The 55,007-nt window shown below is 59.4% G+C and carries 59 protein-coding genes (1 of these 59 cut by a window edge); 35 read left to right on the top strand and 24 right to left on the bottom strand.

What is annotated here, in order from left to right:
• Positions 1-263: 263 nt before the first annotated feature.
• A complete protein-coding gene (locus BK660_RS11000) occupies positions 264-1,484 on the bottom strand; it encodes a CaiB/BaiF CoA transferase family protein (RefSeq protein WP_123433330.1) in 1,221 nt (406 codons plus the stop codon).
• 13 nt (positions 1,485-1,497) lie between these two features.
• Positions 1,498-2,679 carry an acyl-CoA dehydrogenase gene (locus tag BK660_RS10995; protein WP_027926097.1) on the bottom strand — a complete coding sequence of 394 codons (1,182 nt, stop codon included), beginning with the start codon at positions 2,677-2,679 and terminating at the stop codon, positions 1,498-1,500.
• Positions 2,680-2,836: 157 nt separating this feature from the next.
• On the opposite strand from BK660_RS10995, the gene BK660_RS10990 reads away from it, so the two are divergent.
• The 11 genes from BK660_RS10990 to BK660_RS10940 all read left to right on the top strand — a co-directional run bounded on the left by BK660_RS10990 (position 2,837) and on the right by BK660_RS10940 (position 12,965).
• The gene (locus BK660_RS10990) at positions 2,837-3,736 is read left to right on the top strand and encodes a LysR family transcriptional regulator (RefSeq protein WP_123433329.1); all 900 of its coding nucleotides are present in this window, start codon (positions 2,837-2,839) and stop codon (positions 3,734-3,736) included.
• A 435-nt stretch (positions 3,737-4,171) separates the two neighbouring features.
• Positions 4,172-5,293, top strand: a complete 1,122-nt coding sequence (locus tag BK660_RS10985) for a Re/Si-specific NAD(P)(+) transhydrogenase subunit alpha (protein ID WP_123433328.1) — start codon at positions 4,172-4,174, stop codon at positions 5,291-5,293.
• Positions 5,294-5,308: 15 nt separating this feature from the next.
• Positions 5,309-5,632 (top strand): NAD(P) transhydrogenase subunit alpha part 2, encoded by a 324-nt coding sequence (locus BK660_RS10980; protein ID WP_007947884.1) that lies wholly within the window; start codon positions 5,309-5,311, stop codon positions 5,630-5,632.
• The gene (locus BK660_RS10975) at positions 5,632-7,065 is read left to right on the top strand and encodes an NAD(P)(+) transhydrogenase (Re/Si-specific) subunit beta (RefSeq protein WP_123433327.1); all 1,434 of its coding nucleotides are present in this window, start codon (positions 5,632-5,634) and stop codon (positions 7,063-7,065) included. The genes BK660_RS10980 and BK660_RS10975 overlap by 1 nt, the downstream gene beginning before the upstream one ends.
• A gap of 214 nt (positions 7,066-7,279) precedes the next feature.
• Positions 7,280-8,773 (top strand): acetyl-CoA hydrolase/transferase family protein, encoded by a 1,494-nt coding sequence (locus BK660_RS10970; RefSeq protein WP_123433326.1) that lies wholly within the window; start codon positions 7,280-7,282, stop codon positions 8,771-8,773.
• A 319-nt stretch (positions 8,774-9,092) separates the two neighbouring features.
• Positions 9,093-9,308 carry a DUF1127 domain-containing protein gene (locus BK660_RS10965; protein ID WP_007947887.1) on the top strand — a complete coding sequence of 72 codons (216 nt, stop codon included), beginning with the start codon at positions 9,093-9,095 and terminating at the stop codon, positions 9,306-9,308.
• A 257-nt stretch (positions 9,309-9,565) separates the two neighbouring features.
• A complete protein-coding gene (locus BK660_RS10960; RefSeq protein WP_123433325.1) occupies positions 9,566-9,775 on the top strand; it encodes a DUF1127 domain-containing protein in 210 nt (69 codons plus the stop codon).
• Between the two features lie 142 nt (positions 9,776-9,917).
• Positions 9,918-10,238, top strand: coding sequence for a DUF2388 domain-containing protein (locus BK660_RS10955; RefSeq protein ID WP_123433324.1), 321 nt, complete (start codon positions 9,918-9,920; stop codon positions 10,236-10,238).
• A 106-nt stretch (positions 10,239-10,344) separates the two neighbouring features.
• A complete protein-coding gene (locus tag BK660_RS10950) occupies positions 10,345-10,662 on the top strand; it encodes a DUF2388 domain-containing protein (protein WP_123433323.1) in 318 nt (105 codons plus the stop codon).
• Positions 10,663-10,689: 27 nt separating this feature from the next.
• Positions 10,690-11,010, top strand: coding sequence for a DUF2388 domain-containing protein (locus BK660_RS10945; protein WP_027926105.1), 321 nt, complete (start codon positions 10,690-10,692; stop codon positions 11,008-11,010).
• A gap of 17 nt (positions 11,011-11,027) precedes the next feature.
• Positions 11,028-12,965 (top strand): DUF7844 domain-containing protein, encoded by a 1,938-nt coding sequence (locus BK660_RS10940; RefSeq protein WP_473087011.1) that lies wholly within the window; start codon positions 11,028-11,030, stop codon positions 12,963-12,965.
• Between the two features lie 56 nt (positions 12,966-13,021).
• On the opposite strand, the gene BK660_RS10935 is transcribed toward BK660_RS10940, so the two are convergent.
• The 3 genes from BK660_RS10935 to trpB all read right to left on the bottom strand — a co-directional run bounded on the left by BK660_RS10935 (position 13,022) and on the right by trpB (position 15,631).
• On the bottom strand, positions 13,022-13,477 hold the full coding sequence (locus BK660_RS10935; protein WP_123433321.1) for an anti-virulence regulator CigR family protein: 456 nt from the start codon (positions 13,475-13,477) through the stop codon (positions 13,022-13,024).
• Between the two features lie 121 nt (positions 13,478-13,598).
• Positions 13,599-14,411, bottom strand: coding sequence for a tryptophan synthase subunit alpha (gene trpA, locus BK660_RS10930; RefSeq protein WP_123433320.1), 813 nt, complete (start codon positions 14,409-14,411; stop codon positions 13,599-13,601).
• The gene (gene trpB, locus BK660_RS10925; protein ID WP_123433319.1) at positions 14,411-15,631 is read right to left on the bottom strand and encodes a tryptophan synthase subunit beta; all 1,221 of its coding nucleotides are present in this window, start codon (positions 15,629-15,631) and stop codon (positions 14,411-14,413) included. The genes trpA and trpB overlap by 1 nt, the downstream gene beginning before the upstream one ends.
• A 111-nt stretch (positions 15,632-15,742) precedes the next feature.
• On the opposite strand from trpB, the gene BK660_RS10920 reads away from it, so the two are divergent.
• Entirely contained in the window at positions 15,743-16,636 is an 894-nt protein-coding gene (locus BK660_RS10920; RefSeq protein ID WP_123433318.1) for a LysR family transcriptional regulator, read from the top strand.
• Here the strand turns inward: BK660_RS10920 and BK660_RS10915 are convergent.
• The gene (locus BK660_RS10915; RefSeq protein ID WP_123433317.1) at positions 16,633-16,959 is read right to left on the bottom strand and encodes an ElaB/YgaM/YqjD family protein; all 327 of its coding nucleotides are present in this window, start codon (positions 16,957-16,959) and stop codon (positions 16,633-16,635) included. The two genes, BK660_RS10920 and BK660_RS10915, sit on opposite strands and share 4 nt — an antisense overlap.
• 155 nt (positions 16,960-17,114) lie before the next feature.
• On the opposite strand from BK660_RS10915, the gene BK660_RS10910 reads away from it, so the two are divergent.
• Together BK660_RS10910 and BK660_RS10905 are read left to right on the top strand one after the other, a co-directional pair.
• A complete protein-coding gene (locus BK660_RS10910) occupies positions 17,115-17,330 on the top strand; it encodes a dodecin (RefSeq protein ID WP_123433316.1) in 216 nt (71 codons plus the stop codon).
• A 123-nt stretch (positions 17,331-17,453) separates the two neighbouring features.
• Positions 17,454-17,672, top strand: coding sequence for a DUF1161 domain-containing protein (locus tag BK660_RS10905; protein ID WP_123433315.1), 219 nt, complete (start codon positions 17,454-17,456; stop codon positions 17,670-17,672).
• A gap of 65 nt (positions 17,673-17,737) precedes the next feature.
• Here BK660_RS10905 and BK660_RS10900 read toward each other — a convergent pair whose 3' ends face one another.
• Positions 17,738-18,739, bottom strand: a complete 1,002-nt coding sequence (locus BK660_RS10900) for an LLM class flavin-dependent oxidoreductase (protein WP_123433314.1) — start codon at positions 18,737-18,739, stop codon at positions 17,738-17,740.
• Between the two features lie 244 nt (positions 18,740-18,983).
• Here BK660_RS10900 and BK660_RS10895 point away from each other — a divergent pair, with 244 nt between their 5' ends.
• Positions 18,984-19,415, top strand: coding sequence for an OsmC family protein (locus BK660_RS10895; protein ID WP_123433313.1), 432 nt, complete (start codon positions 18,984-18,986; stop codon positions 19,413-19,415).
• A gap of 158 nt (positions 19,416-19,573) precedes the next feature.
• Positions 19,574-19,807, top strand: a complete 234-nt coding sequence (locus BK660_RS10890; RefSeq protein WP_123433312.1) for a DUF1161 domain-containing protein — start codon at positions 19,574-19,576, stop codon at positions 19,805-19,807.
• Positions 19,808-19,813: 6 nt separating this feature from the next.
• Here BK660_RS10890 and BK660_RS10885 read toward each other — a convergent pair whose 3' ends face one another.
• Both BK660_RS10885 and BK660_RS10880 read right to left on the bottom strand, forming a co-directional pair.
• Positions 19,814-20,236, bottom strand: a complete 423-nt coding sequence (locus BK660_RS10885; protein WP_123433341.1) for a PA0061/PA0062 family lipoprotein — start codon at positions 20,234-20,236, stop codon at positions 19,814-19,816.
• Between the two features lie 41 nt (positions 20,237-20,277).
• Positions 20,278-20,700 carry a PA0061/PA0062 family lipoprotein gene (locus BK660_RS10880; RefSeq protein WP_123433311.1) on the bottom strand — a complete coding sequence of 141 codons (423 nt, stop codon included), beginning with the start codon at positions 20,698-20,700 and terminating at the stop codon, positions 20,278-20,280.
• Positions 20,701-20,760: 60 nt separating this feature from the next.
• On the opposite strand from BK660_RS10880, the gene BK660_RS10875 reads away from it, so the two are divergent.
• On the top strand, positions 20,761-21,852 hold the full coding sequence (locus BK660_RS10875; RefSeq protein ID WP_123433310.1) for an aminopeptidase: 1,092 nt from the start codon (positions 20,761-20,763) through the stop codon (positions 21,850-21,852).
• Between the two features lie 90 nt (positions 21,853-21,942).
• On the opposite strand, the gene BK660_RS10870 is transcribed toward BK660_RS10875, so the two are convergent.
• Both BK660_RS10870 and BK660_RS10865 read right to left on the bottom strand, forming a co-directional pair.
• Complete coding sequence (locus BK660_RS10870; RefSeq protein ID WP_123433309.1) at positions 21,943-22,593, bottom strand: HAD family hydrolase; 651 nt, start codon at positions 22,591-22,593, stop codon at positions 21,943-21,945.
• A gap of 29 nt (positions 22,594-22,622) precedes the next feature.
• Positions 22,623-23,168 (bottom strand): gamma carbonic anhydrase family protein, encoded by a 546-nt coding sequence (locus tag BK660_RS10865; protein WP_123433308.1) that lies wholly within the window; start codon positions 23,166-23,168, stop codon positions 22,623-22,625.
• 62 nt (positions 23,169-23,230) lie between these two features.
• Between BK660_RS10865 and prlC the strand changes: the two genes are divergently transcribed.
• The 3 genes from prlC (at position 23,231) to BK660_RS10850 (ending at position 27,748) form a co-directional block, all read left to right on the top strand.
• Positions 23,231-25,309, top strand: coding sequence for an oligopeptidase A (gene prlC, locus BK660_RS10860; RefSeq protein WP_185045055.1), 2,079 nt, complete (start codon positions 23,231-23,233; stop codon positions 25,307-25,309).
• Positions 25,306-25,593 (top strand): YheV family putative zinc ribbon protein, encoded by a 288-nt coding sequence (locus tag BK660_RS10855; RefSeq protein WP_008152496.1) that lies wholly within the window; start codon positions 25,306-25,308, stop codon positions 25,591-25,593. The genes prlC and BK660_RS10855 overlap by 4 nt, the downstream gene beginning before the upstream one ends.
• A gap of 112 nt (positions 25,594-25,705) precedes the next feature.
• Entirely contained in the window at positions 25,706-27,748 is a 2,043-nt protein-coding gene (locus BK660_RS10850) for a M3 family metallopeptidase (RefSeq protein ID WP_123433307.1), read from the top strand.
• An 8-nt stretch (positions 27,749-27,756) separates the two neighbouring features.
• On the opposite strand, the gene BK660_RS10845 is transcribed toward BK660_RS10850, so the two are convergent.
• Together BK660_RS10845 and BK660_RS10840 are read right to left on the bottom strand one after the other, a co-directional pair.
• Positions 27,757-28,404, bottom strand: a complete 648-nt coding sequence (locus BK660_RS10845) for a phosphatase domain-containing protein (RefSeq protein ID WP_123433306.1) — start codon at positions 28,402-28,404, stop codon at positions 27,757-27,759.
• Positions 28,405-28,634: 230 nt separating this feature from the next.
• Entirely contained in the window at positions 28,635-28,937 is a 303-nt protein-coding gene (locus BK660_RS10840; RefSeq protein WP_123433305.1) for a hypothetical protein, read from the bottom strand.
• A gap of 194 nt (positions 28,938-29,131) precedes the next feature.
• Between BK660_RS10840 and BK660_RS10835 the strand changes: the two genes are divergently transcribed.
• The 3 genes from BK660_RS10835 to BK660_RS10825 all read left to right on the top strand — a co-directional run bounded on the left by BK660_RS10835 (position 29,132) and on the right by BK660_RS10825 (position 32,780).
• Positions 29,132-30,190 (top strand): PA0069 family radical SAM protein, encoded by a 1,059-nt coding sequence (locus tag BK660_RS10835; protein WP_123433304.1) that lies wholly within the window; start codon positions 29,132-29,134, stop codon positions 30,188-30,190.
• 243 nt (positions 30,191-30,433) lie between these two features.
• Positions 30,434-31,165 (top strand): carbonic anhydrase, encoded by a 732-nt coding sequence (locus BK660_RS10830; RefSeq protein WP_123433303.1) that lies wholly within the window; start codon positions 30,434-30,436, stop codon positions 31,163-31,165.
• Between the two features lie 88 nt (positions 31,166-31,253).
• Positions 31,254-32,780, top strand: a complete 1,527-nt coding sequence (locus tag BK660_RS10825; RefSeq protein ID WP_123433302.1) for a SulP family inorganic anion transporter — start codon at positions 31,254-31,256, stop codon at positions 32,778-32,780.
• A 60-nt stretch (positions 32,781-32,840) separates the two neighbouring features.
• Here BK660_RS10825 and BK660_RS10820 read toward each other — a convergent pair whose 3' ends face one another.
• Positions 32,841-33,491 carry a hypothetical protein gene (locus BK660_RS10820; protein ID WP_123433301.1) on the bottom strand — a complete coding sequence of 217 codons (651 nt, stop codon included), beginning with the start codon at positions 33,489-33,491 and terminating at the stop codon, positions 32,841-32,843.
• A gap of 372 nt (positions 33,492-33,863) precedes the next feature.
• Between BK660_RS10820 and coxB the strand changes: the two genes are divergently transcribed.
• The 4 genes from coxB (at position 33,864) to BK660_RS10800 (ending at position 38,235) form a co-directional block, all read left to right on the top strand.
• Positions 33,864-34,991 (top strand): cytochrome c oxidase subunit II, encoded by a 1,128-nt coding sequence (gene coxB, locus BK660_RS10815; protein WP_123433300.1) that lies wholly within the window; start codon positions 33,864-33,866, stop codon positions 34,989-34,991.
• A gap of 82 nt (positions 34,992-35,073) precedes the next feature.
• Positions 35,074-36,660: a cytochrome c oxidase subunit I gene (gene ctaD, locus BK660_RS10810; protein ID WP_123433299.1), complete on the top strand. Its 1,587-nt coding sequence runs from the start codon at positions 35,074-35,076 to the stop codon at positions 36,658-36,660.
• A 96-nt stretch (positions 36,661-36,756) separates the two neighbouring features.
• Positions 36,757-37,314 (top strand): cytochrome c oxidase assembly protein, encoded by a 558-nt coding sequence (locus BK660_RS10805; RefSeq protein WP_123433298.1) that lies wholly within the window; start codon positions 36,757-36,759, stop codon positions 37,312-37,314.
• 33 nt (positions 37,315-37,347) lie between these two features.
• Entirely contained in the window at positions 37,348-38,235 is an 888-nt protein-coding gene (locus BK660_RS10800; RefSeq protein WP_123433297.1) for a cytochrome c oxidase subunit 3, read from the top strand.
• A 4-nt stretch (positions 38,236-38,239) separates the two neighbouring features.
• Here BK660_RS10800 and BK660_RS10795 read toward each other — a convergent pair whose 3' ends face one another.
• Positions 38,240-38,443 carry a twin transmembrane helix small protein gene (locus tag BK660_RS10795; RefSeq protein WP_027926133.1) on the bottom strand — a complete coding sequence of 68 codons (204 nt, stop codon included), beginning with the start codon at positions 38,441-38,443 and terminating at the stop codon, positions 38,240-38,242.
• 70 nt (positions 38,444-38,513) lie between these two features.
• On the opposite strand from BK660_RS10795, the gene BK660_RS10790 reads away from it, so the two are divergent.
• The 5 genes from BK660_RS10790 to BK660_RS10770 are packed head-to-tail and all read left to right on the top strand — an operon-like array spanning position 38,514 to position 42,437.
• A complete protein-coding gene (locus BK660_RS10790; protein WP_123433296.1) occupies positions 38,514-39,254 on the top strand; it encodes an SURF1 family protein in 741 nt (246 codons plus the stop codon).
• Positions 39,220-39,828, top strand: a complete 609-nt coding sequence (locus tag BK660_RS10785) for a hypothetical protein (RefSeq protein WP_123433295.1) — start codon at positions 39,220-39,222, stop codon at positions 39,826-39,828. The genes BK660_RS10790 and BK660_RS10785 overlap by 35 nt, the downstream gene beginning before the upstream one ends.
• A gap of 10 nt (positions 39,829-39,838) precedes the next feature.
• Entirely contained in the window at positions 39,839-40,918 is a 1,080-nt protein-coding gene (locus BK660_RS10780; RefSeq protein ID WP_123433294.1) for a COX15/CtaA family protein, read from the top strand.
• Entirely contained in the window at positions 40,906-41,805 is a 900-nt protein-coding gene (gene cyoE, locus BK660_RS10775) for a heme o synthase (RefSeq protein WP_059181881.1), read from the top strand. Before BK660_RS10780 ends, cyoE begins: the two co-directional genes overlap by 13 nt.
• Positions 41,802-42,437, top strand: coding sequence for an SCO family protein (locus BK660_RS10770; RefSeq protein WP_123433293.1), 636 nt, complete (start codon positions 41,802-41,804; stop codon positions 42,435-42,437). The genes cyoE and BK660_RS10770 overlap by 4 nt, the downstream gene beginning before the upstream one ends.
• 215 nt (positions 42,438-42,652) lie before the next feature.
• On the opposite strand, the gene BK660_RS10760 is transcribed toward BK660_RS10770, so the two are convergent.
• From BK660_RS10760 to BK660_RS10750, 3 genes are all read right to left on the bottom strand, one after another.
• Complete coding sequence (locus tag BK660_RS10760) at positions 42,653-43,423, bottom strand: MetQ/NlpA family ABC transporter substrate-binding protein (RefSeq protein WP_123433292.1); 771 nt, start codon at positions 43,421-43,423, stop codon at positions 42,653-42,655.
• A 77-nt stretch (positions 43,424-43,500) separates the two neighbouring features.
• Complete coding sequence (locus BK660_RS10755; RefSeq protein WP_123433291.1) at positions 43,501-44,175, bottom strand: methionine ABC transporter permease; 675 nt, start codon at positions 44,173-44,175, stop codon at positions 43,501-43,503.
• On the bottom strand, positions 44,175-45,182 hold the full coding sequence (locus BK660_RS10750) for a methionine ABC transporter ATP-binding protein (RefSeq protein ID WP_123433290.1): 1,008 nt from the start codon (positions 45,180-45,182) through the stop codon (positions 44,175-44,177). Before BK660_RS10750 ends, BK660_RS10755 begins: the two co-directional genes overlap by 1 nt.
• Before the next feature lie 263 nt (positions 45,183-45,445).
• Between BK660_RS10750 and katE the strand changes: the two genes are divergently transcribed.
• Positions 45,446-47,584, top strand: coding sequence for a catalase HPII (katE, locus tag BK660_RS10745; RefSeq protein ID WP_123433289.1), 2,139 nt, complete (start codon positions 45,446-45,448; stop codon positions 47,582-47,584).
• Positions 47,585-47,687: 103 nt separating this feature from the next.
• Here katE and BK660_RS10740 read toward each other — a convergent pair whose 3' ends face one another.
• From BK660_RS10740 to zur, 4 genes are read right to left on the bottom strand one after another with little or no spacing between them, the layout of a single operon-like run.
• Positions 47,688-48,404 carry a PA5502 family lipoprotein gene (locus BK660_RS10740; RefSeq protein WP_123433288.1) on the bottom strand — a complete coding sequence of 239 codons (717 nt, stop codon included), beginning with the start codon at positions 48,402-48,404 and terminating at the stop codon, positions 47,688-47,690.
• Between the two features lie 37 nt (positions 48,405-48,441).
• Positions 48,442-49,230: a zinc ABC transporter permease subunit ZnuB gene (gene znuB, locus BK660_RS10735; RefSeq protein ID WP_027926144.1), complete on the bottom strand. Its 789-nt coding sequence runs from the start codon at positions 49,228-49,230 to the stop codon at positions 48,442-48,444.
• Positions 49,223-49,999 carry a zinc ABC transporter ATP-binding protein ZnuC gene (gene znuC / locus BK660_RS10730; RefSeq protein ID WP_123433287.1) on the bottom strand — a complete coding sequence of 259 codons (777 nt, stop codon included), beginning with the start codon at positions 49,997-49,999 and terminating at the stop codon, positions 49,223-49,225. The genes znuB and znuC overlap by 8 nt, the downstream gene beginning before the upstream one ends.
• On the bottom strand, positions 49,999-50,481 hold the full coding sequence (gene zur / locus BK660_RS10725) for a zinc uptake transcriptional repressor Zur (RefSeq protein ID WP_123433286.1): 483 nt from the start codon (positions 50,479-50,481) through the stop codon (positions 49,999-50,001). Before zur ends, znuC begins: the two co-directional genes overlap by 1 nt.
• Before the next feature lie 66 nt (positions 50,482-50,547).
• Between zur and BK660_RS10720 the strand changes: the two genes are divergently transcribed.
• Positions 50,548-51,468 carry a zinc ABC transporter substrate-binding protein gene (locus BK660_RS10720; RefSeq protein WP_123433285.1) on the top strand — a complete coding sequence of 307 codons (921 nt, stop codon included), beginning with the start codon at positions 50,548-50,550 and terminating at the stop codon, positions 51,466-51,468.
• Positions 51,469-51,588: 120 nt separating this feature from the next.
• Here the strand turns inward: BK660_RS10720 and BK660_RS10715 are convergent, their stop codons facing one another.
• Together BK660_RS10715 and BK660_RS10710 are read right to left on the bottom strand one after the other, a co-directional pair.
• The gene (locus BK660_RS10715) at positions 51,589-52,539 is read right to left on the bottom strand and encodes a homoserine kinase (RefSeq protein WP_027926148.1); all 951 of its coding nucleotides are present in this window, start codon (positions 52,537-52,539) and stop codon (positions 51,589-51,591) included.
• 57 nt (positions 52,540-52,596) lie between these two features.
• Positions 52,597-52,887, bottom strand: coding sequence for a DUF2782 domain-containing protein (locus BK660_RS10710; RefSeq protein ID WP_123433284.1), 291 nt, complete (start codon positions 52,885-52,887; stop codon positions 52,597-52,599).
• A 74-nt stretch (positions 52,888-52,961) separates the two neighbouring features.
• Between BK660_RS10710 and polA the strand changes: the two genes are divergently transcribed.
• Positions 52,962-55,007 carry the 5' portion of a DNA polymerase I gene (gene polA / locus BK660_RS10705; RefSeq protein WP_123433283.1) on the top strand. It continues 726 nt past the right edge of the window, so the window shows 2,046 of its 2,772 coding nt (coding positions 1-2,046); its start codon is at positions 52,962-52,964; its stop codon lies off the right edge, out of view.

The raw sequence follows: 55,007 nt of genomic DNA, 5'->3' as shown, positions 1-55,007 counted from the left end.
GCTGCTGTCAACACCTCTTTTTCAACTCCCTTTCGGGCTTCGATGACCTGAAGCCGCTCACTGTCGAAAACTGCATAACTCTTTGTTTACCAAGGAGTTTTCCGTTTCGACTGCGCCGGAAGTGGGGCGAATTATAGACATCCAGAATCTGCCGTCAAGCAATGATTTGGCTTATCCATCAATAACTTGCCGAACGGTGCAAAACCACCCGAACCCCCTCTATATAGAAGAGGAAAAAACTCCCTTCTATATAGAAGAAGCCCTCAGAGCACCCCAGCCTCTTTGAAAGCCGCCACGGCATCCGCCCCGAGCCCCAACACTCGCTGAAGCACTTCCTGTGTATGCTCACCCAATAAAGGAGGAGCATTGCGATACTCCACCGGAGTCTCTGACAAACGAATAGGGCTCGCCACCTGCGGCACCATCCCAGCCAACGCATGGGGCATTTCAATCGCTAACCCACGCGCCTTGACCTGAGGATCAGCAAACATCTGCGCCAGGTCATTGATCGGTCCACACGGCACGCCAGCCTGCTCCAGCTGCAAGACCCATTCCGCAGTGGTCTTGAACACCGTCGCCTGACGGATCAGCGGAATCAACACCGCCCGGTTCGCCACTCGCAGCTTGTTGGTTGCAAAGCGCGGGTCATCCGCCCACTGCGGTTGCCCGGCCACTTCAGCAAACTTGCGGAATTGACCATCGTTCCCCACGGTAAGGATGAAGTCGCCGTCCGCCGTAGGAAAATCCTGATAAGGCACGATGTTCGGGTGGGCGTTACCCAGCCGCTTGGGCGCATTGCCCGTCGTCAGGTAGTTCATCGCCTGGTTAGCCAGACAGGCGACCTGAACATCCAGCAACGCCATGTCAATGTGCTGGCCGCCACCGTCGTGATCCCGGTGCGCCAGCGCCGCCAGAATTGCCACTGTCGAATAGAGCCCGGTCAAAATGTCCGTCAGCGCGACACCGACCTTCACCGGCCCGGCACCCTCATCTCCTTCCGGTCGCCCCGTCAGACTCATCAGCCCACCCAGGCCCTGGATCATGAAGTCATAACCCGCACGCTTGGCGTAGGGACCGGTCTGACCGAACCCGGTAATCGAGCAATAGATCAGATTCGGATTAATGGCCTTGAGCGACGCATAGTCCAGCCCATAAGCCGCCAACCCACCAACCTTGAAGTTCTCGATCAGGATGTCCGACTTGGCCGCCAAATCACGCACCAGCTTCTGACCTTCCGGACGGGTGAAGTCGATGGTGACCGATTGCTTGTTGCGATTGGCCGACAAGTAATAGGCGGCCTCGCTGGTGTTCTCGCCATAGGCGTCTTTCAGAAAAGGAGGCCCCCAGGCCCGCGTGTCATCGCCATTTCCGGGGCGCTCGACCTTGATCACCTCAGCGCCAAGGTCCGCCAGGATCTGCCCGGACCAAGGCCCGGCCAGTACCCGCGATAAATCCAGTACCCGCAGATGCGAAAGCGCGCCCATGGACGTTCTCCTATTAATAGAACGCCTGGATGCCGGTTTGCGCGCGACCGAGAATCAGCGCGTGGACGTCATGTGTACCTTCATAGGTATTCACCACTTCCAGGTTGACCAGATGGCGCGCGACACCGAACTCATCGGAGATGCCGTTGCCGCCCAGCATGTCACGCGCCATACGAGCAATATCCAGAGACTTGCCGCAGGAGTTGCGCTTCATCATGGACGTGATTTCGACTGCCGCAGTGCCTTCGTCTTTCATACGACCCAGACGCAGGCAGCCTTGCAGCGCCATGGTGATTTCGGTCTGCATGTCAGCGAGTTTCTTCTGGATCAACTGAGTGGCAGCCAGTGGGCGACCGAATTGCTGACGATCCAGGGTGTACTGGCGAGCGGTGTGCCAGCAGAACTCGGCAGCCCCCAGTGCGCCCCAGGAAATGCCATAACGCGCGGAGTTAAGGCAGGTAAAAGGGCCTTTCAAACCGCGGACGTCCGGGAAGATGTTCTCTTCGGGAACAAACACGTTGTCCATGACGATTTCGCCAGTGATGGACGCGCGCAAGCCAACCTTGCCGTGAATCGCCGGAGTGCTCAGGCCTTTCCAGCCCTTCTCCAGAACGAAACCACGGATATCGCCGGCGTCATCCTTGGCCCAGACCACAAACACATCAGCGATCGGGCTGTTGGTGATCCACATCTTGCTGCCGGTCAGGCTGTAGCCGCCTTCCACTTTGCGTGCACGAGTAATCATCGCACCTGGGTCGGAACCGTGGTTAGGCTCGGTCAGACCGAAGCAACCAATCCACTCACCGGTCGCCAGTTTCGGCAGGTATTTCTGCTTCTGGGCTTCAGTGCCGAATTCGTTGATCGGTACCATCACCAGCGACGACTGCACGCTCATCATCGAGCGGTAGCCGGAGTCGACACGCTCGACTTCACGAGCGATCAGACCGTAGCTGACGTAGTTGAGGCCGCTGCCACCGTACTGCTCGGGGATGGTCGCGCCCAACAGGCCGACTTCGCCCATTTCACGGAAGATCGCTGGATCAGTCTTTTCATGACGGAAAGCTTCGAGAACGCGCGGTGCAAGCTTCTGCTGAGCGAATTGCTCGGCAGTGTCGCGAATCATGCGTTCTTCTTCAGTGAGCTGTTGATCCAGCAGCAGAGGATCGATCCAGTTGAAGCTAGCTTTACCGCCCATGAGTGTGTCCTCTCGAATCGGGTCAAATTGCGTGGACTGATCCTAGGCCGGGTTCGGCATTACGGCAAACGAGGATTTTGCATACTGTTGTGCTAATTTCTCACTCCGTAACATCGCAAAAGAGCCTTTATGCGATGAATTAGTGAGGTTGACGTACATGCGCAGGAAAATCCCCAGCACAACGGCGCTGATCAGCTTTGAAGCGGCCGCACGCCACGAAAGCTTCACCAAAGCTGCCCAGGAGCTTTCGCTGACCCAAGGTGCCATTTGCCGACAGATCGCCAGCCTGGAGGAGTTCCTTGGCGTCGAACTGTTCCGACGCTCGCGGCGTGGTGTGAAGCTGACGGAAGCCGGACTTTCCTACAGCCGTCGGGTCGCCACACAACTCGACGCGGTGGAGCGGGACACGTTGTCGGTGATGGGGCAACAGGGCGCCAACGTGATCGAACTGGCAGTGGTTCCGACGTTTGGCACCCAGTGGTTGCTGCCGCGACTCAAGGACTTCCAGCAGAAGCATCCGGACGTGACGGTCAACCTGACAAACCGTACCCGGCCCTTTCTGTTTGCCGACACCGACTTCGACGCAGCGATCTACTTCGGTGACGCCGACTGGTCCGGTACCGAATCCCACAGGTTGATGGGCGAAAATCCGATGCCGGTTTGCAGCCCCGCCCTACTGGGCAAGAAGACAAATCTGACACCTGCTGAGATCGCCGAACTCCCCCTGCTGCAGCAGACCACCCGCCCTTATGCATGGCGTCAGTGGTTCAACTCGCAGCACCTCAATATCCCACGGGACATGACAGGACCGCGTTACGAGCTATTCTCCATGCTTGCCCAAGCGGCCATGCACGACATGGGCATCGCACTGATTCCTCCGTTCCTGATTCAGCGTGAATTGGCGGAGAAGCGCCTGGTGATTGCCAACCCGCAGGCACTATCGAGTATCAAGGCTTATTACCTGATGATTCCCGAGCGAAAGGTGGAATCGGCGTCTTTAAAGGCATTTCGTGACTGGCTACTCAATCAGGCGCACAGCTACAACCTAGAGGGTTAAAGGGTTCAGCCAATTAGCTGACCTCGTAGTCAGCAAAATAAAAGCCCTACAGATATAACTATATGTCGCATATACACAGACTGTGTGGACAAGCAGCACAAACGTCCCACAAGCGCCTGATGACGTGGCTTTGCGCCGCTATCGGCGGGCAATGATGCCTCATTCACCGTAAAGATATGTAATTTGCCGATTTCCAACAAAACCCCTTACAAGTCGCGGCCTGCAAGGGCTTGAGCCGGTTAGTTGCGACATTCGGTCACGGGGTGACTTGTAGTTAATTTTCCGTCACCCGTCATAATCCCTTGAAGGGCACAAAGTTCGCCTGCAAAATGCCGCGCCCCGCCCTGATTCGGCGGGATCGTGCTGATCGGCCGCCCCAGCCGCACCATCCGAAGTGCCTGGGTTTACTCAATAAGATCACGCAGGAGATTTGACGTGCACATTGGTGTTCCTCTCGAAACCCAGACGGGTGAAACACGGGTTGCTGCAACCCCGGAAACCATCAAGAAGCTGATCGGCCAGGGTCATAAAGTCACTGTGCAAAGCGGCGCCGGCATTAATGCCAGTGTTGTCGACAGTGCTTATGAAGCGGCAGGCGCAACGATTGGCAGCGCCAACGATGCGTTTGGCGCCGAGCTGATTCTCAAGGTGGTCGCTCCCAGCGACAGCGAACTGACGCTGATTAAAAGCGGCACCGTTGTGGTCGGCATGCTCAATCCGTTCAGCAATGAAACCATCGCCAAGCTGGCCGAACGCGGCATTACCGCCTTCGCCCTGGAGGCCGCGCCACGCACCTCCCGCGCGCAGAGCCTGGATGTGCTGTCCTCGCAAGCGAACATCGCCGGCTATAAAGCCGTATTGTTAGCCGCTCATCACTATCCGCGCTTCATGCCGATGCTGATGACGGCTGCGGGCACCGTGAAAGCGGCGCGCGTGCTGATTCTCGGCGCGGGTGTGGCCGGTTTGCAGGCAATTGCGACTGCCAAGCGTCTGGGCGCGGTGATCGAGGCCTCGGACGTACGTCCGGCGGTGAAGGAACAAATCGAATCCCTGGGTGCGAAATTCGTCGACGTGCCGTACGAAACCGATGAAGAGCGCGAATGCGCCGTCGGTGTCGGCGGTTACGCGCGACCAATGCCGGCCAGCTGGATGCAACGTCAGGCCCTGGCCGTGCATGAGCGCGCCAAGCAGGCTGACATCGTCATCACCACCGCACTGATTCCGGGCCGCAAGGCACCGACGCTGTTGAGCGCAGAAACCGTGGCGCAGATGAAACCGGGCTCGGTGGTCATCGACCTCGCGGCGGCTCAGGGCGGCAACTGCCCACTGACCGTGGCGGATCAGGTGGTGGTCGAGAATGGCGTGACCATTTGTGGCCCGACCAATCTGGCCGGCGCAGTGGCGGCAGACGCTTCGGCGCTGTATGCACGCAACCTGCTGGACTTCCTGAAGCTGGTCTTCAACAAAGAAGGCCAGTTCGAAGTGAACCTCGAAGACGATATCGTCGCCGCGTGCCTGATGTGCCGCGACGGCCAAGTCATCCGCAAAAACGCCTAAGCAGGGATTCAGACGATGGAAGAGCTTATCTCCCCCGGTATCTACAACCTGATCATCTTCGTGCTGGCGATTTATGTCGGTTACCACGTGGTCTGGAACGTTACACCTGCACTGCACACGCCCTTGATGGCCGTGACCAACGCCATCTCGGCCATCGTTATCGTCGGCGCCATGCTGGCGGCGGCGCTGACCGTCACGCCACTGGGCAAAACCATGGGCACCCTCGCGGTGGCTCTGGCAGCGGTGAACGTGTTCGGTGGCTTCCTGGTTACCCGCAGGATGCTTGAGATGTTCAAGAAAAAAGCCCCGAAAGTCGTAAAAGAAGAGGCGCCCAAGTAATGAGCATGAACCTTGTCACGACGCTCTACTTGATCGCGTCGATCTGCTTCATCCAGGCCCTCAAAGGCCTGTCGCACCCCACCACGTCCCGGCGCGGCAACCTGTACGGCATGCTCGGCATGGCGTTGGCGATCCTCACCACCGTTGGCCTCATCTATAAGCTGGGCGCCGAGCTTGCTACCGCCGGCATCGGTTATGTCATTGTCGGCCTGCTGGTCGGCGGCACCGCCGGCTCGATCATGGCCAAGCGCGTCGAGATGACGAAGATGCCGGAACTGGTCGCCTTCATGCACAGCATGATCGGTATGGCCGCGGTGTTTATTGCCATTGCTGCCGTGGTTGAGCCGCAGTCCCTGGGCATCGTCAAGCAACTGGGCGACGCGATTCCGGCTGGTAACCGTCTGGAGCTGTTCCTCGGCGCAGCCATCGGTGCAATCACCTTCTCCGGTTCGGTGATCGCCTTCGGCAAGCTGTCGGGCAAGTACAAGTTCCGCCTGTTCCAGGGCGCACCCGTACAGTTCGGCGGTCAGCACAAACTGAACCTGCTGTTGGGCCTGGCGACATTGGGCCTCGGCGTGACCTTCATGTTGACGGGCAATCTGAGTGCCTTCGCCTTGATGCTGGCCCTGGCCTTCGTGCTTGGCGTGCTGATCATCATCCCGATTGGCGGCGCGGACATGCCGGTCGTCGTGTCGATGCTCAACAGCTATTCCGGCTGGGCGGCAGCGGGTATCGGCTTCTCGCTGAACAACTCGATGCTGATCATCGCCGGTTCGCTGGTGGGCTCCAGCGGTGCGATCCTCTCGTACATCATGTGCAAGGCGATGAACCGTTCCTTCTTTAATGTGCTGCTTGGCGGCTTCGGTAACACAGCCGATGCAGGCCCTGCCGGCGCCAAGGAAGCCCGCCCGGTGAAATCCGGTTCGGCTGACGACGCGACGTTCCTGCTGACCAACGCCGACACCGTGATCATCGTTCCGGGCTATGGCCTGGCGGTGGCACGCGCGCAGCACGCGCTGAAAGAACTGACCGAGAAGCTGACCCATCGCGGTGTGACCGTGAAGTACGCGATCCACCCGGTTGCCGGTCGGATGCCTGGCCACATGAACGTATTGCTGGCCGAGGCCGAAGTGCCTTACGACCAGGTGTTCGAGATGGAAGACATCAACTCCGAGTTCGGTCAGGCCGACGTGGTGCTGGTGTTGGGCGCCAACGACGTGGTCAACCCGGCCGCGAAGAACGATCCGAAATCGCCGATTGCCGGCATGCCGATTCTGGAAGCGTTCAAGGCCAAGACGATCATCGTCAACAAGCGATCGATGGCCAGCGGCTATGCCGGTCTGGACAACGAACTGTTCTACCTGGACAAGACCATGATGGTTTTTGGCGACGCCAAGAAAGTCATCGAAGACATGGTCAAAGCCGTCGAGTAACCCTCAGCGGCACACAGAACGCCCCGACTCGTCGGGGCGTTTTTGTTTGCGCGAATCGTCGGACAACACTACGCTTTTGTTACCGATCCGGTAATGGTGTTTTGCACCAAAGGCCCGAAATAGACGCCTCGTTTGCGACCTTGGTAGCGGGACAGGAGTCGGAGTAATTCACTAGACTGCGCATCCTGCTTCCCGTTGCCCGAGATAACAATCCATGTACCGTGACCGTATTCGCCTGCCTTCCTTGTTGGATAAAGTGATAAGCGCCGCCGACGCCGCTGCTCTGATTGAAGACGGCATGACCGTCGGCATGAGTGGCTTCACCCGCGCCGGCGAAGCCAAAGCTGTTCCCCAGGCTCTGGCCGAGCGCGCCAAGGTCTCGCCGCTGAAAATCACCCTGATGACCGGCGCCAGTCTGGGCAACGACCTCGATAAACAGCTCACCGAAGCCGGCGTACTGTCGCGACGCATGCCGTTTCAGGTCGACAGCACCCTGCGCAAGGCTATTAATGCGGGCGAGGTGATGTTCATCGACCAACACCTCTCGGAAACCGTGGAGCAACTGCGCAACCAGCAACTCAAGCTGCCGGACATCGCGGTGATTGAAGCGGTCGCGATCACCGAGCACGGCCATATCGTGCCGACCACATCGGTTGGCAACTCGGCCAGCTTCGCGATTTTCGCCAAGCATGTGATCGTCGAGATCAACATGGCGCACAACCCGAATCTCGAAGGCCTGCACGACATCTATATTCCCACGTACCGTCCAACTCGTACGCCGATTCCGCTGGTTAAAGTCGATGACCGCATTGGCAGCACTGCCATCCCGATCCCGCCGGAGAAAATCGTCGCGATCGTGATCACCAATCAACCGGACTCGCCATCGACCGTATTGCCACCCGACGCCGATACCCAAGCCATCGCGGACCACCTGATCAATTTCTTCAAGCAAGAAGTCGCTGCCGGGCGCATGACCAATAAGCTCGGCCCGCTACAGGCCGGCATCGGCACCATTGCCAACTCGGTGATGTGTGGCCTGATTGATTCGCCGTTCGAAGAACTGACCATGTATTCCGAGGTGCTGCAGGATTCGACCTTCGACCTGATCGACGCCGGCAAACTGAGCTTCGCATCCGGCAGCTCGATTACCTTGTCGAGCCGCCGCAACGCCGACGTGTTTGGCAACCTCGAGCGCTACAAGGACAAACTGGTCCTGCGTCCCCAGGAAATCTCCAACCACCCTGAAGTGGTGCGTCGACTCGGCATCATCGGCGTCAACACGGCCCTGGAGTTCGACCTCTACGGCAACGTCAACTCCACTCACGTCTGCGGCACTCGGATGATGAACGGCATTGGCGGTTCGGGCGACTTTGCGCGCAATGCGCATTTGTCCGTCTTCGTCACCAAATCGATCGCCAAGGGCGGCGCGATCTCCAGTGTCGTGCCGATGGTCAGTCACGTTGACCACACAGAGCATGACGTCGACATCCTCGTTACCGAGATCGGCCTCGCCGACTTGCGTGGGCTGGCACCCCGGGAACGGGCGCGGGTCATCATCGACAACTGCGTGCACCCGGACTATCGCCAGGCGCTGGACGATTACTTCACCGCCGCCTGCGCGATTGGCGGCCACACGCCGCATATCCTGCGTGATGCACTGAGCTGGCACATCAACCTGGAAGAAACCGGGCGCATGCTCAAGGCGTAATTGGTACAGATGGCTGCTGACGCAAACACAATTTCGTCAGCCTGCCGTTGCCAGCTAAAAATCTGTTTAAAACTGTACTGCTGTACCGGTCGTTTCTTACCGTAATTGCCTACCTTTTTAGACCAACCGAGTAAAAATGCACGATATAGGTGCAGACAGGTACAGTTGCCTCAATTTCGACCAGTACACCCACTATTAACAGTTAACTGGTCCCTCACAATACAGGTGAACTGTATCTACAGAGACTAGGCAAACGAGAGGATCATGGGCACCAGTTAAACCACTACCTAATCCCGCCACAAGCGGAAGGATGTCAATCATGGAACGTACACTCAGTTCCGACCTGTTCTTCGAAGACACTGCTGCAAAAACCCAGGCTTCCATGCCTCTGCGCGTTATCGCCAACCTGATGCTGTGGCAGCGCCGCATCTCCAGCCGCCACCAACTGGCTCGCCTGGATTCGCGTCTGCTGGCTGACGCCGGGATTAGCGAAGCACAACGCTACGAAGAGCTGAGCAAGCCGTTCTGGCGCTAAGTTAGCGTCGCTGGCCCTGACCCATCGGGTCCACTGCCAGCATCCCAGATTGAAAAAACAAAGCCCGTCGTGGGAAACCACGACGGGCTTTGTCGTTTCGGCTCCGTGAAACCCGAAAAACAACAGGAGCTTTATAAGATAGGTACAGTTAGAAAATAGCCTACACTGTACAAGTACAATTTCGGCGCAGTGTGTCTGTTTCACAAAAACGGAGCGGATCACCATGGGATCTCATTTCCCAGCACAAGGATCGCGCCATGAGTCACTTACAAGATGTTTCCGTTCCCGCGCCGCAATCGCAATTTCGTTCCCCCAGGCTCCAGCGAGCGTGGACAGCGCTCTCCCGTTGCCTGGAACGAGCCAGAACCCGACGCTTGTTGGGTCAACTCAACGCACAGCAACTGTCAGACCTGGGCATCAGCCACGCCGATCGCCTCAACGAACTGGATAAACCGTTCTGGCGCTAATGTCCTGCCTGAACAGACGGGACTGTTCGAATGGATAAAAGCGCCTAATATCCAATCAGAACGTGGCGAGCACTGTAGGGCAGACGTCTGATCCCGCAGGTACCTCGTTACCTCTCAATCGGTTATCCAAAGGAGTTACACCATGTCCCGTCTTCGTCTGCTCAGCGCTGCAGCCCTGCTTGCCGTGGCGGCCAATTCCCACGCCACCAGCTTTATCGTGACCACCGATGCGGTCGTCAATGCCCTTAAAGCCACGTCCGACGCCACCACCGACGTCGTTTCCTCTTCGTTCAAGGACAACAAGATTGTGCGTGAAGCTCGCGATGATGCGGCCAGCTTCGTCGCCAGCGAAGGTGCGATCCGCGGCGTAAAACTGGAAAGTGCGCTCGATTACATTCGCCACCAGGCGCCACAGCTGGCAGCAACCGATGCACAACTGGCACAAGCCATCCTGACCATCTAAGCGATACCCTGACGCGGGACACGCCCAACGTGTCCCCACGTTTCGGCGCTGGCTCTAGCCCGGGCGTTGCGCTAGCCTTGGGACTCGCTTTCAGCTATTGAGTCTCATGCATTTTCATTCAAGGTTGTTGCTCACGCCCCTAATGCTTGTGGCCTGCTGGTCGGGCTCGGCACATGCTTTTGATGCCTTCAATCTTTCCACGCAAGGCACTGTCGCCAGTGGTTATGGCACCAGTCTGGTGACCTCCGCGCCCTTCGACCGTAAACTGCTGCTCGCCGCGCACGATGATGCTGCGGCCTTCATCGCCAGTGACGGTCAATTGCGCGGAGCACAGCTGGAATCCGCCCTGATATACCTGCGCAATACCCGGCCAAAACTTCATGCAAGCGACCTTGAACTGGCACAGGCAATTCTCGTCCAATAGTTATCCTTGTTTCTCCGGAGTTGTTCCATGCGTAACCCGCTGATTGCCGCCACCCTTGGCCTGCTGTTGTTGGCTGACGTGGCCCAGGCCCATACCCTGGTTGCTACCAGTAACATGCTCATTCGTGCCACTCAGCGCACGCTTGATTTCACCTCGGACACCACCACCTCCATCCGTGACTCGAAGATCATTCGTGAAGCCCACGATGACGCCGCCAGTTTCGTGGCCAGCGATGGCGATATCCGCGGCGCGCACCTCGAAGCGGCTTTCAATACCCTACGCATTCGCGTGCCGGAAGCCCGGGATGCCAGTGATCAGGTCCTCGCCGAAGCCATCCTCGCACTGTGAGGCCGTCAGCCGCCTGGATGGTGGGGGTCATGATGCTGCTCGGCAGCGCGGCCCACGCCAGCCTGCAACTACAGCTCAAGACTGAAGGCCTTAGCCCCGCACAACAGCAAGCCAGCCAGGCACTGCTCGATGAAGCCATGCAGGCGCTGCCGCCGCGGTTCATCGAGCAACTGGACCGGCGTATCGATGTCGGCTGGACCGATGACATGCCGAGCAACGCCTACGGCCAGGCGACGCTGGTGTCCGAACTCGATTTGAATCGCAACCTGCTCGCCAGTCTTACCGACGGCAGCGCCGCGACCAAGAAGACCAATCGCCCCCACGGCACCGTCCGCCGGGAAATGCTCGCCACGGTGTTACACGAACTCACCCACATTTACGACCGTTCGCGCTTGTGGCCGGATGCCGAGCGCAAACTGATTCAACACTGCACCCGACGCAGCAACAGCGCCGGACTCGTGGGTATTCCCGATCAGTGCCGTGGCCAGAATGATCGGCGCTTCACCCTCAGCGACGACCCGCGCCTGCTCGACCTCGCTGGCTGGCAACAATACGTCGGCCGTCGCGGTGAACGTGAACAGCACAACCGGCAGATCGCGCGCAGCCCGGACATCTACGAAACGGACAGCCCCAAAGAGTTTGTTGCGGTCAACATGGAGTACTTCCTCCTCGACCCGAGCTACGCCTGTCGCCGTCCGGCACTGTATCGCTACTACCAGGAACACTTCGGTTGGGCGCCAGCGGCCAAAGACTCCTGCGCCAAAACCTTCGCCTTCCTGAACGCCGGCAATGACTTTGCCAAAACACCCCTCGGGCAGGTTGATCCGGAACGGGTCTATGCCGTCGACTACCTGCTGGCCGAAGCCAATCAGAACTGGGTCAGTCGTTGGGGTCACAGCATGTTGCGGCTGGTGATCTGTGCGCCGGGACGACCACGAGGCCCCGACTGCCGTCTCGATCTGGACCAGCATCTGGTCTTGTCCTACCGCGCCTTCGTCGGTGACGTGCAGCTCTCGAGTTGGGACGGACTGGTCGGCAAATACCCCTCGCGCCTGTTCGTCCTGCCGCTCGCCCAAGTCATTGACGAGTACACCAAGACCGAACTGCGCAGCCTGGCTTCGGTGCCGCTGAACCTGTCGCGCAGCGAGATCGAAGATATGGTGGAACGTGCCGCCGAGATGCACTGGAGTTACGACGGCAACTACTTCTTCCTCTCCAACAATTGCGCGGTGGAAGAACTGAAACTGCTGCGAGGCGGCACCAACAACCCAAAACTGGTCGGGCTCGACAACATCATGCCCAACGGCTTGCTGGCGGTGCTGAAAGGCCGGGGACTGGCCGACACCAGCGTATTGGATGACCCACGCGAAGCACTGCGACTGGGCTATCGCTTCGATTCCTTCCGCGACCGCTATCAAGCCATGTTTGACGTGCTGAAGAAGCGCTTGCCGATTAAACAGGAAAAAGTCGAAGACTGGCTGGCATTGAAAGCGGTCGAGCGCCAGCAATGGTTCGAGCAGGCTGACCTGCGCACCAGCGCGGCATTGCTGTTGTTGGAACAAGCCGCCTTCCGCCAACAATTGCTGCTGGCCCAGGACGAAGTCAAGCAGCGCTACCTCGGCGCGCGGAATCTGGAAAACGGCGGCATGGACAAGGCCAATGCGACCCTGCAACAGCTCCTCGCCAATAGCGGCTACCTCAGTCGCCCGGCTGAACTGCTCGGCAGCGGCGGATACGGGTTGCCCCAACCGAGTGAATGGCAGCGCCTGGAATCGGAAAGCAGCCTGCGCCAAAAGCAGCTGCTGGTGCTGACGGGCGATTTGGACAAGGAAGTGCGAGCGCTGCTCGAACCGGAACGTGCAGCGGAAATGGCCGCCAATGAAGCCAATCTGAAGCAGGTTGGCGAACATCTACGCAAGCTGCACAAAGCAGCCGGCGGGTTGGAACTGCCATAAGAAAAAGGGCTTCGTGGATAAATCCGCGAAGCCCTTTTTTCTGCCTGCACGTTAGATCAAAGCACCCCTTCCAGAACTTCGTACACAATCCCGGTGCCGACGGCGATCAGCACAATGTCGCCACCTGCCCGGCGCCATTCGTACCCTGGGTAATACGGCAGGCGACCCAGTGCGCGATTGTCCAGACGCTCACCGTAATAGCCGTGAGGCAACGGCCGGCCGCGCTCCAGATGAATGCCTGGTGGTGGCGGCGCACCGCGCACAAAATACTCGTGATGTTCGTGGATCGTCTGACGCACTGGACCGAAGTCCCGCGGCGGAGGGCCACCGCGATGGTTGTCCTGATGATCCCGGTGATCATCACCATGATTGTAGCCATGGTTATCGTACTGGCCCTGTTGCGGGCCGCCGTGGTCGTGATCGTCGCGCTGATCGGCGCTCGCGTGCAGCAACGGGGTCGCGCTCAGCATCAGCGCGCCCAGGCTGGCAATCAGACGTATCGGCATTTTCATCGGGTCTTTCCTCACTGCACTTACAGCAAAAAGGGCTTCAGAACGTAGTCCTGAAGCCCTCGGTCTTGCTGTTTAGTCTGTGTCGCGAGGCGCTAATTCCTCTGTATCAGGAACTTTACCTTCAGCTGACGCGAGCCTTACGCACGCCTTCAGCCAGCGCCGCGCAAAGGCTCAGCACGCCATCAATCGCCTGATCCGGCGTCGACGCATTGGCGATGTGATCGATCAATGCCGAGCCCACCACAACACCGTCGGCCAGACGAGCAATGGAAGCCGCTTGCTCTGGAGTCCGAATGCCAAAACCGATGCTGATCGGCAAATCAGTGTGACGACGCAGACGGGCAACCGCCTCTTCAACATGTTCCAGCGTTGCCGCGCCTGCGCCGGTCACGCCGGCAACCGACACGTAGTAAACGAAACCGGAGCTGCCGTTCAGAACGGTCGGCAGGCGCACGTCATCGGTGGTCGGCGTGGTCAGACGAATGAAGTCCAGACCGGCTGCCTGAGCCGGGTCGCACAACTCGCCGTTATGTTCCGGCGGCAAGTCGACCACGATCAGGCCATCAACGCCGGCTGCCTTGGCGTCAGCAATGAAACGTGGCACGCCGTACATGTGGATCGGGTTGAAGTAACCCATCAACACCAGCGGCGTCTCCGTATTGCCTTCACGGAACTCGCGAACCATTTGCAGGGTTTTCGCCAGGTTCTGCTTGGCACCCAGGGCGCGGATGTTGGCCAACTGGATCGCCGGGCCGTCGGCCATTGGATCGGTGAAGGGCATGCCCAACTCGATCACATCGGCGCCCGCCGCGGGCAAGCCTTTAAGGATCGCCAGGGAAGTGTCGTAGCTCGGGTCGCCAGCGGTAACGAAGGTCACCAGGGCGGCGCGATTCTGTTCCTTGAGTTCGGCAAAGCGCGTTTGCAGGCGGCTCATCAGTGTTTCTCCTGCTTGGATTGTTCCATATGGTGCATCACGGTTTGCATGTCTTTGTCGCCACGGCCGGACAGGTTGACCACCATCAGGTGATCTTTCGGCAGGGTCGGTGCGCGTTTGAACACTTCAGCCAGGGCGTGGGCGCTTTCCAGTGCAGGAATGATCCCTTCCAGGCGGCAGCATTTGTGGAACGCATCGAGGGCTTCATCGTCGGTCACCGAGGTGTACTGAACGCGACCGATGTCATGCAACCACGCATGTTCCGGGCCGATGCCCGGGTAGTCGAGGCCGGCAGAAATCGAGTGGGCGTCGATGATCTGGCCATCGTCGTCCTGCAACAGGAAAGTACGGTTGCCGTGCAGCACGCCCGGTACGCCGCCGTTCAGGCTCGCCGCGTGCTTGCCGGTTTCGATGCCATAACCGGCGGCTTCAACACCAATGATCTCGACGCTCTTGTCGTCAAGGAACGGGTGGAACAGGCCCATGGCGTTGGAACCGCCGCCGATGCATGCCACCAGGCTGTCCGGCAGACGGCCTTCCTGGGCTTGCAACTGATCGCGGGTTTCCTTGCCGATCACGGACTGGAAGTCGCGAACCATGGCTGGATAAGGGTGTGGGCCGGCCACGGTGCCAATCAGATAGAAGGTGCTGTCGACGTTGGTTACCCAGTCACGCAGCGCTTCGTTCATCGCGTCTTTCAGGGTGCCGGTGCCGGCCACGACCGGGATCACTTCAGCGCCCAGCAGCTTCATGCGGAACACGTTGGCTTGCTGACGTTCGATGTCGGTGGTGCCCATGTAGATCACGCAGTCGAGACCGAAACGCGCCGCCACAGTGGCAGTCGCCACGCCGTGCATGCCCGCGCCGGTTTCGGCGATGATGCGTTTTTTGCCCATGCGCCGCGCCAGCAGGATCTGGCCGATGCAGTTGTTGATCTTATGCGCGCCGGTGTGGTTCAGCTCTTCGCGCTTGAGGTAAATCTTCGCGCCGCCGCAGAACTCGGTCAGGCGTTCGGCATAGTAGAGAGGACTTGGACGTCCGACATAGTCACGCTGGAAATAGGCCAATTCTTCTTTGAATGCCGGATCTTCCTTGGCCGCTTCGTATTCGCGGGCCAGGTCGAGGATCAACGGCATCAGGGTTTCGGCGACGTAGCGGCCGCCGAACGCGCCAAACAGGCCGTTGGCATCGGGGCCGTTGCGCAGATTAGTCTGAGTCATGGGTCGCTCCAGTTGAATGCGTGAAATGACAATGGGCTAACTCTACCCCTGACGCCCCGACCTGAAAACCGATAAGATCGCCGCAACCTGTCAGGAAAACTCACAGATCTCATGAGCCACGACCTTCCCCCGCTGAACGCCCTTCGCGCCTTCGAAGCCACTGCCCGCCTGAACAGCGTCAGTCAGGCCGCCGAACAGTTGCACGTTACCCATGGCGCGGTCAGCCGGCAGCTCAAGGTGCTCGAGGAACACCTCGGTGTCAGTCTGTTCGTCAAGGACGGTCGCGGCCTTAAACTCACAGATGCCGGCATTCGATTGCGCGACGCCAGCGGCGAAGCGTTCGAGCGGTTACGCACGGTGTGTGCAGAACTGACGCAAAGCACCGCCGATGCGCCCTTCGTGCTCGGTTGCTCGGGAAGTCTGCTCGCACGCTGGTTTATTCCCCGCCTGGGACGGCTGAATGCAGACCTGCCAGACCTGCGCCTGCACCTGTCCGCCGGCGAAGGCGATCTCGATCCACGTCGGCCGGGGCTCGATGCATTGCTGGTGTTTGCGGAACCGCCATGGCCTGCGGACATGCAGGTCTATGAGTTGACCAGCGAGCGGATCGGCCCGGTCATGAGCCCGCGATTCACCGGCTACGAAAGGTTGCAAGGCGCGCCGGCCACAGCGCTGCTTGACGAACCGTTGCTACACACCACCTCACGACCCCAGGCGTGGCCGAGTTGGGCGCAGCAAAGCGGCCTCGACGCCAAGGCGTTGAAGTACGGTCAGGGTTTTGAACATTTGTATTACTTGCTGGAAGCCGCAGTGGCCGGCCTGGGAGTGGCGATTGCACCGGAACCGCTGGTGGCCGAAGACGTGAAGGCCGGTCGCCTGGTTGCGCCATGGGGCTTCAGTGAAACCCCGGCGCAACTGGCGTTGTGGCTACCCAAGCGCGCTGCGGACGGGCGGGCTCGGCAACTGGCGCAGTGGCTCAAAAACGAACTGCACCCGGCGGATTAGTCGCCGCGTTTGCACAGCAGGTAGGCCGCAAGCAGACCCAATGCGCCCACGGCAACACCGGCCGTCGTCCAAGGGTGTTCCTGGGCGTAGTCCCGAGTGGCGATCCCGGTTTCACGGGTTTTGACTTTGACATCTTCGTACGCATCGCTGAGCAGGTGGCGCGAATGTTTCAGCGCACTTTCAGCGTTGGTTTTCAGGGTCTTGAGGGTTCTACGCGACTCGTCCGACGCATCGTCTTTGAGGCTTTCCAACGATTTCAGCAGACTCTCGATTTCGGCTTCCATGCTTTGCAATGAGGCTTTACGTAATGAAGTGTTGGCCATGGTGGCTCTCCTGCATTGATTGAGTGGCGTGTGTTGGTTGGGACTTCAGGGGTTGGAGAAAGTGCAGTAAATCTGCACGGCCCTTTCGGATTGGCCGACGCCAGTAAGACGAAAAATCACTGCTAGGCTGTAATTCACACCCAGAGGAGAACGCCATGACTGACCATCACACCTACAAAAAAGTCGAACTGGTCGGCTCGTCCACCACCAGCATTGAAGACGCCATCAATAACGCACTGGCTGAAGCCAACAAAAGCCTCAAGCACATGGAATGGTTTGAAGTGACCGAAACCCGCGGGCACATCAAGGACGGCAAGGCAGCGCACTTTCAGGTGACGCTTAAAGTCGGGTTCCGGATTGCCAGCAGCTGAGTTTGAGCTAGTCTTCTGAACTTGCGCGCTGGCCGAGTGCCATAGGGAATGGCAAAGCGCTACATGTGTGCATCCGGCAGATGGCTGGATGCCCCCTATTGATCCGACCAGGGAGTGCGACCGATGAAGAAGTTTATGTTGGCAGTAGGTTTGTTGAGCCTTGCAGGTACTGCGTTTGCTGACGGCAAGTCGTGCGAAGAGCTCAAAGCCGAAATCGCTGCGAAGCTGGATGCCAAAGGCGTTGCCGGTTATTCACTGGAAATAGCTGATAAAGGCGCTGCCGACGGGAAGGTCGTCGGCACCTGTGAAAAAGGCACCAAGGTCATCGTCTACAAAAAGTAGCTTGATCGCGCTTTAAATGAAAAAGCCGACGCAATGCGTCGGCTTTTTTATAGCCGTTTCAAACGTCAGCCCTTCATGACCTGCGCCAGCAGCTCATAGGAGTGGATACGGTCGGCGTGCTCATACAGGTCGCAGGTGAAAATCAGCTCGTCGGCTTGAGTCTGTTCAACCAGCACATCCAGCTTGGCGCGGATTTTCTGCGGGCTGCCCACCATGGCCAGACCGAGGAAATCACTGACCGCTTCGCGCTCATGCGGCAGCCACAATCCGTCCATGGTTTTCACTGGCGGACGCTGCACCAGGCTCTGTCCACGCATCAACGCGAGAATCCGTTGATAAACCGACGTCGCCAGATAATCGGCCTGCTCATCGGTATCCGCCGCCACCAGCGGCACGCCGAGCATCACGTAGGGTTTATCCAGTACCGCTGAAGGCTTGAAGTGATTGCGGTAGACGCGAATCGCCTCGTGCATGAAGCGCGGTGCGAAATGGGAAGCGAAGGCGTAGGGCAAACCGCGCTCGCCGGCCAGTTGTGCACTGAACAGGCTGGAGCCCAGCAGCCAGATCGGGACATTGGTGCCGGTGCCGGGCATGGCGATGATCCGCTGGTCCGGGGTGCGTGGGCCGAGGTAACGCATCAGTTCGGCCACGTCTTCCGGGAATTCATCGGCGCTGCCGGAGCGTTCGCGGCGCAGCGCGCGGGCGGTCATTTGATCGGAACCGGGCGCGCGGCCCAGGCCCAGGTCAATACGCCCGGGGTACAGGCTTTCCAAGGTGCCAAACTGCTCGGCGATCACCAGCGGCGCGTGGTTAGGCAGCATCACGCCACCCGAACCGACCCGAATGGTCGAGGTGCCACCTGCCAGATAGCCCAGCAACACCGACGTCGCCGAGCTGGCGATGCCGTCCATGTTGTGGTGTTCGGCGACCCAGAAGCGGTTGTAGCCGAATTTTTCGACGTGTTGCGCCAGGTCCAGGGAGTTGCGCAGCGACTGGGCCGCGCTGCCGTTTTCGCGCACGGGCACCAGATCAAGGGTCGAGAACTTGATGTCGGACAGTCGTTTCATAAACCTGCTTCTCCAATTGAGGTCGCAGGTTTTTTCTCGTAAACGAAAACCTGCCGAATCCATAAGCGTGTTTCATCAATAAGGGCATATACCCGAGTTTCAATAGCCAAGGCAAAAAAACCTACGAAAACGGTAGGACTTAACCAGATCGGGTGAACTTTGCACCGCCGACTATCCTCAGAACCCTTAGCAACCGAAAACCACGAAGGCGCGACGCTCGTGCCGGGAACTTGAGGAGGCAGATATGGCTATTACGAAGAAAGCATCGGCTCATTGGGAAGGTGACCTGAAAACCGGCATCGGCTCGATCTCCACTGAAACCGGCGTACTCAGAGAAGCACCTTACGGCTTCAAGGCGCGCTTCGAAGGCGGCAAGGGCACCAATCCGGAAGAGCTGATCGGCGCGGCTCACGCCGGCTGTTTCTCCATGGCGTTTTCAATGATTCTGGGCGATGCCGGTCTCAAGGCTGACAGCATCGATACTAATGCAGAAGTCACCCTGGACCAGGTGGACGGCGGTTTTGCGATCACGGCCGTGAAGTTGATCCTCAAGGCGAAAATTCCTGGGGCGACTCAGGCGCAATTCGAAGAATTGAGCAACAAGGCCAAAGAAGGCTGCCCGGTTTCCAAAGTGTTGAATGCGAAAATCAGTCTGGATGCGACGCTGCTCGGCTGAGCACAGCGTTTCGCAGTCATCGATAAAAGATCGCAGCCTCAGGCAGGCTGCGGTCTTTTTTTGCGCCCGGACAAAACCTGACCCGCGAAAATGTGGTCGAATAAATGACAGCAGTGAAAGCGCATTACCCTGCGCGCTGCTTCAAAGGAGCTTCAACCATGAAACGTTTTGCCTTGGCGGTTATCTGTTGCGCACTGGCCACATCAGCCCTTGCCGCACCGAAATCCTGTGAAGAATTGAAGGCCGAAATCGAAGCCAAGATTCAGGCCAACAACGTCTCGTCCTACACCCTGGAAATCGTCACCAACGATGAAGTGCACGACAAGAACATGGTCGTGGGCTCATGCGAATACGGCACCAAGAAAATTATCTATCAAAAAAACGACCGCTGATTAGCCTCACATCAGGCAATAGGACTCACTGTCTTCAGCGACGATCTCGCGCTTGGCGTTGTACAGCCGGGCGCCGGGCGTAAACACTATCGACTGGCCGACCAGCACATAACGCTGACCGGCTTCGAAATGATCGTACTTTATGGTCAGGTAGCACAGCCGCTCCGATGGACCGTCCATGAGTCCCATACCGCCCCCACCGGGGATTTCAAAGTCGAATCGAACGAGCAACACGTGGCTGCCGGGCATGACCTGAAAAAAACGCCCGTCATTCAACCGCTGATTGTCCAGTCGTTCGGCCATCAACAACTTGTCGTTGGGGAATGGCGTCGAGAAATCGACCCAGGCCATCTGCGGATTAACCGCCGGCAACGGGCTCTGACAGCCAGCAACCACACTGGCGGCGAGCAACAGCATCAACCTGCGCATGATGAATGTCCCACTGATTCGGACATTCAGCATAACGCTGATCAGGTGTGTTGGCAGCCTGCCGGTGTGCCTTGGCCAATCACTTTTCGCTGCTGGTCATAGAGTTTTGCCCACGGCCGAAAACCGATGTTCCCCGCTTGCAGCTGATAACGCTCACCGGCGTTGAAGTCGCTGAATTTCACATTCAGCTGGCAGTCACGCCATAGCGGCTCGGCATCCGGGCCGATATTGGTCGGCTGGACCGCGAATTGGTAGCGCACCGTCAGCTCATGACTACCGGGCTGCACCTGGAAATAGCGCTTGTCGCTGGAGGTTTTGTTATCGACTTCCACCGCTTGCAGCGCCGTGTCTTGCTGTTTTGATTCCAGGTCAATCCACGCTTGCGCCGGATCGTGGTGAGGGAATCCGAATCCAGCACAGCCCGTCAGCAACAACAGGCCCCCCGTCAGCATCAACTTGTGCATAGCGCAGCTCCAGTCAGGCGGGATAGTCTTGCGGGCAGACTTTCCAGGGATGATTTTATTTTGATCAGGCCGTATCCAAGCCTTGGGTTACTTGATCGCGTTTTGCGCGTTTTGTTTCCGGGTGTGATGCTTTTGTTGCTCAACGGTTGCACCAGCGTCAGCTATTACGGTCAATTGGCCAGTGGCCAGCTGCAATTGCTGCGGGCCCGCGAGCCGGTTGCCGAGGTGATTGCCGACCCCTCCCGCGATCAAAAACTTCGTTCGCATCTGGCCCAGTCGCAAAAAGCCCGCACGTTCGCCAGTGAGCACCTGCACCTGCCGGACAACCAAAGCTATCGCCTGTATGCCGACATTGGTCGGCCGTACGTAGTCTGGAATGTCTTCGTCACCCCGGAATTTTCCCTGAAGCCGCAAAACCATTGCTTCCCGATCGCCGGCTGCGTCGCCTATCGCGGTTACTACAGCCAGAGCGCCGCCCGAGGCGAGGCCGCCGTGCAGCGCCTGCAAGGTATGGACGTTTCGATTGGCGGTGTCGAGGCGTACTCGACGCTTGGCTGGTTCAACGATCCGATCATCAGCTCAATGATGGGCTGGGGCGACGAACGGCTGGCGACCCTGATTTTCCATGAGCTGGCGCATCAGCGTGTTTATGTGAAGGACGACACGGAGTTCAACGAGTCTTTCGCCAGCTTCGTCGAGCAGGAAGGCACGCGCCAGTGGCGTGCAACCCGCGGCCTGGGACCGGACAACGGCGCACAGGTGCAGCGCCGGGATCAATTCACGCAACTGGTGCTGGACACTCGCACACGCCTTGAAACGCTTTACGCCCTGCCCTTGCCGGCGGAGCAGATGCGCCAGCGCAAGGCTGCGGAGTTCGAGCGACTGCGTAGCGAATATCGGCAGTTACGTGACCGCCAATGGGCGGGGGACAGACGCTATGACGCCTGGGTCAACGCGCCGATGAACAATGCCCGGCTGTTGCCGTTTGGGTTGTATGACCAATGGGTACCGGGGTTTGCGGCGTTGTTTCGGCAGGAGGGTGGGGATTGGGTGAGGTTTTATGCGGCGGTCGAGAAGCTCGGAGCTTTGCCGGTTGGGGAGCGGAAGGTGGCGTTGAAAGTTTTGGCAGAATCTAAAATTTTCGCAGGTTGAGCGGTCCTCTTCGCGAGCAGGCTCGCTCCTACATTGGACCTGTGTTCAAAAATCCCATGTGGGAGCGAGCCTGCTCGCGAATGGATTTGATCAGCGCTGCAAAAACGCCTGATGCATCTCGTCCAGCGTTTCAAAGTGATAGGTCGGCGCCTCAGCGCTCAACTCTTCCCGACTGCCAAACCCATAACCCACAGCCGCCGAGTCCAGCCCATTACTGCGCGCACCGATCAGGTCATGCTTACGATCGCCAATCATCAGGGTATGGGCAGGATCCAGCCCTTCCTCATCCATCAAATGCGCAATCAACTCGACCTTATTCGTCCGCGTGCCGTCCAGCTCGCTGCCGTAAATCACCTTGAAGTGCTTGGCGAAGTCAAAGTGCCGGGCAATTTCCCGGGCGAACACCCATGGCTTGGACGTCGCGATGTACAACTGTCGCCCTTGACCGCCCAAGGTTTCCAGCAGCGGGGTGACGCCGTCGAACACACGGTTCTCGTAGAGGCCGGTAACCTTGAAGCGTTCGCGATAGAAATTCACCGCTTCCCAGGCCTTGGGCTCATCGAAGTCATAAAACTGCATGAACGCCTGCAACAACGGCGGGCCGATGAAGTGTTCCAGCTTGGTCAGGTCAGGCTCATCGATGCCCAATTTGCTCAGGGCAAACTGGATCGAACGCGTGATGCCCTCGCGCGGGTCGGTCAGGGTGCCATCGAGGTCGAATAAAACGGTTCGGTAGTGCATGAATAATCCTGGGCAATAACGCGGCGGAGTCAGAGCTGGTCGTAACCTTCAGCCAGATGCAGATCCTTGAGCTTCGCGTAATTCGCCGCGCTGTAGGTGAAAAAGGCTTTTTCCTTGTCGGTCAGCGGGCGGATCTGTTTCACCGGGCTGCCCACATACAGGAAACCGCTTTCCAGGCGTTTGCCCGGCGGCACCAGGCTGCCAGCTCCGATGATCACTTCATCCTCGACCACCGCACCGTCCATGACGATGCTGCCCATGCCGATCAGAACCCGACTGCCCACGCTGCACCCGTGCAGCATGACTTTATGCGCGATGGTCACATCGTCGCCGATCAGCAACGGAAAGCCATCGGGATTGAACGGGCCGGCATGGGTGATGTGCAGCACGCAGCCGTCCTGAACACTGGTGCGCGCGCCGATGCGGATGCGGTGCATGTCGCCGCGGATCACTGTCAGCGGCCAGACAGAGCTGTCTTCGCCGATTTCAACGTCGCCGATTACCACCGCCGATCCGTCGACAAAAGCGCCTTTGCCCAGCAGCGGCGTGTGGTTCTGGTACTTGCGAAGGTTCACGATAGGGTTTCTCTCTGTTGCTGATAGCTGCGGTGAGCGTCGATTGTAATTAAGATGGCCGCATGTTTCTTCCAGCCAAGGTGCCAACCGTGAGCGTGAACAACCCTCTTTTGCAGTCCTACGACCTGCCGCCGTTCTCGGCGATCCGCGCCGAACACGTGCAACCGGCCATTGAACAGATCCTGGCTGACAACCGCGCTGCCATTATCGAGATCCTCAAGACCCAGGGCAAACAACCGACCTGGGCCGGCCTGGTGCTGGCGATGGACGAGCTCAATGATCGCCTGGGCGCCGCCTGGAGCCCGGTCAGCCACTTGAATGCCGTGTGCAATAGCGCTGAATTGCGTGAAGCCTACGAATCCTGCCTCCCGGCCTTGAGCGCCTACTCCACCGAGCTGGGCCAGAACCGCGAACTGTTCGAAGCCTTTGAAGCCCTGGCCAACAGCCCGGAAGCCGCCGGTTTCGATGTGGCGCAGAAAACTATCCTGGAACACTCCCTGCGCGACTTCCGTCTGTCGGGTATTGATCTGCCGGAAGCCGAGCAAAAGCGTTACGCCGAAGTGCAGAGCAAGCTCTCGGAACTGGGCAGCCGCTTCTCCAACCAACTGCTCGACGCCACTCAGGCCTGGACCAAACACGTCACCGATGAAGCCACCCTCGCCGGCCTGACCGATTCGTCCAAGGCGCAAATGGCCGCCGCCGCACAGGCCAAGGGCCTGGAAGGCTTTCTGATCACCCTGGAATTCCCGAGCTACTACGCGGTGATGACTTACGCCCACGACCGCGCCCTGCGCGAAGAAGTCTACGCCGCCTACTGCACCCGTGCGTCGGACCAGGGCCCGAATGCCGGTCAGAATGACAACGGCCCGGTCATGGAAGAAATCCTCGACCTGCGTCAGGAACTGGCCAGACTGCTCGGCTTCGCCAGCTTCTCCGAATTGAGCCTGGCCACCAAAATGGCCGAGTCCAGCGATCAGGTGCTCAGCTTCCTGCGCGACCTGGCCAAGCGCAGCAAGCCATTTGCCGCACAGGACCTGGAACAGCTCAAAGCCTACGCCGCCGAACAAGGCTGCCCGGACCTGCAAAGCTGGGACAGCGGTTTCTACGGCGAAAAACTTCGCGAGCAGCGTTACAGCGTTGCCCAGGAAGCGCTTCGCGCCTACTTCCCGATCGACAAAGTATTGGGCGGCCTGTTCGCCATCGTGCAACGTCTGTACGGCATCGAGATTGCCGAACAGAAAGGCTTCGACACCTGGCACCCGGACGTTCGCCTGTTCGAAATCAAGGAAAACGGCCAGCACGTCGGCCGCTTCTTCTTCGACCTCTATGCCCGCGCCAACAAGCGCGGTGGTGCGTGGATGGACGGCGCACGCGACCGTCGCCGCACCGCTGAAGGCGTGTTGCAAAACCCGGTGGCCAACCTGGTGTGCAACTTCACCCCGGCCGACAGCGGCAAGCCTGCGCTGCTGACCCACGATGAAGTCACCACCCTGTTCCACGAGTTCGGTCACGGCCTGCATCACCTGCTGACCCGCGTCGAACACGCCGGCGTTTCCGGCATCAACGGCGTGGCCTGGGATGCGGTCGAGCTGCCGAGCCAGTTCATGGAAAACTGGTGCTGGGAGCCGGAAGGCCTGGCGCTGATCTCCGGTCACTACGAAACCGGCGAGCCACTGCCTCAGGACCTGCTGCAGAAAATGCTCGCGGCGAAAAACTTCCAGTCTGGCTTGATGATGGTGCGTCAGCTGGAGTTCTCGCTATTCGACTTCGAACTGCACGCCACCCACGGCGATGGCCGCAGCGTGGCGCAAGTGCTGGAAGGCGTGCGTGACGAGGTGTCGGTCATGCGTCCACCGGCCTACAACCGTTTCCCGAACAGCTTTGCGCACATCTTCGCCGGTGGTTACGCGGCGGGTTACTACAGCTACAAATGGGCGGAAGTGCTGTCGGCCGACGCGTTCTCGAAGTTTGAAGAAGACGGCGTGCTCAATGCCCAGACCGGTCGAGCGTTCCGCGAAGCCATCCTGGCGCGCGGTGGTTCCCAGGAGCCGATGGTGCTGTTCGTCGACTTCCGTGGCCGTGCGCCATCGATTGACGCACTGTTGCGCCACAGCGGCCTGAGTGAGGACGCGGCAGCATGAGCGAGGGACCTGTGATTACCAAAAAACGCTTTATCGCCGGGGCGGTCTGCCCGGCATGCAGCGAGCCGGACAAGCTGATGATGTGGAACGAAGACGAAGTCCCGCACCGCGAGTGCGTGGCCTGCGGTTATTCCGACACATTGAATGAACAAGGTCTGTCCGTGCCCAAGGAATTGGGCACGCGGGTCAATACGTCGGCCCTGAAAGTGCCGGACGCCAAGGTTCAGGCCGTGCAGTTTTTCCCGAACCCCAAACTGAAGAAAAAGCCTGACGAGCAACACTGAGTCAACACCACCTTCCCCTTGTTTAAGGGTGGAAGGTGGTATTTATCTACCGCACCTGCACCGCGCTTCCTGCTTAGGCTGAACCCTTCAGTCGCCATTCAAGTAGGACGCCATGCCTGATACCAACCCCCTTTTGCAACACTGGGACCTCCCGCCGTGGTCAGCCATCCGCGCTGAACATCTGGTGCCAGCCATCGAAACAATCATTGCTGACAACCGTCGGATCATTGCTGAAATAACGGCCAGCCAATCCGCTCTCCCGACTTGGGATGATCTGGTGCTGGCCATTGATGACCTCGATGCGCGCCTGGATGAAGCCATGGGTATCATCGAAACCCTTGTGTCGGTCAAACACGACGACAACACATGGGACGCTGCGAGTCTGCAGTGTGGCGAAGCCATGGCGCATTACAAAACGGAGAAGATGGGTCATCGCGCGCTTTGGCGAGCCTACCGAAATCTCGCGCAAAGTCCTGCCGCTCAGAATTACGATGACGCGCGCAAAGCGGTACTGAGCAAAATTCTGCGCGAGTTTCACTTGGCAGGAATCGAGTTGTCCGTCGAGCAGCACCGGGAGCTGACGCAGCTGAACCTCGAAATCGGCCTGTTCGAACGTTTGTTCTTGAGCAATCTGCAAAGCGCCAGTACGGCCTGGAGCAAGCAGATCGACGACGTCACGCAGCTCAATGGCTTGACCCAGGCAACTCAGGATCGCCTTGCGCTCAATGCCCGGCAGGCAGGGCAGTCAGGCTGGCTGATCCATCTGGACCAGGACACCTGTCATCGAATCATGACCTATGCCGAAAATCGTGCACTTCGCGAAGAGTATTTTGTCGCCTACTCCACTCGAGCTTCCGATCAAGGTCCTGACGCCGGGCAATTCGATAATGATCCAGTGCTTGAGCGCCTATTGTCCCTTCGTCACGAGAAAGCCCGGTTGCTCGGGTATGAAAACTTTGCGCATCTGAACCTCGCAACAGAGATGGCGGAGTCCACGACGCAAATCAGCGCGTTCCTGCGTCGACAGGTGACACAGGTGATACCTGCGCTTGCGCAGGACACACAGGCGCTCAAAACATTTGCGCTGGAGCGCGGCATCGGTGAAGTCCGCGCCTGGGACCACGAGTTTCTTGCCGAACAGTTCCGCCAGCAACATCTCGGTGGTGGCTTGAACAGCCTGCGTGATTATTTTCCGCTGGACGGCACATTGCGGCGGCTCTGCCTGTTCTGTGAACGCATGTTTGACATCCAGATCGTCGAGCAGACAACGTTCAGTCAATGGCATGACAGCGTGCGCCTCTTCGAAGTCAGCGAGCATGGGCAGGTGATCGGGCACATCTACCTTGATCCTTTCCACCGAGAGGAGGCTGCGGACTATGCCTGGACCGCCACCCGCCGCAATCGACGGGTAAACGCCGAGGGTCGACTGACGCGGCCAATCGCTGTGCTCCATGGAAACTTCACACCTGGCGTCGACAAGCATCCCTGCCTGCTCGCGCACCAGGATCTGAGGGTACTTTTCCATGAGTTCGGTCATTGCTTGCAACACGTTCTGACGCGTTCGCCTCACCATAGCCTTTCCGGCATTTCCCAACTGGGGCGCGATAGCGCGGAATTTGCCGGTCAACTGTTCGAGCTTTGGTGCCTGTCAGGCGAATTCCTGTTGTGGCTGGCGGCTCATTATCAAACCGGTGAGCGCTTGAGCGAGGAGCGAATCGATAAAGCGCTGGCCGCTGTTCAAACACAGACCAGCCGGCAAACAGCCAGCCTGTTGATGGGCGCCTTGCTCGACTTCGAATTGCACCGCTGCCGGGGTGATGGCCGTAGCATTCAGCAAGTGTTCGAGGATGTTCAGCGCGAGATTCCCGACCTGCAACTGCCGTCGTACAGCCGGTTCGCCAATGGGTTCGATTACATGGTGACCGGTTACGCGGCCTCGGTTTACGCCTACCAGTGGTCGGGCGTGCTGGCGACCGAAGCGTTCAAACGGTTTCAACTGGATTGGGTCTTTAACCCGCAAACAGGCAAGGCTTTTCGTGAAGTATTTTTTTCACCGGGCGACTCACGCTCGCTGCTGACCGCCCTGAAAGAGTTCCTTGGAGGGACAGTCACCGACGACGTTTTTGCGTTGTTGCCAGAAGCCATTGCCCGCTAAACCCACGGTTACTCGATATGGGCCGATTTGAACCAACTCTTCATCGAACACGTGGCGAACGGGCTGGTGCTGCAATCGCCGTTGGCCAATGCGGTGCGCAGTTTGTCGACGTCGGCCTGCATCATGTAACGCACGCCATCCTTGAAATGGGTACTGTCGCCAAAGCCGCCCTGGGTCATTTCGTTCAGCGCGTCTTCCTTGCTCCAACCCTGGATCACGACCCGGTACATCGCCGCCATCAACCCCGTACGATCCGACCCGTGCTTGCAGTGCATCAGCACCGGGCCGTGGGACTCGGCCGTCTGAATGGCACGAAGCGCCGTAAGTACGTCCGCGTCATCTACGTGATTGGTGCGGTAGGGCAACTGGACCTGGGTGATCCCTGGTGTCGACAGCCAGTTTTTATCCGACTCGGGCAGGAAATTGATCACGGTTCCCACCTTCAGTTTTTCGAGCAATGGAATGGCGCCGCGATCAGGCAATGCGCTGCGGTAGAGCGTCGGGGACATTCGAAAGAGGTTGTATTGCACCTCGACCGATTGAGCCCACTCTGCCGGGCGGGGTGAAGCGCTGTCATCCGCGTGGGCCAGGGTCAGGTTGAAAAGTGCAGCCATTGACAGCAGAAACGTCGCAGGCAAGAGGCGCAGTCGGGACATGCTCGGACAACCCTGTTGAATAAGTACTGCATAGCTTCTGCTGTGAGCAGTCAAAGACCTGTGAGCCATCCGTCAAAGAATCGTGAATTGAACAGCGGCCCCCGGTTTCTTCTTAATGGCTATGAATTTCACTCATAAAAAACGACACGGATGAGTTCCGTGTCGCTTTAGAAGCAATCAATGAATGATTGGTTTATCACTAGTTATTGATTGCAGAAGATAAGTTTCAGTCAAGGATTGATAATCTTTGCATATGCCTTCGCCAACGCAATCAAAACAACTTTGTCTTGCGCGTCGATCGCACCATCTCCGTTGACATCCGGGGTGTTGCCCATGGTAAAGGTGACGCCGCCATCCTTCGACACGGCCTCACGGGTGCTGGTATCCAGCAGAGAATAGGTGAGCGCACGGTTTTCAGGATCATACCCCTCTTCCTTTAACGCAAACTGCATGGAAACCCGAACTTCTTTTGGACTAACGATAGAAGGCGCCTGTAGTTGCAAAAACACGCCGCGCTGATTGTAGCCTGACATTTATTAAATCCTTTTAATAGTGAGAACACGACAACTTCGTGTGCAACGAAGAATACTGACAACAGCGAATAAAGTGCCACGCACTTTATGTTTCTCATAATGACGAAGCTCGAAAGTTGTCAGGTGCCGAACGGCACTGGCCGATGGCGCGAAGGCCGTATACTGTATGCACATACAGCTAAAGGATCTTATCGATGGCTACCCCCTTGCCACCTCGCGGTCGCGGCACCGCCACCAACCCGCACAACCGCTTCGCGCCGAATTGTTCGGTGGTCGAGGATGACGGCTGGTATCAGGAAGCGCCGGTCACCCAAGGCACCGAGGTGCGCATCGAAACGGCGAAAACCATCATCACCCGTAACAACTCGCCGGACTTGCCCTTCGATCGCTCGATCAATCCCTATCGCGGCTGCGAGCATGGCTGCATCTATTGCTATGCGCGGCCCAGCCACGCCTATTGGGACATGTCGCCGGGACTGGATTTCGAAACCAGATTGATCGCCAAGACCAACGCCGCCGACGTGCTGGAAGAACAGCTGAGCAAACGCGGCTATCAATGTGCGCCGATCAACCTCGGTTCCAACACCGATCCGTATCAACCCATCGAGCGCGAGCACAAAATCACCCGTAAAATCCTCGAAGTGCTGCTGCGCTACCGTCATCCGGTGACGATCATCACCAAAGGCTCGCTGATTCTTCGTGACCTGGACCTGCTGGCCGAACTCGCCCGGCAACGGCTGGTAGCGGTGATGATCAGCCTCACCACCCTGGACGATGAGCTCAAACGCATCCTCGAACCGCGTGCTGCTGCACCCAAGGCCCGGTTGCGGGCGATCCGCGTGATGCGTGAAGCGGGTATTCCGGTTGGCGTGTTGTGCTCGCCGATGATTCCGATGATCAACGACAGCGAACTCGAGAGCCTGTTGACCGAGGCCCATGCCGCCGGTGCGCAAAGTGCGGCCTATATGATGTTGCGCCTGCCACTGGAAGTTGCGCCGCTGTTTGAAGAGTGGCTGGCGGCCCACTATCCGCAGCGTGCTGCTCATGTGTTGAGTCTGATCCGCCAGAGCCGTGGCGGGGAACTCTATGACAGCCGGTTTGGCGCGCGGATGCGCGGCGAAGGGCCATTTGCCGACCTGCTGGCGCAACGGTTTGCCAAAACCATCAAGCGCCTGGGGCTCAATCGCCGGGAAGGTTTTGATCTGGACTGTGAAGCCTTCTGTCCGCCGGGTCGCCAGATGTCGTTGATTTGAGGACAATTGGCCTATGGTGAGTAGTGGGAAACGCACGGCGCATTCAGGCTGGTCACGTTTTTTGTGACCTGGAACACACGTTCTAGAGCGTTTCATTCAGTTTGAGTTAAGTTTCGGCCGCTACCTTGTTCATCGAGTGACTGACGGGTCGGATTTTGCGACCTGGATGTTTTTTAAGCAGCCACTGGCTTCACACCGGACAAAACGGGACACTTCCCTGACTCCGCCTATGAGGATGAATTCATGAGTGACAAGGATAAACAGCCGTTGGCTGCGTCGGCTTCAGCCCAACCCGAGGCGGAAACCGCCGATGCAGCGCTGCAGCATATCGTTGACGGCTTTTTGCATTTTCATCACGAGGTCTTTCCACAGCAGGAAGAACTCTTCAAAAAACTCGCCACGGCCCAAAGCCCCCGGGCGATGTTCATCGCCTGCGCCGACTCGCGCATCGTTCCTGAACTGATCACCCAAAGCGCTCCAGGCGATCTGTTCGTGACCCGTAACGTCGGCAACGTTGTGCCGCCTTACGGGCAAATGAACGGTGGTGTTTCCACCGCCATCGAGTACGCGGTCCTGGCCCTGGGCGTGCAACACATCATCATTTGCGGGCACTCCGACTGCGGCGCAATGCGCGCGGTACTCAATCCGCAAAGCCTGGAAAAAATGCCGACGGTCAAAGCCTGGCTGCGTCACGCCGAAGTGGCGAAAACCATGGTCCAGGAAAACTGCCATTGCGCTGACGAAAACGAAAGCATGCACATCCTCACCGAAGAGAATGTGATCGCTCAGCTACAGCATTTACGCACGCATCCATCGGTGGCCTCGCGCATGGCCAACGGTCAGCTGTTTATCCATGGCTGGGTCTACAGCATCGATACCAGCGAAATCAAAGCGTACGACGCGGACCAGGGGTGTTTCCTGCCGCTCGATGGCAGCCATCCGATTCCGGTGGCAACGCCCAAAGCGCGTTTCTAACCCCTCCTAAATCCCCGTGTGGTTGAGTCGAGGCTGCTGATTTAGCAGCCCGGCTTCGCCATGCCTGAAAAATGTCGGGAGCTTCAATATGCGTGCTGCGCAACTTAGAGCTGTTTTGCCACGGGAGCTGCTGGCCTCGGTGGTTGTATTTCTGGTCGCCCTGCCCTTGTGCATGGGCATCGCCATCGCTTCGGGGTTGCCGCCCGCCAAGGGCTTGATCACCGGGATCATCGGCGGTCTGGTCGTGGGCTGGCTGGCCGGTTCTCCGCTGCAAGTCAGCGGCCCGGCGGCGGGCTTGGCGGTTCTGGTGTTCGAACTGGTGCGCCAGCACGGCATCGCCATGCTCGGGCCGATTCTGCTGCTGGCGGGGTTCCTGCAATTGGTGGCCGGGCGCCTGAAGCTCGGCTGCTGGTTTCGGGTCACGGCGCCAGCGGTGGTGTACGGCATGCTCGCCGGGATTGGCGTGCTGATTGTGCTGTCGCAGGTGCACGTCATGCTCGACGGGGTGCCCAAGCCTTCCGGGCTGGATAACCTGGCGGCCTTCCCAGCCGCGTTGATGCAAGCCCTGCCGTCGCTCGGCTGGCAAGCCGGGTTGCTCGGGTTGTCGACGATGGCGGTGATGTGGCTGTGGGAAAAATTCCGGCCTCATTCGTTGCGCTTCGTTCCGGGGGCGCTGTTGGGCGTAGGGCTGGCGACGGTCACCAGCCTGATGCTCGCGTTGCAAGTCAAACGCGTGGAAGTCCCCGCCAACCTGGCCGAGGCCATCGATTGGCTGAAACCCGCTGACTTGCTCAATCTGGCGGACCCGACGCTGTTGGTCGCCGCGTTCGCCGTGGCGTTTATCGCCAGCGCCGAAACCCTGCTGTCCGCCGCTGCGGTAGACCGCATGCACAGCGGCCAGCGATCCGACTTCGACCGGGAATTGTCGGCGCAAGGCGTGGGCAACATGCTCTGCGGTCTACTCGGTGCATTACCGATGACGGGCGTGATCGTACGCAGTTCGGCCAACGTCCAGGCCGGTGCTACCACGCGACTGTCGGCCATCTTCCATGGTCTGTGGCTACTGGCGTTCGTGTTGTTGCTGTCGAGCGTGCTGCAAAGTATTCCGGTGGCGAGCCTGGCGGGTGTGCTGGTTTACACCGGCTTCAAACTGGTCGACCTCAAGGCCTTTCGCGGCCTGGGCCGTTATGGCCGGATGCCGATGTTCACCTACGCGGCGACTGCGCTGGCGATCATTTTTACTGACTTGCTCACGGGTGTGTTGATTGGCTTCGGCCTGACGCTGGCCAAACTTGCCTGGAAGGCTTCACGACTGAAAATCAGCCTGATCGATCTGCCGGCGGATGGCGAAATGGAATTGCGACTGACCGGCGCAGCGACCTTTCTCAAGGTGCCGGCGCTGACCCAGGTGCTGGGCACCATTCCCGCCGGTGCGATGGTGCATGTGCCGCTCAATAATCTGAGCTACATCGATCACTCGTGTCTGGAGTTGCTGGAGGAATGGGGTCGGGCGAATGCGGCCAAGGGTTCGACGCTGATTATTGAAGCGCGGGGGTTGAAGCGCAGGTTGGAGGGGCGGTTGCGCACGACCACCAGAATGGGTTCGGCTGTATAGAAAACAATGTGGGAGCGAGCAGGCTCGCTCCCACAGGGGGACAGTGTTGACTCTAAAGGATCAAGCCGCCGGCTGATCCAGCTCCAGGCTTAAGCCCAAACGGCGCGACATGCACGGCCAGCGTTTCCACGCGGCACCGGTATCCGGGCTGCTGAGTTTCTCGCGGTACGCTTCCACCGATTCCAAGGCAAAGCTCTGGTCGTCGAGCATCTCGTCCAGGGCGTGATGCACCACTTCGTCCAGTTGGTTGGCAAACTCCTCACCGATCAATTGGTGGGCAATCAGGTTGGCGACAGTCATGTCCAAGGGGATCAATGGCTGGCCCAGATGCTTGATGTACAGGTCGTTGACCTCTTCGACAAAACGGTGTGCCAGATAGGCTTCATCCAGCAGGCTGTCGAGCCCGACGTGACCGTTCATGATGTCCGGCGGCTGAAGGAAGTACTGTTCGGCAATGTTCAGCACCGGTTTGATCTGTGACTCGATACCGGCTTCCCTGGCCACTTCATTGGCTGCTTCCAGCAGATCAGGTACTTCGTCGATGTAGGCAGCGACAAAACGGGACAGCACGCCATTGGCGTCCGCCTCTGGCAATTGGATCGAAGGGTGCAGATGAGGCAGTTTGCTTTCCAGCTGACGCGTCAGCAGGCCGGTCTCGGCTTCATGTGTTTGGGCTTTTTGGATCTGCTCGCGCAATGCGGCGGTGTTCATGAAAACTCCAGGAAACAAAGGCAATGAAATAGGGAAGACATAACTTAGCTGCCTTATGAAAAATGCTAAGACGCATTTGTCATAATTGTTTCATCCTTGAGACGCCTCCGTTATATCGATTTGCCACCACTCGTCTGCATCCTTCTCCATTCGTGCCCTTGAACGCAAGTCCCACCTGTTTCAGATCATTTACGCCATCACATTGCGAGGTCGCAGTCGCTGTCTATACTCGGGTTGGAAATGGAGTTAGCTGATGACGCCCGACTGCACACGCAGCAAGGCCCGGCGATTCAAGTTCGTAGTCTGAAAAAGCCGCTCCCTTGCCGCAGGTGAAAGCCGGCGGGATAACAAGAACGATAAGGGGAACCCGCAATGATGCGACATCCACACGTCTGGATGGGCCTCCTGTTGTGGTCGATTTTCAGTCAGGCGCAAGCCGCCTGGACTGTGAATATGGCGCCGGGAGCGACTGAAATCAGTCACGCAGTATTTGACCTGCACATGACCATTTTCTGGATCTGTGTAGTGATCGGCATCATCGTCTTCGGCGCCATGTTCTGGTCGATGATGGTCCACCGCCGCTCGACCGGGCAGGTGGCAGCAAAATTTCATGAAAGCACTACCGTCGAAATCCTCTGGACCATCGTGCCCTTCCTGATTCTGGTGGCCATGGCGGTTCCTGCGACGGCCACCCTGATCAAGATGTATGACGCCAGTGAGCCGGATATCGACATCCAGGTCACCGGCTATCAGTGGAAGTGGCACTACAAGTACCTGGGCCAGGACGTCGAGTTCTTCAGCAACCTGACCACCCCCGCCGACCAGATCCACAACAAGGAAACCAAGGGCGAGCACTACTTGCTCGAGGTCGACAAGCCGCTGGTGTTGCCGATTGGCGCGAAGGTGCGCTTCCTGGTGACCTCCGCCGACGTCATCCACTCCTGGTGGGTCCCGGCCTTCGCGGTCAAGCGCGATGCGATCCCGGGGTTCGTCAACGAAGCCTGGACCCGTATCGACAAGCCCGGCATCTACCGCGGCCAATGCGCCGAGTTGTGCGGCAAGGATCACGGCTTCATGCCGATTGTGGTCGAGGTCAAGGAAAAGGCCGATTACGAAAAATGGCTCGCTGACCGCAAGGCTGAAGCCCTGCAGCTCAAGGAGCTGACCAGCAAGGAATGGACCCTGGACGAGCTCAAGGAACGCGGCGACAAGATCTATCACACCACCTGCGTCGCCTGTCACCAGGCCGAAGGTCAGGGCCTGCCACCGATGTTCCCGGCACTCAAGGGCTCGAAAATCGCCACCGGACCGAAAGAAGGTCACCTGAGCATTGTCTTCCACGGCAAGCCCGGCACCGCCATGGCGGCATTCGGCAAGCAGCTCTCGGAAGTCGATATCGCGGCGGTCGTGACCTACGAACGTAACGCCTGGGGCAACAACAAAGGCGACATGGTCACTCCTAAAGAAGTACTGGAGCTGAAACAGGCGGAAAGCAAATGACCCGGTCTATTGCGCGTGTAAGGAACCGGTCGGGGCAGCGCGCCCCGGCCTGCCCAGCCCATCTGTTTGCAGGAGACAGGCCATGAGCGCTGTTATCGATGACCACGGTCACGCCGACCACGCCCACGGCCCCGCCAAAGGCCTGATGCGGTGGGTGCTGACCACCAACCACAAAGACATCGGCACGTTGTACCTGTGGTTTGCGTTCTCCATGTTCCTGCTGGGTGGCTCGTTCGCGATGGTGATTCGCGCCGAGCTGTTCCAGCCGGGGCTGCAAATCGTCGAGCCGGCGTTCTTCAACCAGATGACCACCATGCACGGTCTGGTGATGGTCTTCGGTGCGGTGATGCCGGCTTTCGTCGGGCTCGCCAACTGGATGATCCCGTTGATGATCGGCGCGCCGGACATGGCCCTGCCACGGATGAACAACTTCAGCTTCTGGCTGCTGCCGGCGGCGTTCATCCTGTTGGTGTCGACCCTGTTCACCCCCGGTGGCGGTCCGAACTTCGGCTGGACGTTCTACGCCCCGCTGTCCACGACCTACGCACCGGAAAGCGTGACGTTCTTCATCTTCGCCATCCACTTGATGGGGATCAGTTCGATCATGGGCGCGATCAACGTGATCGCGACCATCCTCAACCTGCGCGCCCCCGGCATGACGCTGATGAAAATGCCGCTGTTCGTCTGGACCTGGCTGATTACTGCGTTCCTGTTGATTGCGGTGATGCCGGTACTGGCCGGGTGCGTGACGATGATGCTGATGGACATCCACTTCGGCACCAGTTTCTTCAGTGCCGCCGGTGGCGGTGACCCGGTGCTGTTCCAGCACGTGTTCTGGTTCTTCGGCCACCCCGAGGTGTACATCATGATCCTGCCGGCCTTCGGTGCCGTCAGCTCGATCATCCCGACCTTCTCGCGCAAGCCGCTGTTCGGTTACACCTCGATGGTTTATGCGACGGCAAGCATCGCGTTCCTGTCGTTCATCGTCTGGGCGCACCACATGTTCGTGGTCGGTATTCCGCTGGTGGGCGAGCTGTTCTTCATGTACGCCACGCTGCTGATCGCGGTGCCGACCGGGGTGAAGGTGTTCAACTGGGCCAGCACCATGTGGCAAGGCTCGCTGACCTTCGAGACGCCGATGCTGTTTGCGGTGGCGTTCGTGATCCTGTTCTCCATCGGCGGTTTCTCCGGGTTGATGCTGGCCATCGCCCCGGCGGACTTCCAGTATCAGGACACCTACTTCGTGGTCGCGCACTTCCATTACGTACTGGTGCCAGGGGCGATCTTCGGGATTTTTGCCTCGGCCTATTACTGGATGCCGAAGTGGACCGGCCACATGTACGACGAAACCCTCGGCAAGCTGCACTTCTGGCTCTCGTTCATCGGCATGAACATGGCGTTCTTCCCGATGCACTTCGTGGGCCTGGCGGGCATGCCGCGGCGGATTCCGGACTACAACCTGCAGTTCGCCGACTTCAACATGGTCTCCTCGATTGGCGCGTTCATGTTCGGTGCGACGCAGATCTTCTTCCTGTTCATCGTGATCAAGACCATTCGCGGCGGCCCGCCAGCACCGGCCAAACCGTGGGATGGCGCGGAAGGCCTGGAGTGGAGCATTCCGTCACCGGCGCCTTATCACACCTTCACCACGCCGCCGGAAGTGAAATGAAACGCCTCGGACCTGTGACAACCACCCTGTGGCGAGGGGGCTTGCCCCCGTTTGAGTGCGTAGCACTCACAGGGTTAACGGCGGAGGTTGGAAATCATGGCTGACTCGATTTCGATGAAAAAACTGGTCACCCGCCTGTTGCTGGTGGTGGTGGCGATGTTTGTCTTCGGGTTTGCCCTGGTGCCGATCTACGACGTGATGTGCAAGGCGTTCGGCATTAACGGCAAGACTGCCGGGCAGTACGAGGGCGAGCAAACGGTCGACACGTCGCGGCAAGTGCGCGTGCAGTTCCTGTCGACCAACACCGCTGACATGCCCTGGGATTTCTATCCAAAGAGTGAAGAGCTGACGGCCCATCCGGGAGCGGTGAACGAGATGATTTTCATCGCGCACAACCCGACCGACAAGCCGATGAGCGCCCAGGCCGTGCCGAGCATCGCGCCCAGCACCGCGGCGGCGTACTTCCACAAGACCGAATGTTTTTGTTTTACCCAGCAAGTGCTGCAGCCCGGTCAACGGATCGAGATGCCGGTACGTTTCATCGTTGACCGTGACATGCCCACGGATGTGAAGCACCTGACGCTGTCTTACACGCTGTTCGATATCACCGCACGCCATCCACCCGTGGCGGTTGCCGCCAGTACCGGTGGCTAGGCGCCAATGCGTGCCCGATAAGGAGAACAATAAATGGCAACTCATGAACACTATTACGTACCGGCCCAGAGCAAATGGCCGATCATCGCCACGTTCGGCATGCTCACCACCGTGTTCGGCCTGGCCACCTGGTTCAATGATCTGAAAGCCGCACGCCCGGAATCCCACGGCCCGCTGATCTTTTTCGTCGGCGGCCTGTTGCTGGCGTACATGCTGTTCGGCTGGTTCGGCACGGTGATCAAGGAAGGTCGCGCAGGCTTATACAGCGCACAGATGGACCGTTCCTTCCGCTGGGGCATGAGCTGGTTCATCTTCTCGGAAGTGATGTTCTTCATCGCCTTCTTCGGTGCGCTGTTTTATGTACGGCACATCTCGGGGCCCGCACTCGGCGGCGAAGGCCCGAAAGGCATCGCCCACATGCTGTGGCCGAACTTCCAGTTCACCTGGCCGCTGCTGCACACCCCGGACCCGAAACTCTTTCCGCCGCCCAAGGAAGTCATCAGCCCGTGGGGCCTGCCGCTGCTCAACACCATTTTGCTGGTGAGCTCCAGCGTCACGGTGACCATCGCCCACCACGCCTTGAAAAAGGGCCATCGCGGCGCGTTGAAAATCTGGCTGGCGATCACCGTATTGCTGGGCTGCGCATTCCTCGGTTTCCAGGCTGAAGAGTACATGCATGCCTACCACGAACTGGGCCTGACCCTGGGTTCGGGCATCTACGGTGCGACGTTCTTCATGCTCACCGGTTTCCACGGCGCCCACGTAACCATCGGCACGATCATCCTGTTCGTGATGCTGATGCGGATCATGCGCGGGCACTTCGATAACGAACACCAGTTCGGTTTCGAGGCGGCGAGCTGGTATTGGCACTTCGTGGACGTGGTGTGGATCGGGTTGTTCGTTTTCGTCTATGTGCTCTGAGCCATTACCAAGGCGCCGTAGAGACCAACTGGCCGCTGTAGAAACCCCAGGCGATCAAGCCGACGGTGGTGGCGGCCAGGGCAACACGAACACTCAAGGCAATGACGAGGCGGTTTGAGCTGCTGTCGTCCTTGACCAGAAAAAACAGGCCGCTGAACAGGCTGACAACCGTGGCAATCAGCATCAGGACGATGGCTGCTTTGAGCATGGTGAGACTCCGGGGGAAAGGCGATGCACTTGAGTATAGCTATCGCGACTCACGACTTTTTGGCCACGCCATGAAGCGCTTCCGGCCGGGCATCGTGCCGACACTGGTGGTGGCCCTGTTGCTGCCGCTGCTGGTGTCGCTCGGGTTCTGGCAACTGAGCCGGGCCGCGGAGAAAAGCGCGCTGTTGCAAAGCTATGCCGAGCGCCGCGCCGCCGAGCCGATGGCCAGCACCGAACTGCAACACACCGAGGATCCGGCCTTCCGCCGCGTTCGCCTGCATGGCCAGTTCGACGCCGCGCACAGCCTGTTGCTGGATAACCGCCAGCGCGACGGCAAGGTCGGCGTCGAGCTGCTGCAACCGTTTCAGGACCAGACGACCGGACTCTGGTTGCTGGTCAATCGCGGCTGGCTGCCCTGGCCGGACCGGCGCACTCCGCCGCAGTTTGCCACACCCAAAGAGGCCTTGAGCCTGGACGCCTGGGTCTACGTATCTCCCGGCGCGACCTTCCAGCTGCACGCCGATCCGAGCGCCACCGCCTGGCCTGAGCTGGTCACCGCCGTCGAGCCGTCGAAGCTCTGGACGGCGCTGGGACGTGAAGGGTTTGCCTACGAATTACGCGCAGAAACGGGTCCCGCGACGTATCAGGCCGATTGGTCTGTCGTCGCCATGGGTCCGGAAAAACACATCGCTTATGCCGTGCAGTGGTTCGCCATGTCGCTTGCCCTGTTTGGCCTCTATCTCTATCTCGGCTGGCACAACGCAAAGGAGAAACACCATGGGAGCGGCCATGAATCCACCCAGCATGTCTGAGGCGAAAACGCCGGCGAGTCGACGCAAGGGGCGCTTGCAGTTGCTGCTGATTCTGCTCGGGGTCATCGGTCCGATGATCCTCGCCACCGGCATGTACAAACTGCAGTTCTGGGTGCCGGAGGGTCGCAGCTATCACGGCGAACTGATCGGCAACGGCCAGACCCGCGCCGACCTCGGCGTGCAGGCCCAGGAGGATCGCTGGCAGATGCTGGTGACCGCGCCGAAGGATTGCTCGGTGGATTGCCAACAACTGGTGTACCTGGCGCGGCAGATCCAGATCGGTCTCGGCCGTGATGCCTCCCGCGCCAGCCATGCACTGGCGGCCGCACAACCGCTGACGGCGGATTACGACGCCAAGCTGACCCGCGAATACCCGCAACTGCAACGTTACCCCATGGACCTGACTACCTTCAGCGCTTTCAATAAAAAAGCCGGGGCTGGCGACAAAACCGCACCTCAGCTGTGGATCATCGACCCGCACGGCAATCTGGTGCTGCGCTATGACCCGACGGTGAAGGGCAAGGACCTGCTCAACGACCTGCGTCATCTGCTGAAACTGTCGAACATCGGATAAGGGCATCGTCATGGCCAAACCTGGATTTCGCCTCGCGCTGTTTGCCACCTTGCTGGCACTGATTGTGGTGCTGCTCGGCGCCTACACCCGCCTGACCCACGCCGGCCTCGGCTGCCCGGACTGGCCGGGTTGCTACGGCTTCATCAGCGTGCCGAAAAGCGAAGCCCAACTGGCCCATGCCGAGCTGCATTTTCCCGATACGCCGGTGGTGGCCCACAAGGGCTGGAACGAGATGATCCACCGTTACTTTGCCGGCACGCTGGGAATGCTGATCGCAGTCTTGGCCGGTCGCGCCTGGGTGCATCGTCGTCATCCGGGGCAACCGGTGAAGTTGCCGCTGTTCCTGCTCGCCGTGGTGTTCGCCCAAGCCGCGTTCGGCATGTGGACGGTGACGCTCAAGCTCTGGCCGCAGGTGGTGACCGGGCATTTGCTCGGTGGCTTTGCCACGCTGAGTCTGCTGTTTCTACTGACCTTGAGGTTGTCCGGCGTATTGCCGGCGCTGACCGTGCCACGGCGTTTGCAGTACTGGGCAACGGCCGGGTTGCTGCTGGTGATCCTGCAAATCGCCCTCGGCGGCTGGGTCAGTTCCAACTATGCCGCCGTGGCCTGCATCGATTTCCCGACCTGCCATGGGCAGTGGATTCCACCGGCCGATTTCGCCAACGGCTTCCACCTGACCCAGCATATCGGCCCGAACTACCTCGGCGGACAACTGGACAGCGACGCACGCACGGCGATTCATCTGACGCACCGTATCGGCGCGCTGCTGGTCACGCTCGTGCTGCTCGGGCTCGCCTGGCAGCTGAAGGTCGTCGGCATGACACGCCTCGCGGGGCTGGTGCTGATCGCCCTCGCCACACAAATCACCCTCGGTATCAGCAACGTGCTGTTCCATCTGCCGCTGCCGGTGGCCGTCGCCCACACCGCCGGCGGCGCAGCCCTGTTGCTGACGATGGTGCTGGTCAATTATCACGCGCGAACCAGTCTGGTTCGGGTCAAGCAGCAATCCCCTGCGCGCTGGCGGTTCAGCCCGCGTAAACACTCGGCCGGGCCCATAACAATAAAAGGAGAGATGCCATGGCGACTCTGATCGGCGAACGTCACAGTCAGGCAATCTGGCGCGACTATCTGGAGCTGACCAAGCCGAAAGTGGTAGTGCTGATGCTCATCACCTCGCTGGTCGGCATGTTCCTCGCGACCCGCGCCGGGGTGCCATGGACGGTGCTGGTGTTTGGCAACCTGGGGATCGCCCTGTGTGCCGGCGGTGCGGCAGCGGTCAACCATGTGGTGGACCGGCGCATCGACGCGGTGATGGCCCGCACGCACAAACGTCCGTTGGCCGAAGGCCGGGTGTCACCGGCGGCGGCGCTGACGTTTGCCCTGGTATTGGCCGTGCTGGGCCAAGCCGTGCTGCTCGCGTTCACCAATGCGCTGACGGCGTGGCTGACCCTGGCTTCGTTGCTCGGTTATGCGGTGGTCTATACCGGCTTTCTGAAACGCGCGACGCCGCAGAACATCGTCATCGGCGGCCTGGCCGGTGCTGCCCCGCCACTGCTCGGCTGGACCGCCGCCACCGGTCACGTCAGTGCCGAACCCCTGCTGCTGGTGCTGATCATCTTCGCCTGGACCCCGCCACACTTTTGGGCCCTGGCGATCCACCGCAAAGAGGAATACGCCAAGGCCGACATTCCGATGCTGCCGGTCACCCATGGCGAGCACTACACCAAGGTTCACATCCTGCTTTATACCTTCGCGTTGCTGGCCGTCAGCCTGATGCCCTACGTGATCCACATGAGCGGCATGCTCTACCTGATTTGCGCGCTGGGGCTGGGCGCAAGGTTTCTGCAATGGGCCGTGGTGCTGTACCGTGGCACTCGGCCGCACGCGGCGATCAACACGTTCAAGTACTCTATTTATTACTTGTTCCTGCTGTTTATCGCGCTGCTCGTAGACCACTACTTACTGTTGAACCTATGACTCGAACCCAGAAAACCGTCTTCATTCTCGTCGCCCTGATCGCACTGGTCCTGGGCCTGACCATCAATAAAGTGCTGTCCGGCAAAGGCCAGGGCGACCCGACGGCGCTGATCGATGCGGGCATCATCTTGCTGCCGCAAAGCCGCAACCTGCCGGACGTGAAGATGACCGATCAGGACGGCAACCCGGTGACGGTCAATCAGCTGAAAGACAAGTGGAGCCTGCTGTTCTTCGGCTACACCTTCTGCCCGGACATCTGCCCGACCACCCTCGCCCAGCTGCGTCAGATCAAGAGCGAGTTGCCACCGGAAGCGGCGGCCAAGTTGCAGGTCATCCTGGTCAGCGTTGACCCTAACCGTGATACCCCGGCTCAGCTCAAGCAGTACCTGGGCTACTTCGATCCGCAGTTCAAAGGCCTGACCGCCTCATCGGTGGATGACATTCAGAAACTGGCCAACGCGGTGAGCATTCCGTTTATTCCGGCGGACACCAGCAAGCCTAATTACACGGTGGATCACAGCGGCAACCTGGCGGTGATCGGGCCGGACGGCACGCAGCGCGGGTTTATTCGGGCGCCGTTGAACAACGCAAAGCTAGTGGCGCAGTTGCCGGTGATGCTTAACCGCAAATAGTTCGGACAACACAGACCCAATGTGGGAGCGGGCTTGCTCGCGAATGCGGTGGATCAGTCAGCAAATATTTTGACTGACACACCGCATTCGCGAGCAAGCCCGCTCCCACATGTACGGTGTTTCAGGCATAAAAAAGGGGCGCAATGAATGCGCCCCGATCGTTCCCACGCTCTGCGTGGTAATGCAGCCAGGGATGCTCCGCGTCCCCTTCAATTTCAGAACGCAGGCAATACCGCGCCTTTGTACTTCTCAAGAATGAACGCTTTGACCTCCGGGCTGTGCAGCGCAGCAACCAGTTTCTTCATCGCCTCGCTGTCCTTGTCGTCCGGACGGGCCACCAGGATGTTCACGTATGGCGAGTCGCTGCCTTCGATGACCAGTGCGTCCTTGGACGGATCGAGCTTGGCTTCCAGCGCGTAGTTGGTGTTGATCAGCGCCAGGTCGACCTGAGTCAGCACGCGCGGGATGGTCGCGGCTTCCAGTTCACGGAATTTCAGGTCCTTGGAGTTCTCGGTGATGTCCTTCACGGTCGACAGGATGTTGTTCGAATCCTTCAACTTGATCAGGCCAGCCTTCGCCAGCAGCAACAGCGCACGGCCGCCGTTGGTGGCGTCGTTCGGAATCACCACGTTGGCGCCGCCCGGCAATTCGGTCAGTGCCTTGTACTTGCTGGAGTAAGCGCCCAGCGGCTCAATGTGCACACCGGCAACGGCGACCAGGTTGGTGCCCTTGGCCTTGTTGAACTCATCGAGGTAGGGCTGGTGCTGGAAGAAGTTGGCGTCCAGACGTTTTTCCGCCACCTGCACGTTCGGCTGAATGTAGTCGGTGAAGACTTTGACCTTCAGGTCCACGCCTTCCTTGGCCAGGGCCGGTTTCACGAATTCGAGGATTTCTGCGTGCGGGACCGGGGTCGCCGCGACGGTCAGGGTGTCGGCATGGGCGGAAAAGGCTGCAACGGCAGCGAACGCGACGAGTAGTTTCTTCATTCAGCTAACTCCATATGAGGCGCCCGTTTGGCGCCTGCCAGCGAATGGCCGGCTCATGACTTATTTACGTGAACTGTTTATTTTCTGGAAAAATGCACAACCAATTTGTCGCCAACGGTTTGCAGCACCTGGACCAGCACCAGCAGCAACACCACCGTTACCACCATGACATCGGTCTGGAAACGCTGGTAGCCGAAACGGATCGCCAGGTCACCCAGACCACCGGCGCCGACCACACCGGCCATGGCCGTGTAGGACACCAGTGTAATCGCCGTCACCGTAATCGCCGCGAAGATGCCCGGGCGGGCTTCTGGCAACAAGGCATTGGTGATGATCTGACGCGTCGTCGCGCCCATGGCCTGGGTGGCTTCGATGATGCCGCGATCCACTTCACGCAACGCGGTTTCCACCAGTCGTGCGAAGAACGGCGTAGCGCCCACCACCAGCGGCGGGATCGCACCGGCGACACCCAGCGACGTACCGGTGATCAGCACCGTGAACGGAATCATCACGATCAACAGGATGATGAAGGGCAGCGAACGCAGGATGTTCACCACCAGCGACAGCATCGCGTAGACGCCTTTGGCTTCCAGCAACTGACGCGGGCTGCACAGGAACAGCAGCACACCCAGCGGCAAGCCGAGCAACACGGTGAACAACAACGAACCGCCGAGCATCAGCAGCGTGTCGCCGGTGGCCAGCCAGATTTCGAACCAGTCGATATTGGAAAAGAAAGCAGTCAGGGCTTCCATTAGCGCAGCACCTCCATGTGGACGTCAGCCGCGGTGAAACGGGCAAATGCCGCGTCCATGTCGCCACCGGTGACGGCCAAAGTGAGTTGCCCGTAAGGGACGTCTTTGATGCGGTCGATACGGCCGGCCAGGATGCTGTAGTCCACACCGGTTTCCCGGGCGACGGTACCGAGCAACGGCGCGTAGGTCGCTTCGCCCTGGAAGGTCAGACGCACGATGCGGCCCGGCACGTGAGCGAAGTCATCGCGCTGCTCGCTTTCGTCGATCTGCTCGTCTTCCTGCACGAAGCGCTTGGTGGTCGGGTGCTTGGGATGCAGGAACACCTCGGCCACCGAACCTTGCTCGACGATCACACCGGCGTCCATCACCGCGACCTGATCGCACACACGGCGGATCACGTCCATCTCGTGGGTGATCAGGACGATGGTCAGTTTCAGCTCGCGGTTGATCTCGGCCAGCAATTGCAGGACCGACGCGGTGGTCTGCGGGTCGAGGGCGCTGGTGGCTTCATCGCACAGCAGGATTTTCGGCTTGGTCGCCAGGGCGCGGGCAATGCCGACGCGCTGCTTCTGGCCACCGGACAACTGCGCCGGGTACTTCCTGGCGTGATCGGACAAACCCACCCGCGCCAGCAACTCGGCAACCCGCAGGTCGATCTCGCTGCGCGACAGCTCGCCGGCCAGGGTCAGTGGCAACGCGACGTTGTCGGCAACGGTCTTGGACGCCAGCAGGTTGAAGTGCTGGAAGATCATCCCGACTTGCTGACGGAAGCGCCGCAGGCTGTTGGCGTCCAGCGCGGTGACTTCTTCGCCGTCGACGAAGATCTTGCCGCCGCTGGAGTTCTCCAGGCGATTGATCAGACGCAGCAGGGTACTTTTTCCCGCGCCGGAATGGCCGATCAGGCCGAAGACCTGACCGTTCTCAATCGTCAGACTGGTCGGATGCAGGGCGGGAATATCCTTACCGGCGACGCGGTAGGTTTTATGGACGTTTTGAAACTCGATCACGTAGCGAACCTTGTGGGGCGCGTTAGAAAAGGATCAGCGGTTAGCCGGGCGCGCATTTTAGCCTGTCCGTATAGAGGTTATTAGCATTTATTCCGCATTCAACCTTCGATTTGGCAATAACGCGATCAAAGGTCATAAAAAAGGAACGGCTAAAAACCCCATCAGTCACTAATAAGGCAACTCGAAAACGCCCCCGGTGCCGTGCCTGGGGACTGCACAAGAATCCTGGCTAAGGCGGGAATCGCAACGAGGAGTTTAGACCGATGAGTAACAAGAAGCCTGCCCCCGGCAAAAGCGCATTGGCCGGTACCGACACCCTGGACCGCGGCAACACCAATACCAAGCTCGACAGCCTGGAGAAATTTCGCTCCGACGCCACCGAACAGGCCCTGCGCACCAACCAGGGCGTGAAGGTTTCGGACAATCAGAACACCCTGAAAGTGGGCGCCCGCGGGCCTTCGCTGCTGGAAGACTTCATCATGCGTGAGAAAATCACGCACTTTGACCATGAGCGCATTCCGGAACGCATTGTCCATGCCCGCGGGACCGGCGCGCATGGTTACTTCCAGACGTACGAAAACCATTCCGTGCTGACCAAGGCCGGTTTCCTGCAGGATCCGGGCAAGAAGACGCCAGTGTTTACGCGTTTTTCCACGGTTCAGGGCCCGCGCGGGTCAGGCGATACGGTGCGGGACGTACGAGGTTTCGCCGTGAAGTTCTTCACCGACGAAGGCAACTTCGACCTGGTGGGCAACAACATGCCGGTGTTCTTCATTCAGGACGCGATCAAGTTTCCGGACTTCGTACACGCGGTGAAACCGGAGCCGCATAACGAGATCCCTACCGGCGGTTCGGCTCACGACACGTTCTGGGACTTCGTCTCTTTGGTGCCGGAATCGGCGCACATGGTGATCTGGGCCATGTCCGACCGGGCGATCCCGAAAAGCCTGCGCAGCATGCAGGGCTTCGGTGTGCACACGTTTCGGCTGATCAACGCCGAAGGCAAATCGCGCTTCGTCAAATTCCACTGGCGCCCCACTGCCGGCACGTGTTCGCTGGTGTGGGATGAGGCGCAGAAGCTGGCCGGCAAAGACACCGACTTCCACCGTCGCGACCTTTGGGAAGCCATCGAGATGGGCGACTACCCCGAGTGGGAACTGGGCGTGCAGGTCATTGAAGAAGAAAACGAGCACGATTTCGACTTCGACATCCTCGATCCCACCAAGCTGATTCCAGAAGAAACCGTCCCCATCACGCCGCTGGGCAAAATGGTGCTCAACCGCAACCCGGACAACTTTTTCGCCGAAACCGAACAGGTCGCGTTCTGCCCGGGCCATATCGTACCGGGGATCGATTTCTCCAACGATCCGTTGCTGCAAGGTCGGCTGTTTTCCTACACCGATACGCAGATCAGCCGACTTGGCGGGCCGAACTTTCATGAGCTCCCGATCAACCGGCCGGTGGCGCCGTTCCATAACGGTCAGCGCGATGCGATGCACCGCACCACCATCGACAAGGGGCGCGCAGCGTACGAGCCGAACTCCATTGACGGCGGCTGGCCGAAAGAAACGCCGCCCGCCTCGCAGGACGGTGGCTTCGAGAGTTATCCGGAGCGCATCGACGCCAACAAGATCCGGCAGCGCAGCGAGTCGTTCAGCGACCACTTCTCCCAGGCGCGGCTGTTCTTCCACAGCATGAGCAAGCACGAGCAGGAGCACATCATCTCGGCGTATAGCTTCGAACTCGGCAAAGTTGAACGCGAGAGCATTCGGGCGCGCGAGGTGAACGAGATCCTCGCCAACATCGATATGGAACTGGCCAAACGCGTGGCCGCCAACCTTGGTTTGCCAGCGCCGAAAGCCGGGACGGTCGAGGTGCCAAAAACATCCCTTGACCGTTCGCCGGCTCTGAGTCAGGCCAATTTGCTGCCGGGCAACATCAAAACCCGAAAAGTGGCGATTCTTGCGGCCAACGGTGTCGATGGTGCAGCGATTGATGCGATGAAAAAGGCGCTGCAGGCCGAAGGCGCGCACGCCAAATTGCTGGGGCCGACCTCGGCACCGGTGAAAACCGCCGATGGCAAAATGTTGCCCGTGGATGCGTCGATGGAAGGCTTGCCTTCCGTGGCGTTCGATGCGGTGTTTGTGCCGGGTGGCGCGGCGTCGATCAAGGCGTTGAGCGGTGATGGCGTGGCGTTGCATTACCTGCTGGAGGCGTACAAGCACTTGAAGGCGATTGCCCTGCATGGCGAGGCGAAGCAGTTGCTGGACGTGTTGAAGCTGGAGGTTGATGCGGGGTTGATCGTCGGGGCGGATGCGAAGTTGATCAAGCCGTTTTTTGCGGCGATCGGACAGCATCGGGTTTGGGATCGGGAGACTAAGGCTAAAGCGATTCCGGCTTAGGATCTGTTTGGATAGTTAGGACGCTATCGCGAGCAGGCTCGCTCCCACATGGGATTTGTGTCGATCACATAACCCTGTGGGAGCGAGCCTGCTCGCGAAGCTTTTAGGGTTTACGCGGACTCAGAACCATCTGCGCCGGAATGTTGCGCAGGATCTGCTTTTCCAGCTTCAGATCGAAGTCCGGATCGAGTTTCTTCACCCGCTTGGTCAGCAACGTAGCCAACCATGGGTAATCATCGGTGCGTGGTGCCTGAATCCTCACGTCGCACTGATAATTCACCACATCGGCGGCGATGGCATCCAGTTGGCGACGAAGTTTCGCCATATCGTTGAGATTCAACGCAACCGTGGTGCTTTCAGCCGTGGGATCGATCACCTTCGCCTGGGGTTTGGCTTCGGCAGCTTTCAGATCGGCTTCGGCTTTATCCAGCTCGGCTTTGCGGGCCGTGACGATGGCGTTATTCACCCCACCGGTCAGCGCCGGGGCTTTGGGCATCAGGACCCGGGCGCGGCTCAGCGCGGTGGCGGCGGCGTTCACATCACCTTTTTGCAACACGATCTGGCTACGGCGCAGATAGGCTTCGGCCAGTTGCCGTTGGTATTGCTCAAGGGATTGATCGTTGGGGGACTGGGCCTGCAAGGCGGCCAGTTGATCTTCGGCGGTGGCCAACTCGTTGCTGGCGAGGCTTTGTTCCAGCTGTGCGATGGCCGTAGCTCGCGCGTCCGTGGCCTCGGTGGCCGCCGGTGGCGTGCTTTGGCAGGCGCCCAGCAGCAAGGAAAATGCGACAAGGAGCAGATAACGTGAGGCGAACGGCTTCATTCCTGCGACTCTCTATTTGCGCAAAAAACGAGCAAGTCTACACCCCTCGACGGGGCAGGACAAAACTCAGCAGAAACAGTGCGGCCGCCGTCACAACAATCGAGGGGCCCGCCGGTGTGTCCTTGAACCACGAGAGTGCCAGCCCGCCACAGACCGCGAGCATGCCCAGCAGGCTCGCGCCCAGTGCCATCTGTTCCGGTGACCGGGCGTGACGTTGTGCCGCAGCCGCGGGGATGATCAAGAGCGACGTAATCAGCAAAACACCGACAATTTTCATCGCCACCGCGATCACCACGGCGATCAGCAGCATCAGCGCGAGGCGCAACGACGCCACCGGCAATCCTTCGACCTTGGCCAACTCTTCATGCACGGTGATGGCCAGCAACGGCCGCCACAACGTCACCAGCAACGCCAATACCGCCGCGCTGCCGCCGAGGATCCAGGCCAGATCGGTCGGGCTGATCGCCAGCAGGTCGCCGAACAGATACGCCATCAGGTCGATCCGCACTTCGTGCATGAAGCTTAGTACCACCAGGCCCAGAGAGAGCGTGCTCGGTGCGAGAATTCCCAAAAGGGTGTCAGACGCCAGCGGTTGGCGTTGCTGCAAGGTCACCAGCAGCACCGCCAACAGCAAGCAGCCCACGGTCACCGCAACGGTCGGGCTGACGTCCAGCAAGAACCCCAGCGCTACGCCGAGCAAGGCTGCGTGAGACAGGGTGTCGCCGAAATAAGCCATGCGCCGCCAGACCACGAACGAACCCAGCGGGCCCGCCACCAGCGCCAAAGCCAAACCTGCAAGCAGGGCGTAGAGCAGAAAATCAGCCATGCTTGCAGCTATCTCCGTGAACGTGGGGTTGCGCCGCCGTGACGACCGAGCCATGCAGGTCATGGGCGTGGTCGTGGTGGTGGTGATAAATCGCCAGGCTTTGGGCGTTCTTGCCGAACAGCTCGACGAAGGCTGGATCGCCGCTGACTTGCTCTGGATGGCCGGAGCAGCAGACGTGACGATTGAGGCAGACTACCTGGTCAGTGGTGCTCATCACCAGGTGCAGATCGTGGGACACCATCAACACGCCGCAGCCGTGACGGTCGCGCAGCCGTGTGATCAGGCTATAGAGCTCGGCCTGGCCGGCGACGTCGACGCCTTGCACCGGCTCGTCGAGCACCAGCAGTTCCGGCTCGCGCAGCAGCGCCCGGGCCAGCAGCACCCGCTGCATTTCACCGCCGGAGACACTTTGCACCGGGCTGTCGATCACCTGTTCGGCGCCGACTTCCTTGAGCGCGGACAGCGCCATGGCACGGTCTACGCCCGGCACCAGCCGCAAGAAGCGCAGCACCGAGAGCGGCAGCGTCGGATCGACGTGAAGTTTTTGCGGCATGTAACCCACGCGCAGCTTCGGCTTGCGCCAAACCGTGCCGCTGTCCGGTTTCAACAGCCCAAGCACCGCGCGCACCAGCGTGGTCTTGCCGGCACCGTTAGGGCCGATCAGGGTGACGATCTGCCCCGGCTCGACGCTCAGTTCGATGTTATCCAGCACGGATTGCCCGGCAAACGTGACGGCAACCTGCTCGAGGCGGATCAGCGCTTTGCTCATCAAGCCCCCTGGCAGCCCGAGCAGAGACCGACCACTTCGACGGTCTGGCCTTCGACGATGAATCCCACATCCTTGGCGCTGCCAACGATGGCGTCGCTGATGGATTTCTGTTCGAGCTCAATGGCAGCGTGGCATTCGCGGCAAATCAGGAACTGCCCCTGATGGGCATGGCCTGGATGATTGCAGCCGACGAAGGCGTTCAGCGAGGAGATGCGGTGCACGAGGCCGTTTTCCAGGAGGAAATCCAGCGCGCGGTACACGGTTGGCGGCGCGGCGCGGCGGCCATCCTGCTCACTGAGCACCGCAAGAATGTCGTAGGCGCCCAGCGGTTTGTGGCTTTGCCACACCAGTTCCAGCACCCGCCGACGCAAAGCGGTCAGGCGCAGCCCCTGACGTGCGCACAGGACATCGGCCTCAGACAGAGCGGTATGCACGCAATGAGAGTGGTCGTGGGGACGGCTGGCAATCGGTGTTTTAGGCATGAGCGGCGACGAGTTTTGTGAGAGACGTTATTATGTTACCCGTTCTCGCCTCTTCGAGTGGTCATCGTGTCCCGACTTTTTTCTATCTTTGTCGCATTTGTCGCCAGTTTTCTGCTGATTGGTTCGGCGCACGCCGAGGTCAAAGTCCTCACCACCATCAAGCCCCTGCAGTTGATTGCCGCTGCGGTGCAGGACGGCGTGGCGATTCCGGAAGTGTTGCTGCCGCCGGGAGCTTCGCCGCATAACTATGCCTTGCGCCCTTCCGACGTACGGAAGGTGCAATCGGTCGATCTGCTGTACTGGATCGGGCCGGCCATGGAAGGTTTCCTGCCGCGCGTGTTGAATGGTCGTACGCTGCCGAGCGTTGCGGTGCAGGATTTGCCGGGACTGACATTGCGTCGCTTCGCCGAAGACAGTCACTCCCATGCGGAAGAAGCCGATGAGCATGACCACGATCACCGTCCTGGCAGCCTGGACGCGCATTTGTGGTTGTCACCGGTTAATGCCCGGGTCATCGCCAGCAAAATGGCCGCTGACCTGAGTGCCGCCGATCCCGCCAATGCCGCGCGTTATCAAAGCAATCTCAAGGCATTCGACGAGCGACTGGATGCGTTGGACCTGCGCGTGAAGGCACGTCTTGCCGGGATCGCAGGCAAGCCGTACTTCGTGTTCCACGAAGCGTTCGACTACTTTGAAGACGCTTACGGCCTGAAGCATACGGGCGTATTCAGCGTCGCCGCCGAAGTCCAGCCGGGGGCCCAACACGTCGCAGCGATGCGCACGCGGTTGCAGGAAGTCGGCAAGACCTGCGTGTTCAGCGAACCGCCGTTGCGTCCGCGCCTGGCAGAGACGCTGGTTGCGGGTTTGCCGGTGAAACTGGCGGAACTGGATGCGTTGGGCGGGTACACGCCAGCGACGGCTCAGGGGTATGAGCAGGTGCTGGAGAAGCTGGGGAATGATTTGGCCGGGTGTCTGGAGTCGTTGTAACACCGACATTTGTGTCGCCCCCATTCGCGAGCAAGCCCGCTCCCACATTGGAACTGCGCCAGCCACAGAATTTGTGTGCACAGGAGATCAAATGTGGGAGCGGGCTTGCTCGCGAAGCTTTTAAAGGGCAAACGGCAGCGGTGTGCTGACCTTCTGCCGCTGCGCCAACCGCAACTGAAACTCCATCGGGTCATGAATCAACACGTCCTGCCCGGCAAACGATTCCGCCGCGATCAATCGTGACAACCAGAACCGCACGCACGCCACGCGCAGCATCGTCGGCCACAGCTCGGCTTCAGCCGCCGTGAACGGACGCAACGCCGCATAAGCCCCCAGCAACGCCCGCGCCCGCGGCCCGTCGATCAAGCCGTCGTCGTCCGAACACCAGTCGTTCAAGGCAATCGCCACGTCGTAGAGCATCGGCCCCGAGCAAGCGTTGTAGAAGTCGATCAACCCGGTCAGGTGCGTACCTTCGAACATCGCGTTGTCGCGGAACAGGTCGGCATGGATATTGGCCCGCGGCAGCGCGAGGATTTTTGCCTTCTGCTCGGCAATTTCATCCAGCGCCCGTTTCAGCAGATCGCTTTGTTCGGCGTTCAGGTGGGAAAGAAACTGCGTGCCCTCCTCCAGCATCCAGTCCAGACCCCGGTCGGTTTTGCGCTTGATCATGTTGGCCTGGGTCGCCAAGTGCAGGTGCGCCAGCAACTCGCCGACCTGTGCGCAATGCTGCGCGTTGGCCTGTTTGATGTGCTTGCCGGCCAGTCGCGGTTGCAGCAGCGCCGGCTTGCCGGCCAGTTCGCGCAGGGCAACGCCATCGGTGGTGCGCAGGGCGTATGGCACCGGCAAATCGGCCTCGTGCAGGACGTCGAGCAGCTCAATGAAGAACGGCATTTCATCCACCGGGCCGCGCTCGACCAGGGTCAGGACGAATTCGCCCTGCTCCAGGCTGATAAAGAAATTGGTGTTTTCGCTACCGGCAGCAATCCCCTGGAAATCAAGCAGGCGGCCGAGGCCATAAGGGGCGAGAAAAGCTTCCAGCTCGGGCCGAGCCAGGGGGGTGAACACAGACATGTTTAAACTGCCAGTACGGGCGCCGCTCGTGAGCCGACGCCGATTGAAATTAAGAAACTACTTCCACTCAAAGATTTTCCACGCCGGAATCAGCATATCCGGCTGATCCGAGCGGATGAAGTTTGCGTCCGTCCCGTCTGCGCGTACCAGAAAGTACGGGGGTGCACCCTTCGGCGTGACCTTGATCGCATACAGGAAACCGTTTTGACGGTACTCCTGAATGACCTTGTCCCCCTCCGTGCGGATCGTAACCTCCGGTTCCTGTTTCGAAACATCGTCCGCCGCCATGACGGCCAATGGAACAGTTGCAAACAAGCCAGCCAGCAACAGGCGATTTAGTGTGCGCATGATAACCTTGTCCCTTTGTCGTCAACGGTCCCGCTATTCTAGCGCCGGACCCGCCGAAAAGGTTGATCCTGCTCATGAGCCAAGCCCCCCTCGTCCTGGTGGACGGTTCTTCTTACCTGTACCGCGCCTTTCACGCGCTGCCACCGCTGACCACGTCCAAAGGCCTGCCGACCGGTGCGGTCAAGGGCGTATTGAACATGCTCAAGAGTCTGCGCAAGCAGTACCCGGACAGTCCGTTCGCCGTGGTGTTCGACGCCAAGGGCGGGACGTTTCGCGATGACATGTACGCCGAATACAAGGCCAATCGCCCAAGCATGCCCGACGACATGCGCGTGCAGATCGAGCCGCTGCACCAGAGCGTGATCGCTTTGGGCTTCCCGCTGCTGTGCGTCGAAGGCGTCGAGGCCGATGACGTGATCGGTACCCTGGCCCGCAGCAGCGCGGCGGCGGATCGCCCGGTGATCATCTCCACCGGCGACAAGGACATGGCGCAACTGGTCGACGGCCACATTACCTTGGTCAATACCATGACCGGTAGCAGCATGGACGTGGAGGGCGTGAAGGAGAAATTCGGCGTCGCTCCCGAGCAGATCATCGATTATCTGGCCCTCATGGGCGACTCTTCCGACAACATCCCGGGCGTTCCGGGGATTGGCCCGAAGACCGCTTCCGGCCTGCTGGTAGGCGTGAACGGCGGTTTGACCGAGCTGTATGCGCAGCTCGACATCGTCCCGACCCTGCCGATTCGCGGCGCGAAAACCCTGCCTGCCAAGCTTGAAGAGCACAAAGAGATGGCGTTCCTCTCCTATCAACTGGCGACCATCAAGATCGACGTGCCGCTGGACATCGGCCTCGATGACCTGCAAATGGGCAAGCCGGATCACGACAAGCTCGCTGAGTTGTACACCCTGCTGGAGTTCAAGAGCTGGTTCGAAGACAACCAGCGCGACGCCAAGCGTTCCGGGCAGGAAGTGACCGCGCCGGTGGCTGAAGAAGTTGCCGCCGAGACTGAACTCAAGTACACGACGATCCTCACCCAGGCTGATTTCGACCTGTGGCTGAAGAAACTCAACGACGCCAAGCTGATCGCCTTCGATACCGAAACCACTGGCATCGATGCGCAGCAGGCACAACTGGTCGGCCTGTCTTTCGCTGTACAAGCCAACGAAGCAGCCTACATCCCGCTGACCCATTCCTACATGGGCGTGCCGGACCAGCTGGACCGTGACACTGTACTTCGCGCGCTGAAACCGATTCTGGAAGACCCGAACAAGCTCAAGGTTGGCCAGCACGCCAAGTTCGACATGAACATCCTGGCCAACTGCGCCATCGGCGGTGATCAGAGCTGCGGCATCACCGTGCAGGGCATCGCTTTCGACACCATGCTCGAATCCTACGTGCTGGACTCCACGGCGACCCGTCACGACATGGACAGCCTGGCGCTCAAGTACCTGAATCACACCACCACCAGCTTCCAGGACATCGCCGGCAAAGGCGCCAAGCAGCTGACCTTTGACCAGATCTCTCTGGAACTGGCCGGGCCTTACGCCGCCGAAGACGCTGACGTGACCCTGCGCCTGCACCAAACACTGCAGGAAAAGCTCAATGCCATCCCGAGCCTGAGCAAAGTCCTGAGCGAAATCGAAATGCCGCTGGTGCCGGTGCTGGCGCGGATCGAACGCCAGGGCGCGTTGGTCGACGCCAACCTGCTGGGCATTCAGAGCGTGGAACTGGGCGAGAAGATGGTCGCTCTCGAGCGTGAGGCGTTCGCCATCGCCGGCGAAGAGTTCAACCTCGGCTCACCCAAGCAATTGGGCGTGATCCTGTACGAAAAACTCGGTCTGCCGGTGCTCAGCAAAACCGCCAAGGGCCAGGCCTCCACCGCCGAAGCCGTGCTGGCGGAACTGGCCGAGCAGGATTTCCCGCTGCCTAAAGTGCTGATGCAGTACCGCTCGATGAGCAAGCTGAAAAGCACCTACACCGATCGCCTGCCGGAACAGATCAACCCGCGCACCGGACGGATTCACACGTCCTATCATCAAGCTGTTGCGGCGACCGGGCGTTTGTCGTCCAGTGATCCGAACCTGCAGAACATTCCGATCCGCACCGCCGAAGGCCGC

The organism is Pseudomonas brassicacearum, assembly GCF_003732265.1.
Taxonomy (GTDB): Bacteria; Pseudomonadota; Gammaproteobacteria; order Pseudomonadales; family Pseudomonadaceae; genus Aquipseudomonas; species Aquipseudomonas brassicacearum_D.
Note: the sequence above shows the minus strand (reverse complement) of the source record. Positions and strands in the feature narration are given on the sequence as shown.

What these genes read in the sequence shown, in the direction of transcription:
- BK660_RS11000 (WP_123433330.1), bottom strand. Translation starts at nt 1,484, where the DNA reads ATGGGCGCGCTTTCGCATCTGCGGGTACTGGATTTATCGCGGGTACTG.
- BK660_RS10995 (WP_027926097.1), bottom strand. Translation starts at nt 2,679, where the DNA reads ATGGGCGGTAAAGCTAGCTTCAACTGGATCGATCCTCTGCTGCTGGAT.
- BK660_RS10990 (WP_123433329.1), top strand. Translation starts at nt 2,837, where the DNA reads ATGCGCAGGAAAATCCCCAGCACAACGGCGCTGATCAGCTTTGAAGCG.
- BK660_RS10980 (WP_007947884.1), top strand. Translation starts at nt 5,309, where the DNA reads ATGGAAGAGCTTATCTCCCCCGGTATCTACAACCTGATCATCTTCGTG.
- BK660_RS10975 (WP_123433327.1), top strand. Translation starts at nt 5,632, where the DNA reads ATGAGCATGAACCTTGTCACGACGCTCTACTTGATCGCGTCGATCTGC.
- BK660_RS10970 (WP_123433326.1), top strand. Translation starts at nt 7,280, where the DNA reads ATGTACCGTGACCGTATTCGCCTGCCTTCCTTGTTGGATAAAGTGATA.
- BK660_RS10965 (WP_007947887.1), top strand. Translation starts at nt 9,093, where the DNA reads ATGGAACGTACACTCAGTTCCGACCTGTTCTTCGAAGACACTGCTGCA.
- BK660_RS10960 (WP_123433325.1), top strand. Translation starts at nt 9,566, where the DNA reads ATGAGTCACTTACAAGATGTTTCCGTTCCCGCGCCGCAATCGCAATTT.
- BK660_RS10955 (WP_123433324.1), top strand. Translation starts at nt 9,918, where the DNA reads ATGTCCCGTCTTCGTCTGCTCAGCGCTGCAGCCCTGCTTGCCGTGGCG.
- BK660_RS10950 (WP_123433323.1), top strand. Translation starts at nt 10,345, where the DNA reads ATGCATTTTCATTCAAGGTTGTTGCTCACGCCCCTAATGCTTGTGGCC.
- BK660_RS10945 (WP_027926105.1), top strand. Translation starts at nt 10,690, where the DNA reads ATGCGTAACCCGCTGATTGCCGCCACCCTTGGCCTGCTGTTGTTGGCT.
- BK660_RS10940 (WP_473087011.1), top strand. Translation starts at nt 11,028, where the DNA reads ATGGTGGGGGTCATGATGCTGCTCGGCAGCGCGGCCCACGCCAGCCTG.
- BK660_RS10935 (WP_123433321.1), bottom strand. Translation starts at nt 13,477, where the DNA reads ATGAAAATGCCGATACGTCTGATTGCCAGCCTGGGCGCGCTGATGCTG.
- trpA (WP_123433320.1), bottom strand. Translation starts at nt 14,411, where the DNA reads ATGAGCCGCCTGCAAACGCGCTTTGCCGAACTCAAGGAACAGAATCGC.
- trpB (WP_123433319.1), bottom strand. Translation starts at nt 15,631, where the DNA reads ATGACTCAGACTAATCTGCGCAACGGCCCCGATGCCAACGGCCTGTTT.
- BK660_RS10920 (WP_123433318.1), top strand. Translation starts at nt 15,743, where the DNA reads ATGAGCCACGACCTTCCCCCGCTGAACGCCCTTCGCGCCTTCGAAGCC.
- BK660_RS10915 (WP_123433317.1), bottom strand. Translation starts at nt 16,959, where the DNA reads ATGGCCAACACTTCATTACGTAAAGCCTCATTGCAAAGCATGGAAGCC.
- BK660_RS10910 (WP_123433316.1), top strand. Translation starts at nt 17,115, where the DNA reads ATGACTGACCATCACACCTACAAAAAAGTCGAACTGGTCGGCTCGTCC.
- BK660_RS10905 (WP_123433315.1), top strand. Translation starts at nt 17,454, where the DNA reads ATGAAGAAGTTTATGTTGGCAGTAGGTTTGTTGAGCCTTGCAGGTACT.
- BK660_RS10900 (WP_123433314.1), bottom strand. Translation starts at nt 18,739, where the DNA reads ATGAAACGACTGTCCGACATCAAGTTCTCGACCCTTGATCTGGTGCCC.
- BK660_RS10895 (WP_123433313.1), top strand. Translation starts at nt 18,984, where the DNA reads ATGGCTATTACGAAGAAAGCATCGGCTCATTGGGAAGGTGACCTGAAA.
- BK660_RS10890 (WP_123433312.1), top strand. Translation starts at nt 19,574, where the DNA reads ATGAAACGTTTTGCCTTGGCGGTTATCTGTTGCGCACTGGCCACATCA.
- BK660_RS10885 (WP_123433341.1), bottom strand. Translation starts at nt 20,236, where the DNA reads ATGCGCAGGTTGATGCTGTTGCTCGCCGCCAGTGTGGTTGCTGGCTGT.
- BK660_RS10880 (WP_123433311.1), bottom strand. Translation starts at nt 20,700, where the DNA reads ATGCACAAGTTGATGCTGACGGGGGGCCTGTTGTTGCTGACGGGCTGT.
- BK660_RS10870 (WP_123433309.1), bottom strand. Translation starts at nt 22,593, where the DNA reads ATGCACTACCGAACCGTTTTATTCGACCTCGATGGCACCCTGACCGAC.
- prlC (WP_185045055.1), top strand. Translation starts at nt 23,231, where the DNA reads ATGTTTCTTCCAGCCAAGGTGCCAACCGTGAGCGTGAACAACCCTCTT.
- BK660_RS10855 (WP_008152496.1), top strand. Translation starts at nt 25,306, where the DNA reads ATGAGCGAGGGACCTGTGATTACCAAAAAACGCTTTATCGCCGGGGCG.
- BK660_RS10850 (WP_123433307.1), top strand. Translation starts at nt 25,706, where the DNA reads ATGCCTGATACCAACCCCCTTTTGCAACACTGGGACCTCCCGCCGTGG.
- BK660_RS10845 (WP_123433306.1), bottom strand. Translation starts at nt 28,404, where the DNA reads ATGTCCCGACTGCGCCTCTTGCCTGCGACGTTTCTGCTGTCAATGGCT.
- BK660_RS10840 (WP_123433305.1), bottom strand. Translation starts at nt 28,937, where the DNA reads ATGTCAGGCTACAATCAGCGCGGCGTGTTTTTGCAACTACAGGCGCCT.
- BK660_RS10835 (WP_123433304.1), top strand. Translation starts at nt 29,132, where the DNA reads ATGGCTACCCCCTTGCCACCTCGCGGTCGCGGCACCGCCACCAACCCG.
- BK660_RS10830 (WP_123433303.1), top strand. Translation starts at nt 30,434, where the DNA reads ATGAGTGACAAGGATAAACAGCCGTTGGCTGCGTCGGCTTCAGCCCAA.
- BK660_RS10825 (WP_123433302.1), top strand. Translation starts at nt 31,254, where the DNA reads ATGCGTGCTGCGCAACTTAGAGCTGTTTTGCCACGGGAGCTGCTGGCC.
- BK660_RS10820 (WP_123433301.1), bottom strand. Translation starts at nt 33,491, where the DNA reads ATGAACACCGCCGCATTGCGCGAGCAGATCCAAAAAGCCCAAACACAT.
- coxB (WP_123433300.1), top strand. Translation starts at nt 33,864, where the DNA reads ATGATGCGACATCCACACGTCTGGATGGGCCTCCTGTTGTGGTCGATT.
- ctaD (WP_123433299.1), top strand. Translation starts at nt 35,074, where the DNA reads ATGAGCGCTGTTATCGATGACCACGGTCACGCCGACCACGCCCACGGC.
- BK660_RS10805 (WP_123433298.1), top strand. Translation starts at nt 36,757, where the DNA reads ATGGCTGACTCGATTTCGATGAAAAAACTGGTCACCCGCCTGTTGCTG.
- BK660_RS10800 (WP_123433297.1), top strand. Translation starts at nt 37,348, where the DNA reads ATGGCAACTCATGAACACTATTACGTACCGGCCCAGAGCAAATGGCCG.
- BK660_RS10795 (WP_027926133.1), bottom strand. Translation starts at nt 38,443, where the DNA reads ATGCTCAAAGCAGCCATCGTCCTGATGCTGATTGCCACGGTTGTCAGC.
- BK660_RS10790 (WP_123433296.1), top strand. Translation starts at nt 38,514, where the DNA reads ATGAAGCGCTTCCGGCCGGGCATCGTGCCGACACTGGTGGTGGCCCTG.
- BK660_RS10785 (WP_123433295.1), top strand. Translation starts at nt 39,220, where the DNA reads ATGGGAGCGGCCATGAATCCACCCAGCATGTCTGAGGCGAAAACGCCG.
- BK660_RS10780 (WP_123433294.1), top strand. Translation starts at nt 39,839, where the DNA reads ATGGCCAAACCTGGATTTCGCCTCGCGCTGTTTGCCACCTTGCTGGCA.
- cyoE (WP_059181881.1), top strand. Translation starts at nt 40,906, where the DNA reads ATGGCGACTCTGATCGGCGAACGTCACAGTCAGGCAATCTGGCGCGAC.
- BK660_RS10770 (WP_123433293.1), top strand. Translation starts at nt 41,802, where the DNA reads ATGACTCGAACCCAGAAAACCGTCTTCATTCTCGTCGCCCTGATCGCA.
- BK660_RS10760 (WP_123433292.1), bottom strand. Translation starts at nt 43,423, where the DNA reads ATGAAGAAACTACTCGTCGCGTTCGCTGCCGTTGCAGCCTTTTCCGCC.
- BK660_RS10755 (WP_123433291.1), bottom strand. Translation starts at nt 44,175, where the DNA reads ATGGAAGCCCTGACTGCTTTCTTTTCCAATATCGACTGGTTCGAAATC.
- katE (WP_123433289.1), top strand. Translation starts at nt 45,446, where the DNA reads ATGAGTAACAAGAAGCCTGCCCCCGGCAAAAGCGCATTGGCCGGTACC.
- BK660_RS10740 (WP_123433288.1), bottom strand. Translation starts at nt 48,404, where the DNA reads ATGAAGCCGTTCGCCTCACGTTATCTGCTCCTTGTCGCATTTTCCTTG.
- znuB (WP_027926144.1), bottom strand. Translation starts at nt 49,230, where the DNA reads ATGGCTGATTTTCTGCTCTACGCCCTGCTTGCAGGTTTGGCTTTGGCG.
- znuC (WP_123433287.1), bottom strand. Translation starts at nt 49,999, where the DNA reads ATGAGCAAAGCGCTGATCCGCCTCGAGCAGGTTGCCGTCACGTTTGCC.
- zur (WP_123433286.1), bottom strand. Translation starts at nt 50,481, where the DNA reads ATGCCTAAAACACCGATTGCCAGCCGTCCCCACGACCACTCTCATTGC.
- BK660_RS10715 (WP_027926148.1), bottom strand. Translation starts at nt 52,539, where the DNA reads ATGTCTGTGTTCACCCCCCTGGCTCGGCCCGAGCTGGAAGCTTTTCTC.
- BK660_RS10710 (WP_123433284.1), bottom strand. Translation starts at nt 52,887, where the DNA reads ATGCGCACACTAAATCGCCTGTTGCTGGCTGGCTTGTTTGCAACTGTT.